This window comes from Pantoea sp. SYBGC1, from assembly GCF_057197005.1.
Window position 1 is genome coordinate 57,672 of record NZ_JBXUNM010000002.1, and the last position, 57,671, is coordinate 115,342.

General features: G+C 57.1%; 43 protein-coding genes and 2 pseudogenes (1 of these 45 only partly in view). 18 read left to right on the forward strand and 27 right to left on the reverse strand.

The genetic code is table 11. From position 1 onward, the window contains the following. Positions 1 to 11, forward strand: partial view of a maltoporin gene (locus AC2CF9_RS05780; protein ID WP_040113487.1) — the final stretch only. The gene continues 1,291 nt to the left of window position 1, outside the view; only the last 11 of its 1,302 coding nucleotides appear in the window; the start codon falls outside the window, past its left edge; the stop codon is at positions 9 to 11. A gap of 114 nt (positions 12 to 125) precedes the next feature. Then, positions 126 to 1,037 (forward strand): maltose operon protein MalM, encoded by a 912-nt coding sequence (gene malM / locus AC2CF9_RS05785; RefSeq protein WP_150017144.1) that lies wholly within the window; start codon positions 126 to 128, stop codon positions 1,035 to 1,037. A gap of 89 nt (positions 1,038 to 1,126) precedes the next feature. Here malM and malQ (AC2CF9_RS05790) read toward each other — a convergent pair whose 3' ends face one another. The 4 genes and pseudogenes from malQ (AC2CF9_RS05790) to malP all read right to left on the reverse strand — a co-directional run bounded on the left by malQ (AC2CF9_RS05790) (position 1,127) and on the right by malP (position 6,822). Then, complete coding sequence (gene malQ / locus AC2CF9_RS05790; protein ID WP_484556472.1) at positions 1,127 to 3,181, reverse strand: 4-alpha-glucanotransferase; 2,055 nt, start codon at positions 3,179 to 3,181, stop codon at positions 1,127 to 1,129. 8 nt (positions 3,182 to 3,189) lie between these two features. Further along, positions 3,190 to 3,435, reverse strand: a pseudogene (locus AC2CF9_RS05795) (glycogen/starch/alpha-glucan phosphorylase); the annotation flags it as partial. Further along, on the reverse strand, positions 3,434 to 4,417 hold the full coding sequence (gene malQ / locus AC2CF9_RS05800; RefSeq protein ID WP_484556473.1) for a 4-alpha-glucanotransferase: 984 nt from the start codon (positions 4,415 to 4,417) through the stop codon (positions 3,434 to 3,436). The pseudogene AC2CF9_RS05795 and the gene malQ (AC2CF9_RS05800), both read right to left, overlap by 2 nt. Before the next feature lie 2 nt (positions 4,418 to 4,419). Continuing rightward, a complete protein-coding gene (gene malP, locus AC2CF9_RS05805; protein WP_484556474.1) occupies positions 4,420 to 6,822 on the reverse strand; it encodes a maltodextrin phosphorylase in 2,403 nt (800 codons plus the stop codon). Positions 6,823 to 7,097: 275 nt separating this feature from the next. On the opposite strand from malP, the gene malT reads away from it, so the two are divergent. The 3 genes and pseudogenes from malT (at position 7,098) to AC2CF9_RS05820 (ending at position 11,343) form a co-directional block, all read left to right on the forward strand. Then, entirely contained in the window at positions 7,098 to 9,800 is a 2,703-nt protein-coding gene (malT, locus tag AC2CF9_RS05810; RefSeq protein WP_150017141.1) for an HTH-type transcriptional regulator MalT, read from the forward strand. 81 nt (positions 9,801 to 9,881) lie between these two features. Further along, a pseudogene (locus tag AC2CF9_RS05815) lies at positions 9,882 to 10,413 on the forward strand (phenolic acid decarboxylase). 198 nt (positions 10,414 to 10,611) lie between these two features. Further along, complete coding sequence (locus AC2CF9_RS05820; RefSeq protein WP_108569853.1) at positions 10,612 to 11,343, forward strand: YoaK family protein; 732 nt, start codon at positions 10,612 to 10,614, stop codon at positions 11,341 to 11,343. 467 nt (positions 11,344 to 11,810) lie between these two features. Here the strand turns inward: AC2CF9_RS05820 and AC2CF9_RS05825 are convergent, their stop codons facing one another. From AC2CF9_RS05825 to AC2CF9_RS05865, 9 genes are all read right to left on the reverse strand, one after another. Then, entirely contained in the window at positions 11,811 to 12,116 is a 306-nt protein-coding gene (locus AC2CF9_RS05825; protein ID WP_150017139.1) for a HigA family addiction module antitoxin, read from the reverse strand. A 133-nt stretch (positions 12,117 to 12,249) separates the two neighbouring features. Then, positions 12,250 to 13,443: a formaldehyde dehydrogenase, glutathione-independent gene (gene fdhA / locus AC2CF9_RS05830; RefSeq protein WP_071668338.1), complete on the reverse strand. Its 1,194-nt coding sequence runs from the start codon at positions 13,441 to 13,443 to the stop codon at positions 12,250 to 12,252. Between the two features lie 371 nt (positions 13,444 to 13,814). After that, positions 13,815 to 14,627, reverse strand: a complete 813-nt coding sequence (locus AC2CF9_RS05835) for a Brp/Blh family beta-carotene 15,15'-dioxygenase (protein WP_484556475.1) — start codon at positions 14,625 to 14,627, stop codon at positions 13,815 to 13,817. Next, complete coding sequence (locus AC2CF9_RS05840) at positions 14,624 to 15,337, reverse strand: bacteriorhodopsin (RefSeq protein WP_484556476.1); 714 nt, start codon at positions 15,335 to 15,337, stop codon at positions 14,624 to 14,626. The genes AC2CF9_RS05835 and AC2CF9_RS05840 overlap by 4 nt, the downstream gene beginning before the upstream one ends. A 418-nt stretch (positions 15,338 to 15,755) precedes the next feature. Then, complete coding sequence (locus AC2CF9_RS05845; protein ID WP_484556477.1) at positions 15,756 to 16,178, reverse strand: thiol-disulfide oxidoreductase DCC family protein; 423 nt, start codon at positions 16,176 to 16,178, stop codon at positions 15,756 to 15,758. Between the two features lie 53 nt (positions 16,179 to 16,231). Further along, the gene (locus AC2CF9_RS05850) at positions 16,232 to 18,493 is read right to left on the reverse strand and encodes a xanthine dehydrogenase family protein molybdopterin-binding subunit (protein WP_484556478.1); all 2,262 of its coding nucleotides are present in this window, start codon (positions 18,491 to 18,493) and stop codon (positions 16,232 to 16,234) included. Positions 18,494 to 18,505: 12 nt separating this feature from the next. Beyond that, complete coding sequence (locus AC2CF9_RS05855) at positions 18,506 to 19,498, reverse strand: FAD binding domain-containing protein (protein WP_484556479.1); 993 nt, start codon at positions 19,496 to 19,498, stop codon at positions 18,506 to 18,508. Further along, positions 19,495 to 19,983 (reverse strand): (2Fe-2S)-binding protein, encoded by a 489-nt coding sequence (locus AC2CF9_RS05860; RefSeq protein ID WP_071668343.1) that lies wholly within the window; start codon positions 19,981 to 19,983, stop codon positions 19,495 to 19,497. The genes AC2CF9_RS05855 and AC2CF9_RS05860 overlap by 4 nt, the downstream gene beginning before the upstream one ends. Positions 19,984 to 20,166: 183 nt before the next feature. Beyond that, the gene (locus AC2CF9_RS05865; protein ID WP_150017133.1) at positions 20,167 to 21,141 is read right to left on the reverse strand and encodes an XdhC family protein; all 975 of its coding nucleotides are present in this window, start codon (positions 21,139 to 21,141) and stop codon (positions 20,167 to 20,169) included. Positions 21,142 to 21,323: 182 nt separating this feature from the next. Between AC2CF9_RS05865 and AC2CF9_RS05870 the strand changes: the two genes are divergently transcribed. The 6 genes from AC2CF9_RS05870 (at position 21,324) to mqo (ending at position 27,942) form a co-directional block, all read left to right on the forward strand. After that, on the forward strand, positions 21,324 to 21,656 hold the full coding sequence (locus AC2CF9_RS05870; RefSeq protein WP_484556480.1) for a gamma-glutamylcyclotransferase family protein: 333 nt from the start codon (positions 21,324 to 21,326) through the stop codon (positions 21,654 to 21,656). 34 nt (positions 21,657 to 21,690) lie between these two features. Next, a complete protein-coding gene (locus AC2CF9_RS05875) occupies positions 21,691 to 22,476 on the forward strand; it encodes an MBL fold metallo-hydrolase (RefSeq protein WP_150017131.1) in 786 nt (261 codons plus the stop codon). Between the two features lie 107 nt (positions 22,477 to 22,583). Beyond that, the gene (locus AC2CF9_RS05880) at positions 22,584 to 23,384 is read left to right on the forward strand and encodes a MetQ/NlpA family ABC transporter substrate-binding protein (protein WP_040113501.1); all 801 of its coding nucleotides are present in this window, start codon (positions 22,584 to 22,586) and stop codon (positions 23,382 to 23,384) included. A 214-nt stretch (positions 23,385 to 23,598) separates the two neighbouring features. Beyond that, a complete protein-coding gene (kup, locus tag AC2CF9_RS05885; RefSeq protein ID WP_484556481.1) occupies positions 23,599 to 25,467 on the forward strand; it encodes a low affinity potassium transporter Kup in 1,869 nt (622 codons plus the stop codon). Positions 25,468 to 25,691: 224 nt separating this feature from the next. Further along, the gene (locus AC2CF9_RS05890; RefSeq protein WP_150017129.1) at positions 25,692 to 26,000 is read left to right on the forward strand and encodes a YdgH/BhsA/McbA family protein; all 309 of its coding nucleotides are present in this window, start codon (positions 25,692 to 25,694) and stop codon (positions 25,998 to 26,000) included. A 295-nt stretch (positions 26,001 to 26,295) separates the two neighbouring features. After that, entirely contained in the window at positions 26,296 to 27,942 is a 1,647-nt protein-coding gene (gene mqo, locus AC2CF9_RS05895; protein WP_040113506.1) for a malate dehydrogenase (quinone), read from the forward strand. A gap of 45 nt (positions 27,943 to 27,987) precedes the next feature. On the opposite strand, the gene AC2CF9_RS05900 is transcribed toward mqo, so the two are convergent. Then, complete coding sequence (locus AC2CF9_RS05900) at positions 27,988 to 28,914, reverse strand: LysR family transcriptional regulator (protein WP_484556482.1); 927 nt, start codon at positions 28,912 to 28,914, stop codon at positions 27,988 to 27,990. A gap of 118 nt (positions 28,915 to 29,032) precedes the next feature. Here AC2CF9_RS05900 and AC2CF9_RS05905 point away from each other — a divergent pair, with 118 nt between their 5' ends. The 3 genes from AC2CF9_RS05905 to AC2CF9_RS05915 all read left to right on the forward strand — a co-directional run bounded on the left by AC2CF9_RS05905 (position 29,033) and on the right by AC2CF9_RS05915 (position 33,733). Next, positions 29,033 to 30,163 (forward strand): M20 family metallopeptidase, encoded by a 1,131-nt coding sequence (locus AC2CF9_RS05905; RefSeq protein ID WP_484556483.1) that lies wholly within the window; start codon positions 29,033 to 29,035, stop codon positions 30,161 to 30,163. Beyond that, positions 30,160 to 31,554, forward strand: coding sequence for a YfcC family protein (locus tag AC2CF9_RS05910; protein WP_150017126.1), 1,395 nt, complete (start codon positions 30,160 to 30,162; stop codon positions 31,552 to 31,554). Before AC2CF9_RS05905 ends, AC2CF9_RS05910 begins: the two co-directional genes overlap by 4 nt. Positions 31,555 to 31,807: 253 nt before the next feature. Next, entirely contained in the window at positions 31,808 to 33,733 is a 1,926-nt protein-coding gene (locus tag AC2CF9_RS05915; RefSeq protein ID WP_484556484.1) for a methyl-accepting chemotaxis protein, read from the forward strand. A gap of 97 nt (positions 33,734 to 33,830) precedes the next feature. On the opposite strand, the gene AC2CF9_RS05920 is transcribed toward AC2CF9_RS05915, so the two are convergent. The 5 genes from AC2CF9_RS05920 to AC2CF9_RS05940 form a co-directional block, all read right to left on the reverse strand. Then, positions 33,831 to 35,948 carry a TonB-dependent siderophore receptor gene (locus tag AC2CF9_RS05920; protein WP_484556485.1) on the reverse strand — a complete coding sequence of 706 codons (2,118 nt, stop codon included), beginning with the start codon at positions 35,946 to 35,948 and terminating at the stop codon, positions 33,831 to 33,833. 212 nt (positions 35,949 to 36,160) lie between these two features. Next, on the reverse strand, positions 36,161 to 37,396 hold the full coding sequence (locus AC2CF9_RS05925) for an MdfA family multidrug efflux MFS transporter (protein WP_484556486.1): 1,236 nt from the start codon (positions 37,394 to 37,396) through the stop codon (positions 36,161 to 36,163). Positions 37,397 to 37,480: 84 nt separating this feature from the next. Then, complete coding sequence (locus AC2CF9_RS05930) at positions 37,481 to 39,835, reverse strand: GNAT family N-acetyltransferase (RefSeq protein WP_150017122.1); 2,355 nt, start codon at positions 39,833 to 39,835, stop codon at positions 37,481 to 37,483. Position 39,836: 1 nt separating this feature from the next. Next, complete coding sequence (locus AC2CF9_RS05935; RefSeq protein WP_484556487.1) at positions 39,837 to 41,129, reverse strand: lysine N(6)-hydroxylase/L-ornithine N(5)-oxygenase family protein; 1,293 nt, start codon at positions 41,127 to 41,129, stop codon at positions 39,837 to 39,839. Between the two features lie 10 nt (positions 41,130 to 41,139). Beyond that, positions 41,140 to 42,693 (reverse strand): pyridoxal phosphate-dependent decarboxylase family protein, encoded by a 1,554-nt coding sequence (locus AC2CF9_RS05940; protein WP_150017121.1) that lies wholly within the window; start codon positions 42,691 to 42,693, stop codon positions 41,140 to 41,142. Positions 42,694 to 43,300: 607 nt separating this feature from the next. Between AC2CF9_RS05940 and cspE the strand changes: the two genes are divergently transcribed. After that, positions 43,301 to 43,513, forward strand: coding sequence for a transcription antiterminator/RNA stability regulator CspE (cspE, locus tag AC2CF9_RS05945; protein WP_071668354.1), 213 nt, complete (start codon positions 43,301 to 43,303; stop codon positions 43,511 to 43,513). A 262-nt stretch (positions 43,514 to 43,775) separates the two neighbouring features. Here the strand turns inward: cspE and yajD are convergent, their stop codons facing one another. Both yajD and AC2CF9_RS05955 read right to left on the reverse strand, forming a co-directional pair. Then, complete coding sequence (gene yajD, locus AC2CF9_RS05950) at positions 43,776 to 44,123, reverse strand: HNH nuclease YajD (RefSeq protein ID WP_065647414.1); 348 nt, start codon at positions 44,121 to 44,123, stop codon at positions 43,776 to 43,778. Between the two features lie 602 nt (positions 44,124 to 44,725). After that, positions 44,726 to 45,829, reverse strand: a complete 1,104-nt coding sequence (locus AC2CF9_RS05955) for an NAD(P)H-dependent flavin oxidoreductase (protein WP_484556638.1) — start codon at positions 45,827 to 45,829, stop codon at positions 44,726 to 44,728. A 449-nt stretch (positions 45,830 to 46,278) separates the two neighbouring features. Between AC2CF9_RS05955 and AC2CF9_RS05960 the strand changes: the two genes are divergently transcribed. Beyond that, positions 46,279 to 47,559, forward strand: coding sequence for a methyl-accepting chemotaxis protein (locus tag AC2CF9_RS05960; protein WP_484556488.1), 1,281 nt, complete (start codon positions 46,279 to 46,281; stop codon positions 47,557 to 47,559). A gap of 33 nt (positions 47,560 to 47,592) precedes the next feature. Here the strand turns inward: AC2CF9_RS05960 and AC2CF9_RS05965 are convergent, their stop codons facing one another. Continuing rightward, the gene (locus AC2CF9_RS05965; RefSeq protein ID WP_484556489.1) at positions 47,593 to 48,663 is read right to left on the reverse strand and encodes an acyltransferase family protein; all 1,071 of its coding nucleotides are present in this window, start codon (positions 48,661 to 48,663) and stop codon (positions 47,593 to 47,595) included. Positions 48,664 to 49,106: 443 nt separating this feature from the next. Here AC2CF9_RS05965 and AC2CF9_RS05970 point away from each other — a divergent pair, with 443 nt between their 5' ends. Next, on the forward strand, positions 49,107 to 51,677 hold the full coding sequence (locus AC2CF9_RS05970; protein ID WP_484556490.1) for a bifunctional diguanylate cyclase/phosphodiesterase: 2,571 nt from the start codon (positions 49,107 to 49,109) through the stop codon (positions 51,675 to 51,677). Here the strand turns inward: AC2CF9_RS05970 and AC2CF9_RS05975 are convergent. The 4 genes from AC2CF9_RS05975 to AC2CF9_RS05990 are packed head-to-tail and all read right to left on the reverse strand — an operon-like array spanning position 51,672 to position 55,668. Beyond that, positions 51,672 to 53,003, reverse strand: coding sequence for an MFS transporter (locus tag AC2CF9_RS05975; protein ID WP_484556491.1), 1,332 nt, complete (start codon positions 53,001 to 53,003; stop codon positions 51,672 to 51,674). The genes AC2CF9_RS05970 and AC2CF9_RS05975 overlap by 6 nt on opposite strands. Further along, positions 52,996 to 53,631 (reverse strand): hypothetical protein, encoded by a 636-nt coding sequence (locus AC2CF9_RS05980; protein WP_484556492.1) that lies wholly within the window; start codon positions 53,629 to 53,631, stop codon positions 52,996 to 52,998. The genes AC2CF9_RS05975 and AC2CF9_RS05980 overlap by 8 nt, the downstream gene beginning before the upstream one ends. Continuing rightward, positions 53,624 to 54,973, reverse strand: coding sequence for an amidase (locus tag AC2CF9_RS05985; protein WP_484556493.1), 1,350 nt, complete (start codon positions 54,971 to 54,973; stop codon positions 53,624 to 53,626). Before AC2CF9_RS05985 ends, AC2CF9_RS05980 begins: the two co-directional genes overlap by 8 nt. Before the next feature lie 14 nt (positions 54,974 to 54,987). Then, positions 54,988 to 55,668, reverse strand: a complete 681-nt coding sequence (locus AC2CF9_RS05990) for a DUF2848 domain-containing protein (protein ID WP_484556494.1) — start codon at positions 55,666 to 55,668, stop codon at positions 54,988 to 54,990. Between the two features lie 114 nt (positions 55,669 to 55,782). Between AC2CF9_RS05990 and AC2CF9_RS05995 the strand changes: the two genes are divergently transcribed. Further along, the gene (locus AC2CF9_RS05995; RefSeq protein ID WP_150017114.1) at positions 55,783 to 56,457 is read left to right on the forward strand and encodes a GntR family transcriptional regulator; all 675 of its coding nucleotides are present in this window, start codon (positions 55,783 to 55,785) and stop codon (positions 56,455 to 56,457) included. Here the strand turns inward: AC2CF9_RS05995 and AC2CF9_RS06000 are convergent. After that, the gene (locus AC2CF9_RS06000) at positions 56,451 to 57,479 is read right to left on the reverse strand and encodes a LacI family DNA-binding transcriptional regulator (RefSeq protein WP_484556495.1); all 1,029 of its coding nucleotides are present in this window, start codon (positions 57,477 to 57,479) and stop codon (positions 56,451 to 56,453) included. The genes AC2CF9_RS05995 and AC2CF9_RS06000 overlap by 7 nt on opposite strands. Between the last annotated feature and the right edge of the window lie 192 nt (positions 57,480 to 57,671).

Genomic DNA, 57,671 nt, shown 5'->3' on the forward strand with positions numbered 1-57,671 from the left:
TCTGGTGGTAAGCCACAGCGTTACCCTGTAACAGAACGGCCGCATCCGTCGGTGCGGCTCACCGATTAGGCAGCGCTGGCCATTGCCTGGTGCCGGCACTGCCTCCAGCTATCAGAGATAAAACGATGAAAAAAACGCTTACCGCGCTCTGCCTGAGCGCTGCGCTGCTGGCCGGCGTCACGCTGCCCGCTGTCGCTGATATTAATCTGGTGCCGCAGGATCTCTCCACAGCGCCCGTCGTTTCACCCGAAACTTTGCAGCGCCTGAACTGGCAACCTGCTGACACGTCGCGTGCGGTAACCACTCTGCTGAGCGACAGCGGCACCGGAAATACTCTGCCGGGTATCCGTGGTCCGGTTGCGGCGTATAGCCTGCCAGCCAGTCAGGGTGAGCTGACCGTTACGCTGAGCAGCGAGGTCGCTGACAACCGCGTGTTCGCGCCTAATGTACTGGTGCTCGATGAAAACCTGCGTCCGGCAGCGTGGTTCCCGTCGCAGTTCTTTGCTTACCAGCAGCCGGGCGTCATGAGCGCCGATCGTCTTGAAGGCGTAATGAAACTGACGCCGGTGCCGGGACAGCAGAAAATTTATCTGCTGGTCTTTACCACCGACAGAGATCTGACCCAGACCACCACGCTGGTCGATCCGGCCAAAGCTTACGCGAGAGGCACCGGCCATGCGGTTCCTGATATTCCCGATCCGGTTGCCACACACAGCCAGAGCGGCAGGCTGAAGCTGAAAGTCTCCACCAGTTCCGCGTCCTCTATTCTGGTTGGCCCGCTGTTTGGTTCATCAACACCGGCTCCGGTTATGATCGGCAATACTCAGGCGCCTGCGCCCGCTGCCGTGCGTCCCGCCTCTGCCGTGAAGCCGGTGCCGCTGGAAAACGACACCGAGAGTTACTTCAATCAGAATATCCGTCAGGCGGTCAGCCAGGGCAACATTGATAAAGCGCTGAAGCTATTGAATGAGGCCGAACGACTGGGGTCCACCTCAGCGCGGCAAACGTTTATCAGCAGTGTAAAAGGCAAGGGGTGAACCTGCCCCGACAGTGCTGAGTTGCAGCACCTGGTGCGCTCCGGCGCACCTTTTTTATTGCAAAAAACGCCCCGGCCCGGGGCGTCTGATCAGGGGCGTTGCTGACGCACGTGACTGACCTCCTGCAGCAGGCGCGTGATCCCTTCATCCGTAAACATCGCCTCCAGCGACAGCGTGAGCTTACGGCGCCAGTTAGGGTAACTCTCCACCGTACCGGGCACGTTTACCGGCCGATCCATATCGAGCCACTCCTCCGGCTGCAGGCCAAGCAGGGCGCTGTTACTGGCCGCCACCAGGCGGTGAACCGCACGGTTTATCGCGCGGCGCATAGGCGCGCGGCCGCGCTGAAGCGGATAGCGGTGCACCAGCGCTCCCTGCTGCTGCAGCGTATGCAGCAGCGCCTTTTTTGCCGCCGCGCGCTCGCGGTACAGACCCGCCAGGATCGCTTTATCCGGATAGAGGCCCAGCCTGCTGCCCAGCGTTAAGTCATCACTCTGCCACCAGCCGCGCAGGGTAGGCATATCATGCGTGGTGACAACTGCCATCGCCTGCCGTGGCCAGGCTTCCGGCGCGCGAAAAGCGCGCGGTGCCGTCTGCTCAAAGTAGAGCACTTTGTAGGAGTAGACGCCGCTGTCGCGCAGCTTAGCGACAATCGCTTCCGGTACAGTGCCCAGATCCTCACCTATCACCATACAGCGATGGCGCTGGCTCTCCAGCGCGAGAATGGCCAGCAGGGCATCAACCGGATAGTGAACGTAGGCGCCCTCAGCGGCCTTCTCATGTTCTGGTATCCACCAGAGGCGCAGCAGCGCCATCACGTGATCAATCCGCAGCGCGCCGCAGTCGCGCATATTGGCCCGCAGCAGATCGATCCACGGGGTAAACGCACGCATTGTCAGGATCTGCGGATCCATCGGCGGCAGCCCCCAGTTTTGCCCCAGCGGCCCCAGGATATCGGGCGGCGCACCCACGCTGGCCTGCAGGCAATAGAGATCGCGTTCGCGCCAGGTCTCTGCGCCATCCTGCGCGACGCCTACCGCCAGATCGCGGTAGAGGCCAACCGGCATCTGCTGCGCGCAGCAGACGGACCAGCAGGCTGCGAACTGAGAGGCGGCCAGCCACTGCAGCCAGAGGTAAAAGCGTACTTCGTCGCTATGTTCAATACGAAACGCCAGTACGGCGGCGCTGTCGGGATGCTGATACGCTTCCGGCCAGCTTCTCCAGCCGTAGAGCGCAGGATTTTTAGCGCGCTGATGCGCCTGCAGCGCATCAAACAACGCCTGACTCAGCAGGCTCTGTCCGCCCGCTTTTACAAACGCATCAAACTCCTGCATCACCGGCTCATCCGGCGAACGTCGCCTGAACTGTCGCCAGGCCAGGCGTAAGCCCTCCAGCTTTAGCGCAGTAACGGCGGCGTAATCCACCCATTCGCTGTCACGCGCGGCCGCAAGCCGCTGTTGGGTATCAGGCTGCTGCCACCACGCCTGCGCCGCCTCACTGAGTCTGAAATCCTCCACGCTGTTGACGTCGATATAGAGCACGTTCAGCCAGCGGCGCGAGGAGGGGCTGTAGGGGCTGGCGCCCTCAGGATTAGCCGGAAAGAGGGCGTGCAGCGGATTGAGCCCGATAAACGCGCCGCCGCGCTGCGCGATCTCTGCCGCCATCTGGCGCAGATCGCCAAAGTCGCCGATGCCCCAGTTATGCTGCGATCGCAGCGTATAGAGCTGCACGCAGCAGCCCCAGAGCCTGTCGCCAGCCAGCAATGCCGGTGGCTCATAGCAGCGCGGCGGCGCAACAATCAGGCTGCAGCGCGACAACAGCGCCGGCTGCGTCAGGGTCAGCTGATGATAGCCTTCCGGCAGTGCCGGCAACCGCAGCGTTTCACCAGGCTGGCACTCACCTGACCAGCGCTCGCCCGCTTCACTGGTCAGCTCCCATGCTGCCCTCCCGCTCAGCGCCGGCTCTACTATCACGGCTTCTCCGCCACGAAAAATCGCTACCGGGGGCAGCGCTGAGGGCGTGGCGAGAGGCGGCTGTATGATTGTGTGCAGCCACTGCTCGGTGGCGGCCGGAATGCGGCGCGGCCTGCCGTGAGCGTCAATATATTCCGGCGCGATCAGCGTTGCCGGAGTAAGCGTTGTCATTGTCATCTTCAGCGCACCGCCTGCCAGATATGTTGCTGATAGTCACGAATAGCGCGATCGGCGCTGAACATGCCGCAGCGTGCGGTATTCAGGATCGCCGCGCGGGTCCAGGCTTCACTATCGGCCCAACGTTTTTCTGCATCCTGCTGCGCATTGAGATAGTGGCGGAAATCGGCCAGTACCAGATAAGGATCGCCACCCTCCGCCCCGAGACTTTTCACCAGCGCATCAAACGCCGTGCAATCGCCGTCGCTACGCCAGTACGGCGGCGCTGTCGGGATGCTGATACGCTTCCGGCCAGCTTCTCCAGCCGTAGAGCGCAGGATTTTTAGCGCGCTGATGCGCCTGCAGCGCATCAAACAACGCCTGACTCAGCAGGCTCTGTCCGCCCGCTTTTACAAACGCATCAAACTCCTGCATCACCGGCTCATCCGGCGAACGTCGCCTGAACTGTCGCCAGGCCAGGCGTAAGCCCTCCAGCTTTAGCGCAGTAACGGCGGCGTAATCCACCCATTCGCTGTCACGCGCGGCCGCAAGCCGCTGTTGGGTATCAGGCTGCTGCCACCACGCCTGCGCCGCCTCACTGAGTCTGAAATCCTCCACGCTGTTGACGTCGATATAGAGCACGTTCAGCCAGCGGCGCGAGGAGGGGCTGTAGGGGCTGGCGCCCTCAGGATTAGCCGGAAAGAGGGCGTGCAGCGGATTGAGCCCGATAAACGCGCCGCCGCGCTGCGCGATCTCTGCCGCCATCTGGCGCAGATCGCCAAAGTCGCCGATGCCCCAGTTATGCTGCGATCGCAGCGTATAGAGCTGCACGCAGCAGCCCCAGAGCCTGTCGCCAGCCAGCAATGCCGGTGGCTCATAGCAGCGCGGCGGCGCAACAATCAGGCTGCAGCGCGACAACAGCGCCGGCTGCGTCAGGGTCAGCTGATGATAGCCTTCCGGCAGTGCCGGCAACCGCAGCGTTTCACCAGGCTGGCACTCACCTGACCAGCGCTCGCCCGCTTCACTGGTCAGCTCCCATGCTGCCCTCCCGCTCAGCGCCGGCTCTACTATCACGGCTTCTCCGCCACGAAAAATCGCTACCGGGGGCAGCGCTGAGGGCGTGGCGAGAGGCGGCTGTATGATTGTGTGCAGCCACTGCTCGGTGGCGGCCGGAATGCGGCGCGGCCTGCCGTGAGCGTCAATATATTCCGGCGCGATCAGCGTTGCCGGAGTAAGCGTTGTCATTGTCATCTTCAGCGCACCGCCTGCCAGATATGTTGCTGATAGTCACGAATAGCGCGATCGGCGCTGAACATGCCGCAGCGTGCGGTATTCAGGATCGCCGCGCGGGTCCAGGCTTCACTATCGGCCCAACGTTTTTCTGCATCCTGCTGCGCATTGAGATAGTGGCGGAAATCGGCCAGTACCAGATAAGGATCGCCACCCTCCGCCCCGAGACTTTTCACCAGCGCATCAAACGCCGTGCAATCGCCGTCGCTAAAGGTGCCATCCTCCAGCGCTGTCAGCACCTGATGCAGCTGTTTATCTTTTTTGCGCCAGACCGCCGGGGCGTAACCCGCTTTTTTCAGCGCGCTGACCTGCTCCACGGTATGGCCAAAGATAAAGATGTTCTCGTCGCCAACCTCGCGGGCAATCTCCACGTTAGCGCCATCCAGCGTACCGATGGTCAGGGCGCCGTTCAGCGCCAGCTTCATATTGCCGGTGCCTGACGCCTCTTTGCCAGCCGTGGAGATCTGTTCCGAGAGATCGGCTGCCGGGATCAGCCTTTCTGCGACCGAGACGTTATAGTCCGGGATAAACACCACCTTCAGCCGATCGCCCACGCGCGGATCGGCATTTATCGTCATGGCAACTTTGTTAATGGCGTAGATAATATTTTTAGCCAGCGCATAGCCGGGTGCCGCTTTTGCGCCAAACAGCATCACACGCGGCGCCAGGTTGGCCTGCGGATCGCTGACCAGCGTCTGCCACAGTGCAATAATATGCAGCAGCATCAGATGCTGACGCTTGTATTCATGCAGCCGTTTTATCTGTACATCAAACAGCGCGTCCGGATTAATCACAATGCCGGTTTTCTGTTCCACCCACTGCGCCAGCTCGCGTTTGTTCTGCTGTTTGATAGCGCGATATTCTGCGCGGAATGAGGCGTCTTCTGCCAAGGGCTCCAGCGCGCGCAGCGCGTCGAGATCGGTCAGCCAGGGTTTATTCAGCGAGCGGTCAATCAGTGCAGCGAGCGCCGGGTTACACTGATTGATCCAGCGGCGCGGCGTCACGCCGTTCGTCACATTATGGAATTTCGCCGGCCAGAGCGCGTGATATTCGGGAAAAAGATCCTCTGTTACCAGCTTTGAGTGCAGGGCAGCGACGCCGTTAACGGCAAAACAGGTTACCACGCAGAGGTTAGCCATGCGCACCTGGTGGTTATGCACCACCGCCAGTCTGGCCCAGATGGCAGCATTGCCGGGCCACTGCGCCTCAACCTGCTGCTTAAGGGCCGCATTGATTGCATTCACAATCATTATGTGGCGCGGCAGCAGGGTTCGGAACAGCGTCAGATCCCAGCACTCCAGCGCCTCCGGCATCAGCGTGTGGTTGGTATAGGCAAAGGTGCGCTGCGTCAGCTGCCAGGCGCTTTCCCAGCTGAAATCATACTCATCCAGCAGCAGGCGCATCAGCTCCGGAATCGCCAGAGTGGGATGCGTATCGTTAAGCTGAATGACTTCGCGATCGGCCAGCGTTTCAATAGCATGACCCGCCTGCTGATGGCGGCGCAGAATATCCGCTAGCGAACAGGCGCACTGAAAATATTGCTGCATCAGGCGCAGTTTCTTACCCGCCTGATGGTTATCGTTGGGGTAGAGCACTTTAGTCAGCTTCTCTGCATCAATGCCCTGCTTTTCTGCCCGTAAAAAATCGCCGTTATTGAACCGCTGCAGGTCAAACGGCTGCGCGTGGCTCGCCTGCCACAGGCGCAACGGCTGAACCACCCCGTTCTGGTAACCCACAACCGGCAGATCCCAGGCCTCACCCTGCAGCTGAAACGCCGGGATCCAGCGGGTTTTTCCCTGCTCAGCGATCACCTTGCCGCCCAGATTAACCGTTACCGTCAGCGCCGCATTATGGCGAAACCAGGGGTAGCGATTTCGCCCCCAGTCATCCGGCTGCTCCTGCTGCGCCCCGTCGCTAAAATGCTGCCGGAACAGTCCGTACTGATAATTGAGGCCATAACCGATAGCGGGCTGACCCGTGGTTGCCATCGCATCGAGAAAACAGGCGGCCAGGCGACCCAGACCGCCGTTTCCCAGCGCCGGATCGATCTCCTGCTCCAGCACATCGCTCAGCGACTGCCCCTGCTGCTGCAGCAAATCGTTCAGCGCCGGATACCAGCCGAGGTTAAGCAGGTTATTGCCGGTCAGACGGCCGGTGAGAAACTCCATCGAAATATAGTTAACGTGGCGCTGCGGTCCCGCTGCCGGCTGCGCGGGCAGTTCAGCCAGCAGTTCGGCAAGCGCACCGCTCAGGGCATGCCACCACTGCTGCCGGGTCATCGCCTGCGCACCGGACAGGCCAAAGCGCTGCCACTGACGCGTCAGGGCAGCAGAAAAGCGATCGGAATCAAAAGGTAACTGGGTCATGGCTTAAGCATCCGTCAGAGGAAAAGGTCAGCGTGCATTTTGCCTGCGCCTTTCAGGTATCTCCTCCTCCCCGGCACTATTCAGGCAGGAGGATAGAGAGGGAGGAGAGGGTAAGGAAACTCCGAAAGCGTGACAGGAGTGTGATACCCCTCGCTTTTGTTAAGCCGCGCTGCTGAGTTCGCTTGCATTAAGATGGCGTATAGATAACGTGTATGTCGAATAATTACGAAGCGTAAAATAATACTGCGCAGACGTTAACGGAGGAGCGTGCGTCGATGTTGATCCCGTCAAAACTGAGTCGTCCTGTGCGCCATGACGCCATGGTGGTCCGTAGCCGTCTGCTGCAGAAACTGAATGCCGCTGCCGTTTACCGGTTAGTGCTGATTACCAGTCCCGCAGGGTACGGTAAAACCACGCTGATTTCGCAGTGGGCGGCAGAAAAGCGCGACTTGGGCTGGTATTCGCTGGATGAGGGGGATAATCAGCCGGAACGGTTTGCTGACTATCTGATTGCTGCGCTGCAGCAGGCCACTCAGGGCAGCTGCAGCCGCAGTGAATCGCTGGCGCAAAAGCGGCACTACGTTAATCTCAATGCGCTTTTCTCGCAGCTGTTTATTGAGCTGGCTGACTATCAGCGTCCGGCCTGGCTGGTTATTGACGATTATCATCATATTACTAATCCGGTTATTCATGAGGCGATGCGCTTTTTTCTGAAGCATCAGCCGGAAAATCTGACCCTGGTGGTGCTGTCGCGCGGTCTGCCACAGCTGGGCATCGCCAATCTGCGCGTGCGTGAACAGCTGCTGGAGCTGAGCAGCCAGCAGCTTGCTTTTACGCACGATGAAGCTAAACAATTTTTTGCTAACCGGCTGCAGGCGCCGCTGCCCGGCGAAGAGAGCGACCAGTTGTGTGACGATGTGGCAGGCTGGGCGACCGCACTGCAGCTAATTGCTATCTCTGCCCGGCAGGGCGCAGGCTCGGCGCAGGACTCCGCGCGTCGTTTGTCAGGCATCAACGCCAGCCATCTCACCGATTATCTGGTTGAGGAGGTTCTGGATACTGTCGATGCCGATACCCGTCAGTTTCTGCTGAAGAGTGCGCTGCTGCGCTCAATGAATGACGCCCTCGTGACGTCAGTCACGGGTGAAGACAATGGCCGCATGCGGCTGGAGGAGATTGAGCGGCAGGGGCTGTTTTTACAGCGCATGGATAATGCGGGCGAGTGGTTCAGCTACCATCCGCTGTTTGGCAGTTTTCTGCGCCAGCGCTGTCAGTGGGAGCTTAGCGCGGAGCTGCCGGCCCTGCATCGTGCGGCGGCACGTGGCTGGATGAGGCAGGGTTTTCCGGGCGAGGCGATTCACCATGCCCTGGCCTCGGGTGATACCGATATGCTGCGCGACGTGCTGCTGGAGCACGCCTGGACCCTGTTTAATCAAAGCGAACTGGCGCTGCTGGAGTCTTCGCTGCGGGTACTGCCATGGCCGCTATTGCTGGAAAACCCGGAGCTGGTGCTGCTGCAGGCGTGGCTGATGCAGAGCCAGCATCGTTTTTCCGAAGTTAACAGCCTGCTGGCGCAGTTTGAACAGCAGCGCCGCTGTGAGATGGATGCCTCTCTGCAGGGCGAGCTGCATGCGATACGCGCTCAGGTGGCCATCAATGATGGCAATGCGGATGAAGCCGCGCAGCTGGCGCGTCTTGCCCTGCAGCTGCTGCCGGCGTCGAAAAGCTACAGCCGCATTGTCGCGACCTCTGTCCACGGCGAGGTCATGCACTGCAAAGGTGAGCTGGCTGATTCGCTGGCCCTGATGCGTCAGACAGAGCAGATGGCGCGGCATGAAGAGACCTGGCACTACGTTCTCTGGAGCCTGATCCAGCAGAGCGAAATTCTCTTTGCACAGGGATTTTTACAATCGGCGTGGGAGATGCAGGAAAAGGCGTTTCGCCTGGTTCACGAACAGCATCTCGCACAGTTTCCGCTGCATGAGTTTCTGTTACGCATTCGCGCGCAGCTATTCTGGGCTTGGGGCCGGCTTGATGAAGCTGAACAGGCGGCTCGCAGTGGCATGCAGGTGCTGCGCGGCTTTCCTCCGCAGCAGCAGATCCAGTGTCTGGGACTGCTGATCCAGTGCTCGCTGGCGCGGGGTAATCTGGATAATGCCCGATCACACATTACCCGGCTGGAGAATCTGCTCAATAACGGCACGCTGCATATCGACTGGATCGCCAACGCGGATAAAGCGCGTATCCTTTACTGGCAGCTGACCGGGGATAGCGCCAGCGCCAGCCAGTGGCTGCGCGTTACTTCCCGGCCGGCCAGCGCCAATAATCACTTCCTGCAGGAGCAGTGGCGTAACGTGGCGCGGGCACAGCTTCTGGCGGGCGATCTGATTCAGGCAGAAGTCATTCTGGATGAGCTGAATGAGAATGCCCAGGCGCTTCACCTCACCAGCGATTTTAACAGCAACCTGCTGCTGCTTAATCAGCTTTACTGGCAGACTAACCGTAAACCCGATGCGCAGCGGGTGCTGATTGCCGCCCTGAAGCTGGCGCGCAGTACAGGATTTATGAGTCAGTTTGTGATTGAGGGTGAGATCATGGCGCAGCAGCTGCGGCAGCTATTGCAGCTTTCGGTGCTGGAAGAGATAGATGAACATCGCGCCCGCCGCATCCTGCACGAAATTAATAAGTATCACCGGCATAAATTTGCTCATTTTGATGAGGGCTTTGTCAGCCGTTTACTCAACCATCCCGATGTTCCGGAGCTGGTCCGCACCAGCCCACTGACGCAGCGCGAATGGCAGGTGCTGGGTCTGATCTATTCCGGTTACAGCAATGAGCAGATTGCCGGCGAGCTTGATGTCGCCGCCACCACCATCAAAACCCACATTCGTAACCTCTATCAGAAACTGGGAGTGACACATCGCAATGAAGCCATGCACGAAGCGCGGTCGATGCTGAGACTGATGGGGTATGTGTAAACGTCGTTAAGCGATACGCAATTCCGTTTTACGCGCTATACCTTACCAGTACGCTTTTTTTACCCATTGGTGAGGTGAAGCATGAGTTCAATCGCATCAGCGACAGAACAGGCCAGCGATCTGTCTGCATTTATCGGAACCCACTTTGTTTATACCTATGACAACGGCTGGAAATATGAGTGGTATGCCCGTAATGCAACCACCTGCGACTACCGTATTCATCAGGGGCTCGTAGGGGGACGCTGGGTTACCCATCAGAAGATGCATGCGGTGCAGTTTGCACCCGGTATCTATAAGGTTGACTGGCATGAACCCACCGGCACCTGCGTAAGCCTGCTGTTCGACCTCGAACGTAAACTTATTCACGGCACGATTTTTTTCCCGCAGTGGATCGCCGGGGAAGGGCAGCATCCGGAAAAAACGATCTGTTATCAAAATGAATTTATTGGAGATATGCAGCGTTTTCGTGACGAGGGACCGGCCTATCCTTATATCATTCATCATCCCGGAGTTTGCTCAGGTCACTTATATGAAAAATGAGGGGCCAGACAATGACGAGGTGATCAACATGGCACCGGGACAGATGCCGGCTGATTATTTTGATAATAAGTAACGCCATAGCCGGAATCGCCCGTATTATGTGACAACGTCACTAAAAGCGGGTTATTCCGGCTCTCACTCTGAATTTGCATTTTCTGACATTATTAACTATTGAAAGCAGTTAGTTACAGGCGTCCTGGCCAGACTTCGCTATGCTGAATAGTGCGCTACGCTAATATTATGTGCCTTAACGCTGCGAGGTAAGAGAAGGATGCTGCTGAGAAAAAAGAAGTTACGTTCGCACAGCGAAGATCGCCTGCTGGCGCTCACGCTGGCGACCACTGCAGGTATACTTAACGCCATGGCATTCGGTGCTTTTGGTTTTTTCCCCTCCCATATGACCGGTAACACCTCCCAAATCTCTGCTGAAGTTTCAGGTTCCGATCTGCAGGATCTGTTGTTTCTGGCCGGCTTAATTCTGGCATTTGTCACCGGCTCAATGATTGCGCGCCTGACGGTTGCCTGGGGACTTAAACGCAATATCAGGACCATTTTTTGTCAGGTGCTTTTCGTCGAAGGGCTGCTTCTGCTGATGACGTCAGTGGTAGAGATCCTGTGGTACTCCGAACGCAACAACGGTGAAATCCTCGTCACGCTCGGCCTGCTGATGGGGATCCATAATTCCACCTCGACACAGCTCTCGTCTGGTCGCGTACGCTCAACGCACGTAACCGGTACGCTGACCGATGCCGGTATTGCGCTGGGCTCGTTTCTGCGGGCAACGTTCAGCAGCAGCGAAGCGGGGGAGCGCCATCTGCATCGCAAGCTTCTTTATACCCACCTTGTAACCATCTTCTCTTTTCTTACCGGCTGCGTGGCGGGCTATCTGCTGTTCCGGCACTTTGGCTTTAACGCAATGGCTATGCTGGGAATCGCGCTTTCGCTGATTGCAGCAGGCGGCATCGCCCGTACGCTGCATCTTACCGGCGTACGTTTCTGGTAACCCGACAAACTACACAGCACTCCGGTGCTGTTTTTTGCTGATAAAACCGGCAACGCTGGGTGAATTCTGCAGGGTAACCAGTGCTGCAATACCTGCAGAATTCACGTAGCGACGCCGGTTTTTTGAGCTGAAGCACCACGCCCATCATCACAACTCCCGTCAATACCCTCTTTATAAGTTCATATAAGTCCCATTATATGAAGTTGTACTTATAAAGATCGTTAGCAGTGACCGCCGCCTTCTCGCTGAACACTATGCGGGGAGTATTCAAACGTGGTCGGTAAGGTATTGGGACATGCACGCCGCGCCCAAACAATTTTTCCTGCAGCGTTTATCCTCAGGCAGGTAGCAACTGAAGAAAGATATCGTGTTCCACTCATATCGTTCTGCTTAAGCTCTTGCTTTCAGTGAAACGGCGCACAGTGTAGTGAGCAATTAACGCCAGCTGCTTACGTTACCCACAGGCTTCAGTTGACACCCTGCAGCGGGTCAGGCTTGAAGCTGGTATTCAGAACCGAGAGGTCAACAGTTTTGGCTGCCCGCTCTAAATCATAAGCGGCCTGAATGCGCAGCCATATCGCAGGCGTACTGCCAATCACGGCCGATAATTTGATCGCCATCTCTGGCGTTACCGCCGTTGCTCCCGATACTATTCTTGAAGCGGTGGAGGGAGCTACAGCTAAAGCACGCGCCAGCTCTCTGATACCGATCTGAAGATCTTCCATAATATCGGCAATGATTTCACCCGCGTGCGGGGGGTTATACATAGTCATTAATGATAAGCCTCATAATTCACAAGATATTGAATTTAACATAATCATGATTATGCGCACTTAAATAAGCGTAAGGCACAGCGCCTCTTCGCGCGTGCCTTACGCCTTGCCCAATAAGTTTACCTGCGCCAGACTATTTTGCCGTCAGCATGCCATGCGGATCCAGCACATACTTGGCGGCTACGCCGGCGTCGAACTGGGCATATCCCTGCGCCGCTTCTTCAAGCGGGATCACTTTGGCATTAACGATTTTCGCAATTGGCAGACGATCGTGCAGGATGGCGTTCATCAGCTGCCGGTTGTAACGCACCACCGGGGTTTGCCCGGTATGGAACGACTGCGCTTTAGACCAGCCGAGGCCGAACTTCAGGCTCAAAGAGCCTTCCTGTGCTGATTTATCGTGCGCGCCCGGATCTTCCGTCACATACAGGCCCGGAATGCCGATATTACCGGCCACGCGGGTGATCTCCATCATCTGATTCAGCACCACCGCCGGCTGCTCCTTACCGGAATGGCCGCGCGCTTCAAATCCGACGGCGTCGATAGCTGAATCGACTTCCGGCGTGCCGGTAACCTGCGCGACCATCTCTCCCAGGCGGTCATGCTGGCTCAGGTCGATCGGCACAAAGCCCATTTTCCTGGCGTGTTCCAGACGCTCTTTGTTGAAGTCTCCTACCATCACCACCGCCGCACCGAGGATCTGTGCTGAGGCCGCCGCGGCCAGCCCAACCGGACCGGCGCCTGCAACATAGGTGGTTGAGCCGACGCCCACGCCCGCGTTGATCGCGCCGTGAAACCCGGTCGGTAAAATGTCAGACAGCATGGTCAGATCCAGAATCTTCGCCAGCGCCTGGTCACGATCAGGGAATTTCAGCAGGTTAAAGTCCGCATAGGGCACCATCACATATTTCGCCTGCCCGCCTACCCAGCCACCCATATCAACATAGCCAAACGCGCCGCCCGCGCGCGCCGGATTGACGGTCAGGCAGACGCCGGTATCGAGTTCACGGCAGCACCGGCAGCGCCCGCAGGCAACGTTAAACGGCACCGAGACAATATCACCGACGTTAAGCATCTCAACGTCAGCGCCCTTTTCGATAATTTCACCGGTAATTTCATGGCCAAGCACCATACCCGCAGGCGCAGTGGTACGTCCGCGTACCATATGCTGATCTGAGCCACAGATATTGGTGGAGAGCACTTTAAGGATCACGGCGTGGCCAATCTTCTTGCCGGCCGGATTAGCAAAGACCGGATCGGCAATATCCTGTACCTCGACTTTACCTGGCCCCTGATACACCACACCGCGGTTGGAATTTGCGCCCATAAAATCTCCATTATATGTTGATATGCGTATTAACTGCCGGACACTTACGAAACCGTAAGATAATAAAGAGTGATGACGCGTTAAATCTAATACGCAATAGTGCGTAATTAAACAGAGAATGGATTGCGCGTGCCGGAGTTGTGACTGGCTTCATGAATGCAACAAGTGATCGCGCGCGAAAAGTCAATAATTACAAACAGATAGGTATATTAATTTTGAAATATCCGCGTGATGTCGCAAACTGACAGTACAATGTCGCATGGTGATGCGTTATTAATTAAAACAGTTGTTCTGGCAGGAAATTCTTATTATCTCACCTGCCATTTTCCTGCTTATATTTGAATAGAGGATGGCGTAATGAATGGCACGCATTATTTACGGTGCGGCGGTTTCTCAAACCACGGCGTAATCAGCAAATGAGGAATGGCCAGCGCAGCGAGCGCGGCAAACAGCGAACGCACGCCGGCGCTATCGGTGGGTTGCATCATAAACGTTATCGCTATCGCCAGCAGAATTGCCGCAGTCAGCACCGGCCAGACGGCGCGCAGGTAGTCTGCGTAATGTCTGAAGCCCAGTAAATCACGCCGTTCGCGGGTCTGCGGCAGCGCATGCAGGATCAAAAAGCCCACGGAAAAACCGACAAAGGGTGGCAGCACCAGCAGAGCCAGCGTTCCGGCCAGCAGACGCCTGTCGCGCCGCAGAATGCTTGCCAGCAACAGCGCTGCGGCGGTAAAGCCGCCTGCCACAGCCAGTGCTGCAGTTATGCTCTCCGGCATGGCAGATGCCAGCCCGGCCTGGTGCAAAATCGTCCGGTACTCTGCCAGATGCAGCGCGGCAGGCGTCGCAATCAGGCTGACGCCGCGCGCCAGTCGTTCAGCCAGAGATCCATACGGCGCATCTTCCAGCGCAAAATGGATAGCAGAGGCCAGCAGAAAGCCCGGCAGCGCGATTGCCGGCCGCCAGTGCCACCAGAACAGGCACAGCACAATTACCACGCCGTAACCCGCCAGAAAAACGCATTGCTGTTCGCGCCTGACAATCTCAAGATCGCTTGCACCGTGCGCCATGCCAATAATGCCGATAGCGACGATGGCGAACAGCAGCTGAACCGGCTGCGGACTGAAAGAGGCAGCCAGAGCTGCCCCCCAGAGCGTCAGCCAGCCGGTATGCTGCCGCAGGATCATACCCGCACGGCGCCATCGCGTTTTGCGTAGCGCAGCGCTTTTTCCAGATTCGCCGCCGCGTAGAAGGCGTAGAAAACTTTGGCGATAATATCCAGGATCAGGAATGCCCAAATCGAAGCTGGATCGGAAATGATTTTCAGCCCTTCCGGCCCGACCAGAAATACCACCGGATAGATAAACCAGACCACCGTCAGCAGCGCCACGTTTTTGTTATAGGCCCCCGCCAGCGCGCTGCCCCGCTCTGCCGCCATCCTCCGCAGCGGTCCCCACAGCAGATAAACCACGCCAAGAAATGCGGCGCAGGACCAGAGATACCAGACCCACTTTCCTGCTGCGGTTTCCGCCAGCGAAGAGATCAGGCCGGTCACAATCATCATCACATCCAGCACAATGATGGCGGTCAGAAAGCCGCCCATTTCACCCGGTTTGCCATGTTCATGAAAAGCCAGCATAACCAGCCCCGCCAGCAGAATCGGCGTGGTGACTGACCAGTCAGCATACCGTGCCATATAGACCGTCGTGCCGCTGTCGAGCGTGAGATTGCCGTAGCCAAACGCCATCGCCAGGTACGCCGTAGCGGCAATAAAAGGCACTGATGCATGCATCAGGGTATGGTGACGGGAGGGAAAGGTTTTACTGCCGGTGGCATAAATTGCCAGTGACGCAAGCGCCATTACCGAAAACCCGATGAGAAATGCAGTCTGGTCCATGTTAATTACTCCTGTACAGCGGCGTCATTAATACGTCCGCTGCGCTGCGAAAGAAAATAAGAGTCAGGGTATATTCCGGAAGAGAATATGCTTAAAGTATATGGCGTTATTTCTGTTCTGCCATTTTCCGCGAGGGTAAGTATTTTTGAGGGAAGAAATGGATGAAAATGCACTCTGTTAGTGAGGTGTAATTTGTTTTAATAAGCCTTAAAATGTAATTTAGTATGTAAAGAAACGTAGGCAAAACATTCGCTGCGACTTTCTGCCGCACGGAATGCCGTAAAATTACATTATAATCATGAAGTTGTAAAAATACCCGTAAACCATTCTGACGTAGCGCATAAGCGCGCACCATGCAGAAAATTTATTTACCTGCGCCGCTTATTATTATTTTCTGCTATGAAAGCACTGATGCTGTTCAACGCGCAATAAATCTTTCGGGAAAATCGGGAGAGAGGTGTCTGACATCACCATAGCGGCCAAAAAGGCGATAGCGGTTTCGGGCAATAAGGTTATATATCGCATTGCTTACCGCATCGGGGAAATAACGCAGCAGCGCAAAAATACGCCACCCGCTGTGGAGTCTTTTCATCACGCGACAGATTGCCTGGGCACGCAGCCAGTGTCCGTTTTCACCAATCAGCACAATGGTGCGGATATCGTCAACGGGCATGTTGACATGACGCAGCAAGGTTTTACCCTCCTCACTTTGCACGGTGGCAAACCGTACCCGCCGATCCAGCCGGTGTCGCAGCAAAAATGCTACCCAGCCGTTGCAGAGTTTGCACACGCCGTCATAAAGCACCACCTGTTCACCAGGCCTGAGATAGGGAATGGTCATATAAGCGCCCACGGGGTAAAGCGGCGGCATCCTCCTGACGCCGCCAGCCTGCATTAATCGAGTAACTTCTCCAGGGAAAGCGGCAGATCGCGAATGCGCTTGCCGGTTGCGTGATAGACGGCGTTACTGATAGCCGCAGCCATGCCGACAATACCCAGTTCGCCCACCGCTTTGCCGCCCATCAGCGTGGCGTGATGATCCGGTTCACCCACGTCGATAGTGATAATCTCCGGCACGTCAGCGTTCACCGCAATCAGATAGTCAGCGAGATTATTGTTCACGATGCGGGCGTTACGCGGATCGACCGCCCCGCCCTCCAGCAGTGCCTGCCCGAGCCCCATGACCATTCCGCCAATCCACTGGCTGCGCGCAAGTTTGGGGTTGTAGAGCCTCCCGCTGTCAAAGGCAGAGACCATACGTCTGACGCGCACCGTACCGAAATCTTCATCCACGCGCACTTCTACAAACTGCGCGCCCCAGCTGTGCGAAGAAAACGCTTCCGGCGTGGTCATCCGCGACATCGAGTGCACCGCTTTATCACGCTCTTCTGCACTTTCGCCCGGCTTAAAGGTGCCATCCGTTACCGCCAGCGTCTCTTCACCGCTCAGCCGCACCAGATCGCCCAGCGATACTGCCCGCTCCGGCTGACCTTTCAGGCATACGCCTCCTGCGCAGAGCGTCAGCTGTTCAGCGTCGGTCTGCGGGAACGGAGCATCTGAAGAAGCGCCAGCCAGCGCGTAGAGCCGGTCACGCAGTGCCACTGCCGTTTTATGCACAGCACCGGTCAGGTTGCCGGCCAGCTGCGAACCGCCCGCAACGCCGGCACGCGGCAGCCGGGTGTCGCCCAGCTCCACTTTTATACGGGTTGAATCAAGGCAGAGCACCTCTGCCGCGGTCTGCGCCAGAATGGTGTAGGTTCCGGTACCGATATCGGCGCCTGCACTCTGCACCACCAGCTCACCCTGACTGTTAAGGATCAGGCGCGCCTCAGCCGGGGCTTTGTTCACAGGATAGGTTGCCGTTGCCATGCCCCAGCCAATCAGCTCACGGCCTTCGCGCATTGAGCGCGGCGCCATGGTGCGATCTTTCCAGCCAAAGGCTTCCGCAGCCGCGCTGTAAGCCTCTTTCAGGCGGCGCGTACTCCACGGCAGGTTCTCCTGCGGATCCTGTTCTGCGTAGTTGCGCAGACGCAGCTCCAGCGGATCGATACCCAGCGCATAGGCCATCTCATCCATCGCCACCTCAAGCCCGAACGCGCTCGGGTTCTCACCGGGCGCGCGCATCCAGCCTGGCGTAACGGTGTTAATAGCGGCCACGTAATGACGTGAATAGACGTTGGGCACATCATAGATGCGTCCGGTGACTTTGTTCGTCCCTTCAGCGAAGGTGTCAATGAGCGAGGTATCACTCAAACCTTCATGCAGGATCGCCAGCAGTTTTCCATCCTGTGCAGCCCCCATCTCAATCGTCTGCTGCGTTGCCGGACGACCGCCCAGTCCGGTAAAGGTCTGCGGGCGCGACAGCGCCACTTTCACCGGACGCGTCAGCGCGCGCGATGCCACGCAGGCCAGCGCCACATGGGTATAGGGCACGGGTTTTGATCCAAAACCGCCGCCCACATAGGGAGAAATCACCCGAACCTGCTGCTGTTCAATGCCGAGCCATTCAGCTATTTCAGTCTGTGCACCCATCACCCACTGGCTTGGCTCCCATACCGTGAGCGCATTATCCTGCCATGAGGCGATACAGGCGTGCGGTTCCATCGGCATGTTATATTCACGCGGTGTGGCGTAGCAGCTTTTGATTTTCACTTCTGCCTGCGCCATCGCCTGCTGCGCATTACCCATTTCAACGGTCGCGCTCTCCTGGCGCTCCGCTGCCGGATCGTCCATCCAGACCAGCGGCTTCGCTTCCTCATAGCGCACTTTCACGAGGCTGGCAGCCCAGGTCGCCTGCTCAAACGTTTCTGCCACCACCAGCCCGATGTTCTGACCGTTATGAATGATTTTGTCATCCTGCAGCGGTGTGTAGGTAGACTGCGCCGCGCCGCCATCAGCAATGGCGGTGGGCTTGTTAATCTTCAGCGGATTGAGATGGGTATAAATCGCCACTACGCCAGGCTGCTGTTCCGCCTCAGCGGTATCGATATCCGTCATCCGGCCGCTGGCGATAGTGGACTGCACCACCACGCCATACAGCATATTCTCAGGCTGATACTCCGCCGCATAGCGCGCAGCGCCGGTGACTTTTACCACGCCGTCGCCCCGACTGCGTCCGGCACCGAGTGCCTGATAGTTCTGTTCCTGCTTGTCCATACAATCTCCCCGTTACGCCTTGCCGCCAGCCTGAAGTAGTGCACGTGCAATCACGCGCGGTGTCAGCACTTTTTTGTGCTGATTCTGCGGCAGTGTTTTCGCATCCTGCACGATACGCTCTGCGGCACGACGCAGCGTCTGTTCATCAAACGGCTGGCCGCGCAGCGCTCCTTCCACCTGCTGTGCCCGCCAGGGTTTTGTCGCCACGCCGCCGACGGCAATACGCACGTCACGGATACGGTCGCCATCCAGCTCAATACCAACGGCAGCACTGGCGGCAGCAAATTCATACGAGCTGCGATCGCGCACCTTCAGGTAGTGCGAATGTTTCAGCGCGGCGGTGCGCGGCAGCTCCACCGCAATAATCATCTCATCGCTGGCAAGATCGTGCTCCAGATGCGGCGTATCGCCGGGCAGCAGATAGAACTGATCGATCGGGATACGGCGCTCGCGCTGTGCGGCATTGCGCACGATAACCACGGCATCAAAGGCGGTCAGTGCGACAGCCAGATCGCCCGGATAAACCGCAATACAGCTGTCACTGGTACCCAGAATGGCGTGGTTGCCGTTAATGCCCTCCAGCGCGGCGCAGCCCGAGCCCGGATTGCGCTTATTACAGGCGCTGAACGTATGCGGATCGCGGAAGTACACGCAGCGGGTACGCTGCAGCAGGTTGCCGCCAATGGTGGCCATGTTACGCAGCTGCGGCGACGCCGCCTGCCACAGGCTGTGATAAATCGCCGGCGCTTCACGCTGACACTCTGCGTGATGCTCCAGTTCGCTCATGCGCGTCAGCGCGCCAATGCGCAGGCTGTCAGCACTGAACGCAATTTCACGCATCTCCTGCAGACCGCTGATATCCACCAGCGCCGCGGGCTGTTCCACGTCACATTTCATTAAGTCAATCTGCGTGGTGCCACCTGCCAGAAACCGGCTGCCGGCACGCTGCTTCTGCTGCAGCGCCTGTTCAGGGCTGTTCGCCGCAAGGTAATCAAAGGGATTCATCGCGCCTCCGAACTGAGATCGGCGGCGGCCTGCTGAATGGCGTCGACGATATTAGGATAAGCACCGCAGCGGCAAAGGTTACCGCTCATATACTCCCGGATCTCGTCAGCAGATCCGGCATGTCCTTCGGCAATGCAGGCGGCGGCAGACATGATCTGCCCCGGCGTGCAGTAGCCGCACTGAAACGCGTCATGCTCCAGAAAACGCGCCTGAACCGGATGTAGCGTACCGTCAGGTCGCGCCAGACCTTCAATAGTGGTGACCTGCTGCCCGTTAGCCTGCACGGCCAGCGTCAGGCAGCTCAGCACCCGCTTGCCATTAATATGCACGGTACAGGCGCCACACTGGCCCTGATCGCAGCCCTTTTTTGTACCGGTCAGCGTCAGGTGTTCACGCAGCGCGTCCAGCAGCGTCACGCGCGGGTCGACGCTAAGTTCAATGGGCTGCCCATTGACTTCGAGGTGCAGTTGTATGTTTTCTGACATGGCTCATTTCCAATAGTGAAAGAATCGATCGGGATGCGCTTAGGATCTCTTAATAGCGTGCGCACCCGCTAAGTCTAGACGCTGAGCGCATTTCGGAAGGTGTTGTCAGAAAAAAGGACAAACTTTGTGGGGGATTATCGCAAAAATGCCCTGGCGCAAAGGGCCAGGGCTGCCGGAACGGGCTTACTGACGGGCTGCAAGGCCATTTTTATGACGCACGATGTCTGCCATAATCGATAGCGCAATTTCTGCCGGGGTTTTACTGCCAATATCCAGCCCCACCGGGGCGTGAATGCGCGCCAGCTGCTCAGGCGTCAGCCCGGCGATCTCCGCCAGACGCGACAGCCGCCGGCTGCTGTTGCGCTTCGAGCCCATCGCGCCAAGGTAAAATGCCGGCAGCATCACCGCTTCCATCATCGTCAGGTCATCGATACGCGGATCGTGGGTCAGTGACAGAATCGCCGTTGCGCTGTGGCACCCCTCACGCTCCAGATAGCGGGCCGGAAAACAGCGTATAATCCGCACGCCAGCCTGCAACTCCGCGCCCATATTCTCCAGCACCTCATCACGATGCTCGCAGACCAGCGTCTCAAATCCCAGCGCCTGCGCAAAGTTGGCGCAGTAAATGCCTACGCTGGAGAGACCGGCGATAATCAGGCGCGGCGGCGCAGAGAGCGTCAGCGTAACCTGGTTGCCGGTAATGTGCGCGGCGGTCTGCTGCGTATAGGGGTGCGTCTCTATGCCGGCGCAGGGGTGCGGCAGCAGCAGCGTTTTACTGATGGCTTCGGCCCGAACCAGCGCATCGTGCATCTGGCGCAGATAGTGAATGGATGCCGCTCCCTGCGGCAGCTTTTCCACCAGAATATCCAGCACGCCGCCGCACGGCAGAGCCCGGTCAGGCGTGAGTCCGCCATCGCCATAGCGCACAACGGCGCTCGCCTCGCTGAAAGCGTCTGCCGCGATACGCTGGCGAAAATCCTCCTCCACACAGCCGCCGGAGAGCGAGCCGCAGAAGTGCCCATCGGCGCGGATCGCCATCATGGCACCCGGCGGACGCGGCGAGGAGCCAAAGGTGCTCAGTACGGTACAAAGCCATACCGGATGTGCTTCTGCCCAGTGTTGCGCGGTTTCAAGAACCTGCACATCAAGGTGATACATGAATTGCTCCGTCGTAATGTCCCCCTTTTTTACCTGCAGGGACCTGAATCTTCCTATGAGTAAATGCCACATTTGACGTTTCGTCTAACTGACGCGGAATTTTTCCCGCCCGTGACGTTTACCGGCCCCGCCCGCTGCGTCACAATAGCCGGTTCGTATAACGCAACCCTTACAGGAGTGGTATGAAACCTCTGTTTGTCTACGGTACGCTGCAGCCCGGGCACGATAACGCCCATCTTCTGGAGCAGATAGGCGGCGAATGGCTGGCCGGCAGCGTCAGCGGCACCTATTATGCGCGGGGCTGGGGCGCTGCCGCTGACTTTCCCGGCGTGGTGCTCTCACCGGAGGGCGCGCGCGTACCAGGCTATCTGTTTTTCTCGCCGCATCTTGACGCGCACTGGCCGCTGCTCGACGCGTTTGAAGAGGGATACGATCGCGTGCCGGTCGCCGTGACCACCGATCGGGGTGAGCAGATCGCTGCCTGGGTTTACGAGCTGCAGCCCGCTACAGAGTAACTATCCTTATCGGATCAGCTGATAAGGAGAAATTATGATTACGCTCTGCACTGCCTGCGGCACCTCTTACGCCGAACCGGCTCCCCGGCGCTGTCCCGTCTGTGAAGATGAGCGCCAGTTTATTCCGCCAGGCGGGCAGCGGTGGATAGCGCAGGCGGATTTACGCGCCGCGCATACCAACCGGTGGCAGCAGCACCTGCCCGGGCTGCTTTCGCTGCAGAGCCTGCCGGCATTTGGTATTAACCAGCGCGCTTTTCTGCTCTGCACCCCGCACGGCAATATTCTCTGGGACTGCATCGCTCATCTGGATGACGCCACCGAAACGCTGATCCATGCGCTGGGAGGCGTGCAGGCGATCGCTATCTCCCATCCCCACTACTACACCACGATGCAGGACTGGGCCGCCGCCTTCAGCGCCCCCATCTGGCTGCACGCCAGCGACAGAGAGTGGATCATGCGCGACAGCCCATGGATCCGGTTGTGGCAGGAGGAGGAGCATGACCTGCTGCCTGACGTCACGCTGCTGCGTCTCGGCGGGCACTTTGCCGGGGGCACGGTGCTGCACTGGCAGCGCGATTCGGGTGTAATGCTGAGCGGCGATATTTTGCAGGTGACGCCGGGCGCGGATGCCGTGTCATTTATGTGGAGCTATCCCAACATGCTGCCGCTCCCTGCCCGGGTGGTACGCGACATGATGCAGCGGTTGCAGAACCGGCATTTTGCCCAGCTTTACGGCGCATTTGACGGCCGTGAGATCCTGCAGGATGCCGATAGCGCCGTCGCACGTTCCGCGCAGCGCTATCTCAACTGCCTGAAGTAGCGCATAACTTATGCACTAAAAGCATAAGCCGCCTGTTAATTATGGATGTACAGACGTCTGGACGCATATTATAGTCCGGTGCTGACAAGAATAAGGATGCTGCAAACATGAAAAAACATTTACTGACCGCGCTGCTGGCCGCTTCTGTTACGCTGCTTAGCGCCTGCGACAATAATAATGACGAAAAAATCAAAGTTGCGATCAACAGCGGCCCGGATGAACAGCTTTGGCAGACAGTGAAGCAGGTCGCCCATGACAAATATAAGCTGGATGTTGAGGTGATTGCGTTTAACGATTACGTGCAGCCCAACGAGGCGCTCTACAACAAAGACGTGGATGCAAACGCCTTTCAGAGTCTGCCCTATCTTGAGATGCAGTCAAAAGAGCGCGGTTATAAATTTGCTGTGATCACCAATACCTTTGTGTTCCCGATTGCCGGCTACTCCCGCAAAATTAAAAGCCTGAATGAACTGCCGGATGGCGCGACGATCACGCTGTCAAATGAAGCGACCACGCTGGGTCGCAGCCTGCTGCTGCTGCAGGCGCAGGGCCTGATCAAAGTGAAACCTGAAGCGGGTCTGCTGCCCACCACGCTGGATATCACTGCTAATCCTAAAAAGCTGAAGTTTGTTGAAGTCGATACGCCGCAGCTGGCACGCACGCTGGACGATCCGCAGGTTTATCTCTCCATTATCAATAACAACTTTGCGGCGCTGGTGAACCTCTCCGCCTCACGCGACGGTATGTTTATGGAAGGTAAAGCATCGCCATACGTCAATGCCATTGTGGCGCGTGAAGATAATAAAGAGAGTGCGAACGTGCAGAAACTGAAAGAGGCCTTCCGCTCGCAGCCGGTACTGGATAAAGCCAACGAGATTTATAAAGGCGATATTATCAAAGGCTGGTAAGCCTTAACCGCATGCCGCCCTGAGGGGCGGCTTTTTTATGGCTGTTAAACGCGCAGCGATATAAAAAACGCGTAAAAATTTGCGCTTCCGGCGTAAAAATGGTGTGTAAATATTCGCCATCCTCTCCCTGCCTGCGCCGAAAACCGCTATCTTCGCCGCTATAACTCCGGCGCTGAAGAGACCGCGCCTCTCTGTTAACCTGAGCAGGAACGCTATGAAACACCCGCACAAAGCCTCGCTGCCTGCCGGCATGCTGGCTGCTGCCGGTATCGTCTTTGGTGATATCGGCACCAGCCCGCTTTATACCCTGAAAGAGTGTCTGTCGATTCTGCCTGATGGCAGCGTCACACCGGCTGCCGTCATGGGCTTTTTATCGCTCATCTTCTGGGCGCTGACGCTGATTGTTACCCTGAAATATGTCTGTTTTGTTATGCGCGCGGATGATGATGGAGAGGGAGGCATCCTGACGCTGATGGCGCTGGCGCGCCGCGGTGTCAGCAGCAAAGCGGGACACGCTGTGATGCTGGCCGGTTTGATCGGCGGCGCGTTTTTTTATGGCGACGGGGTGATCACCCCGGCGATTTCGGTGCTCTCCGCCATTGAAGGCATTGAAGTGGTTTCACCCGCGCTTGAGCGGTTTGTGGTCCCGCTGGCGCTGGTTATTCTGACGCTGCTGTTTGTCATTCAGCGCCAGGGCACTGAAAAGGTCAGCCGTATATTCGGGCCGGTGATGTTTGTCTGGTTTGCCGCCATTGCCCTGCTTGGCGTACGCGGCATTTTGCTTAATCCGCAGGTGCTTCAGGCGCTGAGTCCGCACTATGCACTCGACTTTCTGCTGAGCCACTCTGCGCTGTCGCTGGCGGCGCTCGGCATGGTGGTGCTGGCCGTTACCGGTGCCGAGGCGCTGTATGCCGATATGGGGCATCTGGGCAAAACCCCTATCCGCCTGGCCTGGCTGGTTATCGCTATGCCAGCGCTGGTGCTCAACTATTTTGGTCAGGGCGCACTGGTGATGGCGAACAGCGCCTCGCTTAGCAATCCATTTTACCTGCTGGCACCGGCGTGGGGGCAGATCCCGCTGATTGTGCTTTCGACGCTGGCAACGGTTATCGCTGCGCAGGCGGTGATTTCAGGCGTGTATACGCTGACGCATCAGGCGATACGGCAGGGCTTTCTGCCGCCGATGCGCATTATTTTTACCTCGCATACTGAGTCAGGTCAGATCTACATTCCGGTTGTGAACTGGCTGCTGTTTACCGCAGTGATGCTGGTGGTGGTGGCCTTTCGTGAGTCGTCGGCGCTCTCCTCTGCTTACGGCATTGTCGTGACCGGTACGATGGTGATCACTGCCGGGCTGGCAGGCGTGGTGGCGCGGCGCAACTGGCGCTGGCCGCTGCCGCTGGCGGGGCTGTTCCTGCTGATGATGCTGTGCATCGACGTGCCGCTGTTTATCGCAAACCTGATGAAGCTGCTGTCAGGCGGCTGGATCCCGGTGCTGCTGGCGCTGACCATGATGGCGCTGATGCTTATCTGGAGCAGCGAGCGCAACCGGCTGATCCGGCGTCTCGACAGCAGCCAGGCCAGCCTGCTGGCGCTGGTCAGCTCGCTGGAAAAAAGCCCGCCCAGCCGCGTGGAGGGCACCGCCGTGTTTCTGGCGCGTAAAGAGTTTGAGATCCCGCAGGCGCTGCTGCACAACCTTAAACATAATCGCGTGCTGCACCGTCGCGTCGTGCTGCTGCATATCCGCACCGTTGACACGCCGCGCGTGCATAACCAGCAGCGTATTACGCTGACGCCGCTTTCCGCCTCCTTCTGGCAGGTTACTGCCGCCTATGGCTGGCGCGAAACGCCGTCGATGGCTGAGATCCTGCACCTGTGCGGGCTGGAGGGCTTTGGCTGCTCGGTCAGTGAAGCGTCGTTCTTTACCTCCCACGACACGCTGGTGATGAAGCAGCGTCGTGGTCTGGCGCGCCTGCGCGGCGGCATTTTTCACTTTTGCCAGCGCAACGCGCTGCGCGCTCATGAACAGTTTCATATTCCGCCTAACCGCGTTATCGAACTGGGTGGTCAGCGTGAGTTTTAACCCGTAAGTGCACCAAAACACGGCATAAACCTGTAAGCAGATGCAACCAGGTTGCTGTAAGAGTGACAAAGTTGTGGCAGAATTTTTCTTAACAACTTATTAGCAATTAAAGCTAAACCAGACGGCGCGGCAGAGTGTTTAGTCATTCTGTCGCCCGCGCTTTTCAAGCCGGGCAGAAAAATGCATAACGGACCATACCGTGCAATTCTCTCAGGAGCAGGCCTATGAAAGCGTTGATCAATGATGTCATCTCTATTTTTACCCCGCAGGATACTCAGCCGGTGCTGGTGCGTGCCGATCTGACACCAGAGCAGATCGCTTCGCTGCGCCCCACCAGCGTAACCAGCGTGAGCTGGGCAACCTCAATGGAAGATTTAACCGATGCGGTGGTGCAAAAGACGCTGGCCGCCGGAGCGGCGGGATATCATATCAGTGATGTGGAGTCGCATGAGCCGGCGCATGACGGGCATCCTGTACTGGCGGCGAAAGCGACACTTTATTATACCGGTGATGAGATTGCGCTGAACGGCTAACGCTCTGCGCCTGCTGAATAACCGGCGGGCGCAATTATCCGCACTTTTATTTGCTTTAAGTCCAGCCTGTGGTTATAAAGAATAACCGCGTTACAGAAGCGGTTATCCTGCCAATATTAGCCTCACTTCCTTTGCCTTATTTGCTGCTTATTTAGCCTGAATATAATTATGTAACTTAATTAACCTGCGTAAATAGTTAAATAACTAAAAACAGGTTAATCTTTCCGTAACAATATTTTAATTTGCCAACCGAATTTTTAACGTTCATCTGCTTTGAATAAAGAACAGGACTGGCATGAATCAGACCAAAAAAATTGTGTCCGCGCTTTCGCTGACCGCACTGCTTGTTTCTTCAGCGGTTCACGCTGAAAACGCACCAGAAAAAACCGACGTGCTGCTGATTGGCGGCGGGATCATGAGTGCCTCTCTGGGCACCTGGCTGCAGGAGCTGCAACCGGGCTGGAAGCAGCTGATGGTTGAGCGTCTCGACGGCGTGGCGATGGAGTCGTCCAATGGCTGGAACAATGCCGGTACCGGTCACTCTGCTAACATGGAGCTGAACTACACGCCAGAGCGTGCAGACGGTTCAATCGACGTTAGCAAAGCGCTGGAGATCAACGAATCGTTCATGATTACCCGCCAGTTCCTGACCAGCCAGGTTGAGCGCGGTGTGCTGCACGATCCGCGTTCGTTCATCAACTCTACGCCGCACATGAGCTTCGTCTGGGGTGATAAGAACGTTGAGTATCTGACTAAGCGCTACGCCGCGCTGCAGAAAACCACCCTGTTCCAGGGCATGAAGTTCTCAACCGATCACAAACAGATTGAGCAGTGGGCACCGCTGGTGATGGAAGGCCGCGATCCGGCACAGAAAGTTGCTGCGACCTGGACGCCGGTCGGTACTGACGTCAACTACGGTGAAATTACCCGTCAGCTGATCGGCAGTCTGAAAAAAGATCAGAACTTCACGCTGGAAACCTCGTCTGAAGTCACCGATTTTAAACGTAACGGCGATAACTCCTGGCACGTTACCATTAAAGATGTGAAGAGCGGTAAAGATCGCAGCGTTGATGCGAAGTATGTCTTTATCGGTGCCGGCGGCGCGGCTATCAAGCTGCTGCAGAAAACCGGCATTCCGGAAGCGGACAATTACGGCGGTTTCCCGGTAGGCGGCTCATTCCTGATGACCGAAAACCCGGAGATCACCAGCCGTCACCTGCAGAAAGTGTATGGTCAGGCTTCCGTAGGCGCACCGCCGATGTCGGTTCCGCATATCGATGCGCGTAACCTCGACGGTAAAAAAGTGGTGCTGTTCGGGCCGTTCGCCACCTTCTCAACCAAATACCTGAAAAATGGTTCGCTGTTCGATCTGCTGAGCGCGACCACCACCAGCAACGTTATGCCGATGACCCACGTGGGTATCGATAACTTTGACCTGGTGAAATACCTGATTGGTCAGGTAATGCTGAACGATGACGACCGCTTTGCCGCGCTGAAAGAGTACTATCCGAACGCGCGTAAAGAGGACTGGAAACTGATTCAGGCGGGTCAGCGCGTACAGATTATCAAGAAAGATGCGGATAAAGGCGGCGTGCTGAAACTCGGTACAGAAATTGTCACCGATCAGCAGAAAACCGTGGCGGCCCTGCTGGGCGCGTCACCGGGTGCTTCAACCGCTGCGCCTATCACTCTGAACGTAATGAAATCGCTGTTCCCGCAGCAGTTTGCTTCACCGGAGTGGCAGGAAAAAATCCGTACTATCGTGCCGAGCTTTGGCCAGAAACTGAATGGCAATACCGCGCTGACGCAGCAGGTATGGGATAACACCGCGTCTGTGCTGCAGCTGACCAAACCACCGGTCATCAATATGAGCGAGCAGCAGGCCGCGCCAATGCAGGCTAAGCCGCGCGAAGAATCTGCTAAACAGGATATGGCGCTCTAATCGCGACCAGCCCTGAACCCTGAGCCGGACACTGTCCGGCTTTTTTTATGCCGGTAATCCATCAGCGGAGCGCGCGAAATAGCTGTTGAGCAGTCGCCAGAGATAGTGCGCAGCGGGCGTCATGCGGTGATCGGCGCTGTGCAGCAGCTGACACTGACTCTCGCGCGCAATGCGGTGGTCGAGCGGTATCGCGACCAGCCGATCGCACTCGTGAATGCTTCTCAGCGTCTGCGGCGTCATGAACGCCACGCCCTGCCCGGCCAGCGCCAGAGAAACGGCGCTGGTAAACAGATTACAGCTACAGGCGGGCGTAAAGATGAGTCCTTCACTCCTGAACATGGCATTCAGATAGCGCTGGAGACCAAACTGCTCATCCATGCCAATAAGACGGTGCTCAGCCAGCTGTGACAGCGTCACTTTATCCAGCGCAGCCAGTGAATGCGAGGGCGGCACGACCGCACAGATCGGACCGCGCCTGAAGCTGTTACAGCGGAGTCCGGGCGGGCCGGAGGGGCCAAAACTCACCGCCATATCCACCTCACCTTTTGCCAGCAGCGTCAGCGTGGTCTGCATATCTCCCGACTGAATATTCACGAAAACCGCCGGGTAAGCCTGAGAGAACTCGGCAATCACGTGACGAATCACTTCGTCTGCCATCCCCTGACCCACGCGCAGCGTAACGCTGCCGCCGCGCATATGGCGCATATCCTGCAGCTGCCGCTCCAGCTGACGGCGGCGCTGACTGGTCAGCGCATAATCCTCTGCCAGCAGTTTACCCGCATCGGTCAGAACCACGTTTCTGCCGCGTCGTTCCAGCAGCGGCAGCTGCAGCGCACGCTCTAGCTGCGCCAGCTGGCGGCTGATGGCGGAAGCATTGACGCCCAGTGCATCTGCAGCGCGGCGAATCCCGCCGTGCATTCCGACCTCATATAAGTAACTTATCGATTTTTCTGGATAGCTGGATAACGTCATACTTTGCGCTTATCTGTTGACCTGAGAGCAACAATAATAGCCGCGAGGGCTTATTTCTCTGTAGCATTTTTTCTGCGCATACTGCCTGTGCAAACCCGACAGACAGGAAAACTATAAAATGAAAGCGATTACTCTTTATCTGGAACAGCATGCCGCAGATATCCTGGCGGACATAAAAACGCTGGTGGCGGCTGAATCTCCCTCTGATGACAAATCTGCCGTTGACGCTTGCGGTGAAGTGCTGCAGCAGCTGTTTCAGCAGCGTCTTAACGTGCGTGCGGAAATAGCACCGCAGCAGCACTACGGTAATAACCTGAAATTTTCGCTGGGCGGACAAACGCCGCAGAGCACCATTATTGGCCATTTCGATACCGTCTGGGATACAGGCGAGCTTACGCTGCGTGAAGAAGAGGGACGCCTTTACGGCCCCGGCATTCTCGATATGAAAGCGGGCCTGGTACAGGCGATCTGGGCAGTACGCGCGCTGCAGCAGCTTGATCTGCCCGGCTGGCAGAATGTGGTGTTTCTCTGCAACAGTGATGAAGAGCTGGGCAGCCCCGGTTCGCAGCAGTGGATTAAAACGCATGCCCAGGGCTCCGCCCAGGTATTTGTTGTCGAGCCAGCGGTAGCGGGCAGCGGCGCGCTGAAGGTCGCCCGTAAAGGCACCGGCCGCTATGACCTTACGCTGACCGGCCTGGCGGCGCACGCCGGCAACAATCCGGAAGAAGGGGCCAGCGCGGTGCAGGAGATGGCGCAGCAGATTCTGGCGCTGCACGCGCTCAACGCGCCCGAACGCGGCACTACGGTTAACGTCGGCGTCGCCAGCGGCGGCAGCCGGGCGAACGTGGTGGCAGATCGCGCGCGTCTGGAAGTGGATACGCGCGTCACTTCTGAAGAGGAGGCGGTCCGCCTGCACGCGGCGATTATGCAGCTCCAGCCGCATGACCCGCGCGTGACCCTGCATATCAGCGGTGAACAGGGGCGCCCGCCCATGCGCCAGAGCGCGGCATCACGCGCACTGTTTACCCGCGCGGCGCACATCGGTCGTCAGCTCGGCCTGACGCTGGAAGGCGCCTCCGTGGGCGGCGGCAGCGACGGCAACTTTACCGCCGCACTCGGGCTGCCCACGCTGGATGGGCTGGGTGCCACCGGTGCCGGTATTCACGCGCGGCATGAGCATATTATTGTTGCGGAGGTGGTGCAGCGTACGGCGCTGCTGGCTGGCCTGCTGAGCGGAGAGACCCCATGACACAGATATCGCTGGAAAAACCGGACAGGGCTGCCCGCCAGCGGGAGGGCCTCAGCCCCTACCTGCTGCTGTTTATTATTCTGGTACTGGCCGCGGTGGCGACCTGGATTATCCCGGCGGGCGTCTACGATTATGAGACGCGCGACGGCATTAAGTTTGCCGTCAAAGAGAGTCTGCATGCGGTGCCGCAGAGCGGTGTGCTGCCGCTGGAGATCTTTATGGCGATCGCTGCGGGCATGGTTAAACAGGCCCCCATTATCTTTCTGATCCTGTTTACCGGAGGCGTACTGGCGGTAATTGAGAAAACCGGGGCGATAGCGACGGCTCTGCAGGCACTGTCGCGCAGCAGCACGCTGAGTGACACGCGTATCATCATTATTTTCGCCGTGATTTTCTCGCTGCTGGGCACCACCGGCGTGGTCGTCAATGCGGTGGTCGCCTTTGTGCCGATCGGGCTGCTGGTGGGGCGCTCACTCGGACTCTCTCCTATGCTTGGGGCCTCGCTGGTCTATCTGACCTGCGCCGCCGGATATAACGTCGCGATCCTGAATCCGGCCACCACCGGGCTGACGCAGCATCTGGCGCAGCTGCCGCTGTTCTCCGGCATGCTGCTGCGCGCCCTGACCTGCCTGCTGTTTGTGGTCAGCGCCGCGCTTTACCTGATCCACGCGGTGCGCCGGGCGCGCAAAAACGGTGAGTGCCGGCCCGCTATGTCTGCCGCTGCGGAGAGTACTGCTCCGGTAACCGGACGACATAAGCTGATTCTGGCGACCACGGCGCTGGCGCTGCTGCTCTTTATTGCCGGTACGGTGCGCTATCACTGGGGCACCCGAGAGATGTCAGCGATGTTTATCCTGCTGACCATTGTGGTCGGACTGATGGGCCGTCTCTCAGGCTCGGACATTGCCAACACCTTTCTGGCAGGCTGCGCCACGCTGGTTAAAGGGGCGTTTATCGTGGGGATGGCAGCTGCCATTTCACTGGTGCTGCAGCAGGGCAATGTACTCGACCCGATCGTGGGGTTTCTTTCCGATCTGCTGGAGCCGGTACCCGCCTGGCTGGCAACGATCGGCATGTTTATCAGCGCCGCGCTGATCCACTTTGGTATCTCATCCGGCTCCGGAGAATCGGCGCTTCTGATCCCTATTTTCTCACCGCTGGGCGATAACCTTGGCCTGACGCGCCAGGTGATGGTGCAGTCAGTGCTGCTGGGTGAAGGGATCGTCAACTGTATGAGCCCGACTTCCGGCGTGCTGATGGCGGTGCTGGCCACGGCAGGCGTTTCATTCGGTCAGTGGCTGCGCTTTGTTGCCCCGGTCATCGCAATCTGGTTTGTGATCTGTGTGGTGATGCTGTTGACAGGGGTCGCCATCAACTGGGGACCGTTCTGACCCGGCGCTTTTCAGGCAGCGCCGCCTGATACCGGGCGCTGCCGCATCCGGTGACGGGGATCCGCTTATTTAGCGCGATCCTGTTTTCCCCGACGCCATATTGTTCTGGATCATCTTTTATTTATTTATAAAAAGACGAACGTTAAAAATAGATATCAAGCTTCTGTGAGCCGTGACGATAGTAAATTGACGGCAGAGCATGCGTTCCGCCTCCCTCTGACTGCATTTCATTATCTCACTAAAGGTGAATTTTATGGGCCTTGCTCACTCCCTCTCGAATATTAAAATCGGAAAGAAACTGGGAGCCGGTTTTATTATTGTGATAGCCGCCTCACTGGCAATCACTGTTATCGCATTTGATTGTTTTCGCAGCATTAAAGATAACTCAGCCCGGCGCACCGTGACGGTTGAGATGGTGAATACGCTCAGTAAAGCGCGGCTGAATCGCACTCTGTATCAGTACACGAAAGATGAGCAGTTTGCCGTGCGGAACGTTGAGGCGCTGAAAGAGTTCACTTCGCTCTATCAGCGTCTGGAGCGTTTTAGCTGGAACCCAGAGGGGCTGCAGAAAGTGAACCAGCTGGGTGAACTGATGCACAGCTATCAGGATCAGCGCGAAAAATTTATTGCTGCCGCAAAAGAAACCGCAGGAAACTACAGTGCAATCACGCCTGGTGCGTTGATTAAGCTGGCACATCAGCTGGAGTCGCTGAATCGCGGCCTGACGCCAGAGACCGCGCCGCCGGTTATGCAGCTTACGGCGACCCTCTACGACACCGCTAATATCGAAGAGAACTTCCTGAAAAATCCTGGCGAAACCAGCAGAGACGCCATCGAGGATAAATTCATCACCATCACCACCCTGACCGAACTGCTCGACAGTTTTAATCAGGGGGATATCACTACCGCGACGCAGGCCGTACTTGCCGCGATCAATCAGCAGCGCCCCGCCCTGACGCCTTACCTGAACGCCTTTAACAGCGAGAAAAGTGAATCCGCCATCCTGACAGGCTCGGCGGAGCGGCTGAATGCAGGCGTGGCAGATATGTTCAGCTATCAGTCGCAGCTCTCTGCCTCGTTTATCAAAGGTGCTGAGTGGCGCATCGCTATCGCTGCTGCGATCTGCGTGGTGCTGAGCCTGCTGATTGCCTGGCGCATTACGCGCAGCATTACGCACCCGCTGCGTGAAACGCTCAGCGCGGCCCAGCGTATTGCCGCAGGCGATCTGACCACATCGCTGAAAACCACCCGTGGCGATGAGCTGGGCGAGCTGATGCAGGCGGTTGACAGCATGAACCACAGTCTGCAGACCATTATCGCTAACGTGCGCAGCGGCGTCAGCAGCGTGGCGCGCGCCTCCGCAGAGATTGCCGCCGGCAATACCGATCTCTCTTCCCGCACCGAGCAGCAGAGTGCTGCCGTGGTACAGACCGCCGCGAGTATGGAACAGCTGACCTCAACGGTGAAACAGAACGCTGAGAATGCGCATCACGCCAGCCAGCTGGCGGCCGACGCCTCCGGCAATGCTGGCCGCGGCGGCGAGATTGTTCGCGACGTGATCGCTACCATGAGCGGTATCAGCCAGAGCTCCGGTAAAATTGGTGAAATCATCAATGTCATCAACAGTATCTCGTTCCAGACCAATATCCTGGCACTGAACGCAGCGGTAGAAGCGGCGCGCGCTGGTGAACAGGGACGCGGTTTTGCCGTGGTAGCGGGCGAAGTCAGAAACCTGGCGCAGCGCAGCTCCGTGGCGGCAAAAGAGATTGAGACGCTGATCCGTGAATCACTGGATCGCGTCAGCGACGGCTCGGCGCTGGTGGATCGTGCCGGTACGACAATGAATGATATCGTGCAGTCGGTGACGCAGGTGCGCGATATTATGGGTGAGATTGCCGCCGCCTCCGATGAGCAGAACCGGGGCATTTCGCAGATTGCGCAGGCGATGTCGGAGATGGATACCACCACCCAGCAGAATGCGGCTCTCGTTGAGGAGTCTTCAGCCGCAGCAAGCTCGCTGGAGTCGCAGGCGATTGAACTGGAGAAAACCGTGGCCATCTTCCGTCTTTCAGCGGAACAGGAAAACGCCGCCCGGGTTGCTCCGAAGCCCGTACTGACGTCGTCGCCGGCTAAACCCCGTCCTGTGGCCACAGCGGACGCCAGCTGGGAAAGCTTTTAACCCGCGCTGACCAGAAAAAAGCCCGTAAGCGGATAAACCGGCTTACGGGCGGTATGTTTGCCGGCGTCAGGCTGTACGCCGGCCACATAGTATCCGATCAGAAATCGTAACCCACGGTCGCGACAATTGAGCGCTCTGCGCCCCAGTAGCAGTAGCCCGTGCCGTAGCAGGCCGCGACATATTCCCGATCGGTGAGGTTATTGGCATTAACCTGCACATAAGCTCCTTTCAGCTGGCTGTTCCAGGCACCGAGATCGGCGCGGACCGACGCGTCAAACAGAGTGGCAGAAGGCAGGCGACGGGTATTTTCATTATCAGCCCACTGTTTGCCGATGTAGCGCACGCCGGCACCCACGCTCAGACCATAATCAAACTGATATTTGCTCCAGAGCGAAGCCATAGAGTTGGGGGTGACATAAGGCGTATGACCATCGTTACCATCCACCGAATCTTTATAACGCACGTGGCTGAGCGTGTAGTTAGCGATGGTGCTGAGACGCGGCGTCAGCTGGGTATGCGCCTCCAGCTCCAGCCCCTGTGAATGCACTTTACCGGCAGGCACAAAGTAAGAGCCCTGCACAATACGGTTGCCGACATCCTTCTGCGTAAGATCGTACACCGCTGCGGTGTAGAGATCGGAGGTCCCCGGCGGCTGATATTTCACGCCCGCTTCATACTGCTCAGCGGTAGTGGGTTTCAGCAGGTTGCCGTTCTGGCCCGAGAGCGACTGCGGCGTGATGGCCTGGCTATAACTCACATAAGGCGAAACACCGTTGTCAAACGCATAAAGCAGCGCGGCACGCCCGCCAACGTGGTCATCCTGACGCCGGTTTTTAGTTGCCCGATCGTAATTTTCGGTCTGCGACACAATGCGGTCATAGCGGCCTGAGAGGTCAAGATGCCACTTATCCCAGACCATCTCATCCTGCAGGTAGACGCCGGTCTGATAGTAGTAGCGCTGCGAGCGCTCAAAGGTATACACGTCGTTGGCACCCACGGAGGCCCCGGTTCGTGCATTCAGCTGGCTGGCGTTGCCGCTTGCGTCATGCAGATCATTTTTATACTGGTGATATTCCGCGCCCAGCACCACTTTATGGTCTACTGCGCCGGTAGCGAAATCTGCTTCCAGCTGATTATCGATCGCGTACGCTTTCAGCGATGAGCGCGAGCCGGAGTAGTAGCGGTTCAGCAGATCTGAACTGTTCCCTGTCCAGCCGATTTGATACACCTGGTCGAGATCGACGTTTGAGTGAGAGTAGCTGGCATTAGAGCGGAACGCCCAGGTGTCATTAAAGCGGTGGGCAAATTCGGCGCTGTAGATCTGCTCGCGGCGTTTGAACTGGTCGAGTGAACTCTGACCGTCGTAGAAGCCATTGCTCAGCTTATAGCCGTTGTGTTCGGTGATGCTGCCCTCACCCGGCACCGCGCTGTGGTAGCCGCCTGACGGATCTTTCTGCAGATAGGCGCGCAGCAGCAGCGAGGTATCTTCCGACGGCTGCCAGAGCAGCGAGGGTGAAATCGCATATTTCTCTTCCCGCGTGTGTTCGTACTGGGTATCGCTGTTGCGGATAATACCGGTCAGGCGGAACGCCAGCTGATCGTTCAGCGCATCGGTGTAGTCAAAGGCAGCTGAGCTGGTGTTGTTGTTACCCGCCGAAAGACGGAAATGCCCTTCCTGCCGGAACTGCGGACGCTTTGACGTCTCCATCACCAGCCCGCCCGGCACCGTCTGACCATAAAGCGCAGATGAAGGACCTTTAATCACATCAATACGCTCAAGGAACCAGGGATCAACCTGCAGCACGTTATAGCTGCCGGGATCGCTCATCAGTCGCAGGCCATCCAGGAAAACATTGTCGACATCGCCACCGTGGAAACCGCGCAGTGATACCGTATCGTAACGCGACGCCGCACCGGCGAAGTTTGTGAAGGCGCCTGCGGTATAATTCAGCGCCTGATTCACGCTCATCGCGCCCTGATCTTCCATCTGCTGACGCGTCACCACTGAAACGGCCTGACCGGTAGTGATCAGCGGGCGATCGGTTTTGGTCGCGCCCTGGCTGGTTTTCGCCGTATAGCCGGTGGTGGGAGTCGTAGCCGTTTCAGCCGGCTGCGCGGTGACAACCAGGGTTTCAGCTGCATACAGCAGCGGTGATGCAGATAACGCGACGGAGCAGAACAGAACAGAACGCTTCAGAGTAAAAGGCACTCGCATGGTTAATTCCCTTAAAAACACGCAGTTCTCTCCGGTGCAGCCGGAGAGCCGATGGATGCCAGAGGCAATGGTAATGCTAATATTAATGAGAATTATTATCTTTTTGAGGGTGGCATTTCAAGATGTGTCGGCAGTTAAATTTTCTGCCGGAAACCAGTTTAAAAGCGAGGGGTGGCTGAAAAGCGAGCCGCGGCTCGCTTCAGATAAAAACGTCAGGCCTGCTGCAGCGCGGGCTGCTGCTGCCGGTTTTCACGCAGAAATGCGCGGGTGAGCCCCAGCCAGAGCAATCCGCAGGCCAGATTTATCAGGCTGAAGCCGGTACTGTTAAAGCTAAAATAGGCGTATTTTGCCGCTTCGATGCCGAGTGCGAAAATGAGAATTGTGACCATACCGACCATCGCTGCCACGCTGCCCTTGCCCGCCTGACTGGAAAAGAGCGTCATACGATAGAGTCCGGCATTCACCAGTCCGGTGCCAAAACCGTAAAGGCTGAGGCCGGCGGTCAGCCACAGATAGCTGTGCCGATCGGCCAGGGTCGCGACCGCCGCCAGCGCAAGACCGGCTACCACCGGCCAGGCTCCCAGCTGCAGCGGTCGCTGGATCGGCAGCCGGCTGCTGAGGCGCCCCAGCGTCAGGTTACCGGCGATCATCGCCAGAAACACCGGCAGCTGCAGCAGCGCATATTCCATACGGCTCAGGCCGGCATCATGCATCAGAATAACCGGCGAAAGCGCTACCCAGGCGAGGCAGGGAATGGTCACCAGGCCGATGGCCAGCGAGCCGCGCATTACCTGGCGCTCGCGCAGCAGCTGATAGTAACCCCTGCCCAGCGCGGCGGGTGAGATCGGGCGCGTACGATCCCCTGCGGTTTCAGGCATAGTGCACCACAGGCCCAGCAGGGCAAGCGCTGTCACGCCGCCGAAGAGCCAGAACAGGGTGCGCCAGTCGCTGATGGTCAGAAAAGCGGCCCCGGCCAGCGGCCCGGCCAGCGGAGCCAGCAGCGCGACGTTTGCCATCAGCGCCATGATCTTTACGCTCAGCGCTTCACTGAATGCCTCCTGAATAGCGGCGTAGCCTACAGAGCCGATAAAGCACAGGCTAACCCCCTGCAGAAAACGCAGCAGTACGAACTGCTCAATGCTCTGCACCCAGTGGGTGGCAATGCAGGTCAGCATAAAAAAAGCCACGCCGCTGAGCAGTACCGGACGCCGCCCGATGCGATCGGAAAGCGGCCCCAGCAGCCACTGCAGCATCATACCGCCGATCAGATAGGCGGTCAGCGAAGCGGAAACCCACTCAGGTCCGGCACCAAACTCCTCAGTGACCAGCAGCATGCCGGGCTGGATCATGTCATGCGCGATATAGGTGGCGAATTCAAACAGTACCAGCGAGAGCGGAAAAATTATGCGGCGGCGCGTGAGCTGCGACACCGGTTCATACAGGGCCATTACCGATCCTTACCCGTTGCAGAATGATAAAAAACGCGGTTGCCGGAGCAACCGCGTCACAGATGTCAGCCAGCGGACGCCTTATCAGCGCCAGCGGGCAATCGGGTTATCCAGCGTACCGGCAAATTTGAGATTTTCCGCCGGGTCAGTGAGGTTAATCATCTGCTGGTTATTCGCCAGCTGCAGCCGGTTAAGGCAGGAGCGGGTAAACGCCGGGGTAAACATATCAAAGCGTGCAAATTTAGCGGCCAGCTGCGGATGCGCTTGCTGATACTCTTTCACGCACTGCGCGACCGCCTGCCAGAAGTGATCCTGCGACAGCGTACCGGCGTCGTGCAGGATGGCGCTGATAAACCGGAAAATGCAGTCGAATACGTCGGTAAAAATCGACAGTAACTTGAGATCGTCCGGCACATCCACTGCCAGCCGGCTCACTTTTTCCGGCAGCTGCGCGTCCGGATCCATGACGGCAATCTCTTCGCCGATATCTTTCATATAGGCGCTGACCGGCACATTGTTCTCCAGCAGCACAATCAGGTTTTCGCCGTGGGGCATAAACACTAAATCGTGCTGATAGAAGCAGTGCAGCAGCGGGCTGAGATAGCAGTTCAGATAGCGCGCCACCCACTCTTTTGCCGGCAGGCCTGAGTCAGCAATCAGCGCTGGCAGCAGCGCCTGCTGGTGGTGATCAACATGCAGGAATGCGGCCATCGTCATCAGGCGCTGACCCGGCTGCAGGCGGGCGACCGGATTATCCCGCCACAGCGCAGCAAACATCTTTTTATAGGCGGAATCGCCGCTGATGGCCTGCTCGTAGTAACGGTTGTGATAGCCCACCGCCGCGACCTCCCGCAAAATACGGAAATCACAGCGCTGCAGCCACGCATCCCTGCTGACCAGCTGTTCCAGCCACTCGTTAATCGCGGGCGTGGTCGCCATATAATAGGGTGAGAGGCCGCGCATAAAGCCCATGTTAAGCACCGACAGCGCGGTTTTAACGTAGCGCTTTGCGGGCTGGCTGCGGTTAAAGAAGGTGCGGATCGATTGCTGCGCCTGATAGCGATCGTCGCCCTCGCCGAGCCAGACGATATCCTGCTGAGCAATATCGGCCGCGAATACCGTCAGCAGTTTGTTTTGCCACTGCCACGGATGCACCGGCATCAGGATATACTCATCCGCATTCAGCCCGCGCGCGCTGAGCTGCTCTGTAAACCGCGCCAGAGTCTCCGTGCCCAGCTCATCACGCATCAGCTGTTCGTAACTCAGCGTACTCAGACTGGAAAAATGGGCGTTGCGCTGATGTACCGCAACCCAGATGAGCTGGACCGGTGCGGCGGCCTCTGGCGCAAAAGCGAGATAATCGCGGGCGTCAAAACCAATGCGGCCATTATTGGCGACAAAACAGGGGTGCCCCTCGGTCATTGCCGCCTCAGTGGTCTGGAAATCAGCGTGCACCAGAGCCTGCGCATCCGGATTCTGCTTCTGCAGCTTATAGACGCTGCTGCTGAGCGTGCTGCTGATCTCTTCCATATAGGTCGCCAGCAGCGCCTGCGGAATGCCGATTTGCTGATTAAACTCCACGATAAACTGCAGCGCATCCAGCGTCAGCGGCCGGCCATTCTCCTGCTTCAGCAGTGATGCGGCGTCTATATTCCAGTGGTCCAGCGCCAGACGTTCTGCGCGGAACTGATAATCTGCTTCGCCGCCCGGTACGGCCAGCGTATAGCAGCCTGCACCGTTTTCAACGGGCGTAACCAGCTTTTCGTGGGCAAACTCGCTTATCGCTTTGCGGATCAGCATCCGGTTTGCCTGTGCCCAGTTATCACCCGTAAGGTGGGATCCTGTCAGCAGCGCAGAGGGTGTGTTCATGGTCAAAATATCCTGCTCCAGAGCCTGTTGATAATCTTCCCGCTGGCAAAACGCCAGCCAGGCGGTTTTATGCCCGAGATCGAGCGTGTGCTGATAGCGAAAGCCGGCCCGTTTATTCAGCCGGTGAATTTTCTCATTGCGTACGTCAGGCTCCACCACCACGCGTCCGACCTGCGGCAGACTGAACAGGTATCCCATGGCAACGGTAAAGACCTGCCAGCTGAACTGCGGAATGGGTGTGCTGGCGGGCGCAATCAGAATATGCATCCCGTAATCATCGGGCGCGGCCGGATAGAACCGTCCGATTTCATCCTCGCTGGCGCGGTAGCACTCCATCAGAAACACCGGCTGCCCTTCACAGCAGCCAATTAACGCGGCGTGCGGATTATTTGCGGTCAGCCCGTGATAAAAGGCGGCGACCTGTTCCAGGGTGTCGTTCTGCATGCCCCAGAAACGGGCGTAGTCGCGCGTTACCCAGCTATGGATCAGTGCGGCATCGGTGGCCTCCATCGGGCGCAGGCTAAAGGTGCCCGCCGGTCGCTGAACGCGGTAAATCATCTCTGTGCTCATGTCAGCGCTCCGTCTGTGCCGGGAAAGTCTGAAACGCGATCTGCCGCTCTACCGGATAAACTTCTCGTCCGGTGATTTCGCGCAAAATAACGGAGTTGCGATAGCAGGCCATGCCGAGATCCGGTGTCACAAAACCGTGCGTATGCAGCTCTGCGTTTTGCACAAAGATTTGATTGTGATGATCGATGCTGTAATTACGCTGCACATCATAGCGCCCCTGCTCGTCCCAGCGCAGCCGCTGACTGATGCCTTCGATAAACATCGGCGGACGGTAGTGATAGCCAGTCGCCATCACCAGCCCTTCGGTACGACGGGTAAAGGCGCACTCCTGCTCCTGCTGCCAGAGTGAGAGTTCAAACTCCCCTGCCGGCAGCCAGCGCAGATCGGTCAGCGCTGAGTGCGTGAAGAGATTGACGTTAAGCGGGCCGTCGAGCTGTTTGACATACATCAGATCGTAAATATCGTTGATCAGGCTGCTGTTGATACCTTTGTAGAGATTCTTGTGGTCTGCATTCAGCCGGTCGCGCTTCGCCGGCGGCAGCGCATGAAAATAGTCAACCCACTCCGGCGAAGTCATCTCCAGCGTCAGCTTGGTGTACTCCAGCGGATAGAAGCGCGGCGCACGGGTGATCCAGTTCAGCTGATAGTCAAACCGATCGATATCGCTGAGCAGGTCATAGTAAATTTCAGCCGCGCTCTGACCGCTGCCCAGCACGGTAACAGACCGCTTCTGCTGCAACTCTGCTTTGTTTTTCAGATAGTCGCTGGAGTGCGTAATACGCTGACGATGTGGCTGACTGCACTCCGGCAGCCAGGCCACCGGGCCGGTGCCGAGGATCAGATGACGCGTCAGCCACTCTTCGGTCACGCCGCTCTGATTATTGACCGCCTGAACGCGATAAACCGCCCGCTCCGCATCATAACTTACATACTCAACGTGACGATTCCAGCGCAGGTTACTGAGGCGCTCGCAGGCCCACTGGCAATACTGGTTATACTCTTTACGCATCAGGAAAAAATCTTCCCGGATGTAGAATGAGTAGAGTTTTCCTTTTTCTTTCATGTAATTCAGCAGGCTGTATGGGCTGGTCGGGTCAGCCAGCGTCACCAGATCGGCCATAAACGGCGTCTGCAGGTGTGCGCTTTCCAGCATCATGCCGGTGTGCCAGTCAAAACCCGCATTCTGATCGAGAAATACGCCGTTGAGTCCCTCTACCGGTTCGCTGAGACAGGCGAGTCCGAGGTTGAACGGGCCGATACCAATGCCTATAAAATCGTAAACGGTGTTATTCATAACAGAGTTCTCACTGATTTGCCGCGTGAAGCGCGGTCGTGCGCAGCTGCTCGCGCCCGTAATGCGCAACCAGGTTAATCACCTCTTCCAGATCTGCCTCGGTGGTGGCAGGATTCAACAGGGTGAATTTCAGATACTGCCGGCCGTCGACTTTTGTGCCTGCCACAATTGCATTGCCGGAACGGAACAGCGCTTTGCGGATCGCAGCGTTGATATCGTCGAGCTGCGGGCCGCTGAGCGACTGGCGCGGCACAAAACGGAAGATTTGCGTGGTGAGTTCTGGTGCGTGCAGCACCTCGATTGCCGGATGCGCGCGCAGCAGCTGATGCGCACGCTGTGCAAGGTCAATCAGCGAGTCAAACGCTTCACCCAGCGCGGCCGGGCCCATGACGCGCAGCGTCAGCCACATCTTCAGCGCATCAAAGCGACGCGTGGTCTGAATACTTTTGTTGACCAGGTTTGGTGTCCCTTCCTGCTGCGCGCTCAGTGGATTGAGGTAGTCAGCATGGTGCGTAACATGCTTCAGATGCTCTTTGTTACGTACAAAGAACGCCCCGCAGCTTACCGTCTGGAAGAACGATTTGTGGTAATCAACGGTGACTGAGTCTGCCTGCTCAATACCGCGCAGACGCTGGCGGTGCTGTTCTGAAACCAGCAGACCGCAGCCATAGGCGGCATCAACGTGCATCCATAATCCATTGCGCTGACACAGCGCGGCGATCTTTTCCAGCGGATCGATGCTGCCAAAATCGGTGGTGCCGCTGGTTGCTACCACCGCAATCGGGATCAGTCCCTCTTCGCGGCAGCGCTGAATTTCGTACTCCAGCATACCTGCATCCATACGGTAATCAGCATCATGGTCAACCGGCACAACGGCATCGTAGCCCAGGCCGAGGATCGCCATCGATTTCTGGATACTGAAATGACTCAATTTAGACGTGAATACGCGCCACTTTCCGGCGGTTTCTGGCAGACCGCGATATTTGATCAGATGCCCCGGATGATGCGCCTCGCACCAGCTGTCGCGAGCCAGCAGCATCGCCATCAGGTTTGACTGCGTACCGCCACTGGTGAAAATACCGTCCGCGGCGGCGGGCAGGCCGATACGCTCCAGCGTCCAGTCGATAACTTTCTGCTCAATCAGCGTACCGCCGGCGCTCTGATCCCAGGTGTCGACAGAACTGTTGACGGCGGCCATCACCTGCTCTGCCATCAGCGACGGCAGGACGACCGGGCAATTCAGATGCGCAACATATTTAGGATGGTGAAACCAGACCGCATCGCGCAGATAAAGCTGAGACAGCTCGGCCAGTGCAGCTTCGTTATTGCCCAGCGGAGAATTAAGATCCACACTGCGGAACTCGTCTGCCAGCTCGTGCGGCAGAATACCGCTGAACGGCTTTTCCACGCCCTGCACCGTCTGGGTCAGCAGCTTAAGCACCTCCTGCGTCTGACCGGCCCAGGCATCAAGCTGACGATCGTTAAAAAGCCAGCTCTCAGGCGCGCCTGAACGCGGCTCAGAGGTTACGATTGGTAATGATTGCGCAGATGAACGTGTAAACATAATCCTTTCCTGTTACTAAAAATCTTCAAGTCCTGCTGACGAATAAGACAACAGGTGTCATAGGCTCTGTTGCTTCTGCAAAAATCTAAAAAACAATAAGTTATAAATATCATTAACATATGCCATTAGTCGGCATACGTGCGCAGACCTGTATAAGTCGGCCTTAAAATTTGAATGCGATTATAAATGATAATTATTATCATTCAATAGGTGAATTTCAGTAAATTTTACATCAGCGTTTCTGAAGGATAATTTTGTGATCTTTGTCACAATTTCGCTTAAGGCGTGGAAAAACACCTCTTTTATTGTGTGGTTTTGCGCCTCCCGGATGATGATCGGGAGGTAAAACATTCTGCAGGGCTTATCTGAAAGGGATGTTAAAAGGGATGTAATATAAGTGTTGCTAAACCGGAACAGGTGTGGCTTAATAGCGCCATCGGTTTGGAATACAGACCTTATGAAGCAGTTTTAGTAAAGCAGTCCTCAGTTCAAGTGTTATCCACAGATACCCCTTCTTCATGAGCCTCCTCCTAAGTGCCCAATAAGTAACGCTCTGATACAGGCCACCATCGCCATAGTTTATGGCTCATCAATTAAGGAAGTATCTATGTCTAACAAAATGACTGGTTTAGTAAAATGGTTCAACGCAGATAAAGGTTTCGGCTTTATCACTCCTGAAGATGGCAGCAAAGACGTGTTCGTACACTTCTCTGCAATCCAGAGTGACAGCTTCAAAACCCTGGACGAAGGCCAGAAGGTCTCTTTCACCATCGAGAATGGTGCTAAAGGTCCAGCTGCTGCTAACGTTACCGCACTGTAAGCTGCGCTGACGATCGGCAGCGCTTACGATAGCGATGAAGACAGTAGTCTGAGCAGTTAAATGCTGCTGATAAAAAAACCCGCCTTGTGCGGGTTTTTTTGTGCGCGTAACCGGGCTAAAAAGAGCCCGACACCCGGCTGAGCGTATCGGGTTGGCACAAGCGCCAGTGAAATTCGCGACTTAGAAAAGTACGCAAACGCACTATAGCACAGGTTCCCCGCCGTCTCGTTTTACTGACCTGTAAATGTGTGTGGCAGCGCTATTACTTCTTCTTGCTGATAAGCGATTTCAGATCGGCAAAGGGGTTATATGTCGCGGCACCTACCTCATCCTGCGCATCCTCCCCCGCCACCACTCGCGTACCGTACTGATCGGCTTCGGTATATTTTGAGTGTTCATGATCGTGGCAGTAGAGACAAAGCAGCTCCCAGTTGCTGCCATCTTCCGGGTTGTTGGTATGATCGTGATCGATATGGTGTACCGTTAGCTCGCGCAGGTTTGAGTAAACGAACTCCCGCGCACAGCGCCCGCACACCCAGGGATAAATTTTAAGTGCTTTCTCACGGTAGCCGCTCTCCAGCCGCGAGTAGTTTTTCGGTATAACTGCCATTAACGTCTGCCTGTACTTAGCGTGATGATTTCAACGATCAGCAGGCTAGCCCGATTGTGCGTTGTTAGCAAGCAGCACGTTTTTTTAACGGACCGCTCTGTTAAAAAGAGGCCTCAACGGGCAATAAAGCATGACTCATATCTATATTTAAAATCTATTTCCTCTATGGCATTATATATATCGGCAATCATTGCCTTAACGTATTACTGCCTCCGGATTTGTACGGACTGGCATATTTTATCTGTGGAGAAAACCTGTTGAAACCGGTTGATGTACAACCTATTAATGATATTAATCAGGCGATAGGGCGCGCCGTGACCACCCTTATTGCAGCGGGCGTACCCATTGAAAAATATGCCATTCTGGCGGAGTAACAAGAGTCTGAAGCGCAGGCTATTGATGGCGTTAAGAAAATTTATGGTGAAGCCATTAAATTTATATCAGTCCAGATGATTTAATAGTTTATCTCCGGATATCTTATCGGCGCTAAATAAGCGCAGCGGTAAAGTTATCGTTGCGCTTATTTGCTGTCTAACCCGGATTTTTTATTTAACCAGCAGCTATCCGAAACGCAATCGTGTTTATGATGCATTCCTGCCACGTTATAAAGATGATCGATCTATCGCATTAGCCGGGCTATCCTGACCAGAGGCCGCATGCCACTCTGTGACCAGCTGCCGGATGAGTTCCGCCGCAGGCATTTCGCGTATCAGTGCTGCTCCCTCTCCCGCCCAGTGTGCGCCAAACCCCGCCTCGCCCTGCGTCAGCGCAGCCTTAGCCAGCGCCTTACCCAGTGAATAAGCCAGCGGATAAGCGGGGATCTCTCTCCGGGAGATATGGCGCGTAATAGTGCAGAATGTGTTGCGCAGCGCGCGCGCTTCACGACCAGAAATTGCCGCAGTCATGGTGGTACCCGTTGCAGCGGCACGCCGGAGTGCCTGACGCCAGGCAGGCGCAGTAGCGGATTCAGGGCAGAGAAGAAAAGCGGTGCCGGCCTGCACGCCGCTGGCACCCAGAGCCTGCATTGCTGCGATTGCTGCACCGTTCATGATCCCGCCCGCGGCAATCACCGGCAGCGTAACCCGCGCACAGATGGCCTGTACCAGCGTCAGCGTGGAGAGCTGATGATCCTCCTCCTCCACGGCAAAATTGCCGCGATGGCCACCTGCTTCATAGCCCTGCGCCACAATCATATCCACTCCCTGCTGCGCGATCGCTTCCGCTTCTGCCACGCTGGTGGCTGTTGCCAGGGTCACTATCCGGCACGCTTTCAGCCGTCGCAGGGTATCCGCGGGCGGCAAACCAAAATGAAAACTCACGACCGCCGGACGCGTATCCTCAATGACCTGCAGCATCGCTTCATGACCGCAAAAAGTGGGATAGATCTCCTCCAGGTTCACGGGTGCCTGAGCCCCAAAGGCCGCAAAACGATCGGCGAAACGTGCTATCCACGCCTTTTCAACTGCCTCGTTGCGCAGGGCAGGCGGATGGCAGAACAGATTGACGTTAAAAGGCTGCCGGGTAAGCGCCTGAGTCTGCCGTATAAGGCGTGCGGCCTCTTGCGCAGAGGAGGCGCCCAATCCCAGCGAGCCAAGTGCACCGGCATTGCTGACTGCGGCAGCCAGTTCCGGGGTTGAAACGCCTGCCATCGGGGCCTGGATAATCGGATAGCGCAGATTCAATTCTTTACACAGGGATGTCGTCATCACAAAGCTCTCCGTCAGTAGCAGCCATTCTGCATATCCGCTCTCTGTAGCAGAGATAACCTATATTTTATTTGCATCTTTAACAAGCCGCCTGACCCACTCTGCGGCAGCGACGTATTGCCTGACAGCACGGCACCCGGCGGCTTTCAGACCGCTGACGGCAAAATTCTCCCGCTGCGTTTTAATTAGAAAATTTACTCAGTTTTTGTTTTCTGCCGTCGATAACATAGATTCAGCACCACGTTTATTGCCATCACCGGGAAACTGAACGTCAAAAAAATCCCCCTGACTGATGCCCGTTTACGCTTAACCGCTGCCGGCGCTCAGGACAACAGGGAATCGGGGGGGAAACATCCAGCGCAGCACAGGCTCTGCGCTGAATGAAATTACGCGACCCTTTGTAAGGCGATCGCGCTACTTAACTGCACACTATCTGACAGAGGTCATTTATGTTTGGGGTGAAAACTTCACGCCTGGCGCTGCCGTTCAGCGCCGGCATTCATCGTGATATCAATGCTATCAGACAGCATGTTGCCTGGATTGAATTTACGCCGGAGGGTGAAATTGTCGATGCTAACGCCCTGTTTCTGACGCTGACGGGGTATCAGCTGCAGGAGATCCAGGGCCAGCACCATCGACTCTTCTGTTCACAGCTTTACAGCCAGACAGCAGGCTATCGCCGTTTCTGGCAAACGCTGGCGCGGGGTGAGTCAATCACCGGCATTTTTGAGCGCTTCGATCGTCAGCAGCAGCGTTTCTACCTGAGCGCCACCTACTTTCCGGTCAGCGATGATAAAGGCCGGGTGTATAAGGTAATCAAAGTCGCCAGCGATATCACCGCGCGCCATCAGGAGCTGGAGCATAAAGAGGCGGTTATCACCGCGCTGGATCGCTCCATGGCGGTGATTGAATTTACACCTGAGGGCGAGATCCTCAGCGCCAACGCCAATTTTCTGCAGCATATGGGGTACAGCAGTGAAGAGATTGTTGGTCAGCACCACCGGCTGTTCTGCTATGACGATTTTTATCACGCTCAGCCCGATTTCTGGCAAAAAATGGCGCGCGGGCAACATTTTGTCGGCCGTTTTGAGCGTAAAACCGCCAGCGGTGAGCGCATCTGGCTGGAGGCGAGCTATAACCCGGTAGTGGATGCGGATGGCCGGGTCTATAAAGTCATTAAAATTGCCTCTGATATCACCGCGCGCGTGGAGGCCGCAAAGCGTGTGGCAGATATAGCCCTCACCACCTCAGGTGAAACGTCGCAGATCACCGACAACGCCAACGATGTTCTGGACGAAACCGTACGCAATTCAGCTCTGGTGGCTCAGCGGGTTAGTGCCGCGACGGAAATCGGCGTTCAGCTTAATGCGTCTGCCAGAAATATTGGCGAGGTGGTTAACACAATTAATCTCATCGCGTCACAAACAAATATTCTGGCGCTGAACGCTGCCATTGAGTCCGCACGTGCCGGTGAAGCAGGCCGCGGCTTCAGCGTGGTTGCCGCTGAAGTACGTCGCCTCGCAGCTTCCACAGCTGCCGCGACCCGGCAAATCACTGAGGTGGTGCAGCAGAACAGCCTGCTGATACAAGAGATGTATCAGCAGCTGGATGAGGTGCGTGAATTTGTCGTGGCTGAGCAGGAAAAAATCGGCATGCTGTCGCGCAGCCTGCGGGAGATAAACAGCGGCGTTCACGAATTTGTTAACGTTATTCACCGCCTTGATGTCTGAAACCGGCGGGAGGCCTCCGCTTCCCGCCTGCCATTATACGCCGCTGCCCGTAGCCGGTGCGATGGGCTGCCGTTTTCTCTGCAGTGCCCGACGCACTGCCGGCTCTGCGTAGCGGGTAATGAGATACGCAATACCGGCCAGCACAGCAACCATCACAGGTGGCATGATCATCATGACAGTGTCACTTTTGACGTAGCGGTTAAGCTTAATCAGCATCGCAATCATCAGGTTCTCATGAATCAGATAGAGCGCATAACTGACAAAGCCCATAGCGGTAAAGAGTCGCAGCGAAAGAAAGTGCTGGATCCGCTGCAGCCTGAAGCTGGCGATGAAAAACAGCAGCATCGCTATCAGCGGCACCAGCGCGAGTGCCCCGCTGTTTTTCACGTAATAGCTAAAGTTGATCAGCAGCGCAACGGCTACCAGCAGATAGTGGTAGCGCCTGTCACGCCCGTGCAGACGCTCATAGACCAGGCAGCCCACCATAAACCAGGCGTAATGAATAAATCCCAGTTTGGAGATAATATCCACCAGCAGCGGATAGCCGAGCGACTTTATGACTGACGCACCGGAAAGTAACAGCATCGGTAAAATCAGCGCCGGCAGGCAATATTTACGTCCCGCAGTGAAATAGACAGCGCCGATAATCAGATAAAACAGGGCTTCTACATAAAGCGACCAGAAAGAACCCGCCATAGAGTGAAACGAAATGCCGGTCAATTGCGTCAGCGTTTCCGGATTAATAAACAGCAGACCCGGCAGCAGATTTTTCACATAGGGGGTCATCAGAGACCACTCCGGAAAAAATCCGCCGGCCAGAAAGAGCAGCAGGCTGGCAATAAGCATCGCCGGAAAGAGCCGCAGCCAGCGCTTCTGCAGAAAGCCCGAATAGCTCTCCGATCGGTCAAGCGTCATAAAAATAACAAAACCCGAGATCATAAAAAAGAGCTGTACCCCAGCCCAGCCAAAAGAAAAGAACGGCAGATGCTGGGTGGTGGCGACATAAGGCAGCAGTTCTGGCCAGCGCGCCCAGGCGTGATAGGCGATAACCATCAAAATAGCCAAACCGCGCATACCGTCGAGGTGAGTGATACGAGCCTGCATAATGTTCTCAGTGACAATGATAAATAGACATAAGTCAAATTAGCATTGACGCAGATTTACATTCAATAAGGCTTATTCCTATTAAGATTAAATTTATATTAAGCAAACAGCAAAATGTTATAAAAATTTCTGGCTACGAATTCCGGCGGTTTTATCTCTCAGTAATGCCTGCAGAGCTGGCTATACTTGAACCTGATTACCTGAACGCGCATTTATTCAGGTCCGTTTAGTACATATCGCCCGATAGATTCAGTTTTACTGTCTGCATCTTTTTGTGCACCAGCTATCCGGCCGGGTTGTCACAGCGCAACATCACGCTTACGCATCAGGTTTTGCCAGCCTGTGCCGATAACCTGAACATACTTTTGTAATGTCATTTTAACTGGCGTATTAAGCCTATGATAGCGAAGACCTCTCTTGTCGATTCTCCCACACGCGGGCAAATGCGTGGGCTGATCCGTCAGCCTATGATGATGATGGTACTGCTGATCCTGCTGGCATTTACCGGTGCGTTTATCAGCCTGATATATATCGCCGGCGATTTAAATCAGCAATCCGATCGCCAGCAATCTTTGCTGCTGGACAAAGCGCTTCAGACGCGTCAGGCGGCAATGCAGTTTCACCTCTCTGATAACGCCGAGTGGGGCGAGGCGTATCAGAATCTGCACCGTAGGCTGAATCGCAGCTGGGCATGGGATAATCAGAATCTTGGCTCCTCGCTGTTTGATACCTTTGCCTATGAGGGGGTGTTTGTTATCTCACCGCAGGATGAAACGCGCTACAGCGTGATCCGTGGGCAACCGGAAGCGAGAACGCTTTCCCTCTGGCTGGGCGCCGATCCCCTGCCCCGGATTAAAACGCAGCTGCAGGCGAGCGCGGGTAAAGCGATCAGTGACTACGTGCTGGCAAAGGGGCAACTTACACTCTATAGCGCGGCGTGGATCACCCCAGGAGGCGACCGCAGCGTAACGGCGCTGCCTGGCCCGCCTTCGCTGATGATTTTTACCGATCGCCTGACGCCACAGAAACTGCTTAAGCTGGGTCATGAGTATGGTATTCAGAACCTCCATCTGGATACCTCGCCTGCCGGCCAGCCAGCCTCTCCCGCTCTGCTGCTTTCAGTGGGTGACAAGCGCGTTGCGCTGGTCTGGCGCAGCGCAAATCCTGGCGGCGCGCTGCTGACCGGGCTGCTGCCTCTGCTGGTGCTGATTATGCTGCTCTCGCTGTTTACCGCGCTGATGCTGATGCGCAGCGCGCTGCGAAAAGCGCAGCTTAATGATGAGAGCGCCTGGCTGCTGGGACAGAGCCAGCTCGCCCTGAGCGCCAGCGAACGGCGCTTCCGTGACATCGCCGAAACTACCACGGACTGGATCTGGGAAATGGACAGCCAGCTGCGCTTTGTCTGGATTTCAGGGCGGTTTCCGGTCGTCACCGGTTTCAGCAGCCAGGAGTGGATACAGCGTACGCTGGCGGATTTCCTGCTTGATTACGCTAAATATCGCAGCCGTCTGACGCTGTTTCAGCAATCCGGGGGTCAGTTGACGCTGACCGGTTGCCGCTACCGCTCCGCGCAGGGGCACGTGCGCTACTGTAACCTGACGCTGAAAGAGGTCATGCTGACCCAGGGCGTCAGCGGTTTTCGCGGCAGCGCTACAGATATCACGCTCGAGTACGAAGCGCAGGCGCGGGCGCACTACCTCTCCCATTTTGACGAACTGACCGGGCTGGCTAACCGGGTGCAGATGCAGGAGTTCCTGACGGGCAAACTCAGCCTGCCATCCGATCCGCAACATCGCCTGGCGATTATCATGATCGATCTGGATAAATTTAAGCCGGTCAACGATATCTACGGTCACACCGCAGGCGACAAAGTTCTGCATGAGGTATCGGACCGTATCCGCGCCTGTCTCGGCAGTCACGGACTGGCGGCACGTCTGGGGGGCGATGAGTTTGTGGCGATCCTGCCTGAAATGAACAGCCGCGATCGTATTATCGCGCTGTGTCAGCAGCTGATAGCGCGTATCAACGATGCGTTTGAGGTGTGTGACAACACGCTGCATATTGGCGCCAGTCTCGGCATTGCGCTGGCGCCGCAGGATGCCGATAACGCCAGCGATCTGCTGCGCTATGCCGATATCGCGCTATATAAGGCGAAAAATAACGGGCGCAATCAGTGGGTCTTTTTTGATCGAGATATGGAAGAGAAGATTGTGCAGCGTCGCGAGCTGGAGCATGAGCTGCGCGATGCGATTAACAGCGAGCAGCTGGCGCTCGTGTATCAGGCGCGCTATGAGCTGGCAGCCGGACAGGTGACGGCAGTTGAGGCACTGGTACGCTGGCAGCATCCGCGGCTGGGTCTGCTGATGCCCGATCAGTTTATTCCGCTGGCGGAAGAGACCGGCCTGATTGGCGCGCTGAGCGACTGGGTGCTGCTGCGCGCCTGCAGCGATATCGTACAGTTTGAGCCGCCACTCTCCGTATCAGTCAATATCTCAGCGACTGAACTCCAGAATGATGCGCTGCCGTCACGTATTGCCCAGGTGCTGCAGCTCAGCGGCCTGCCCAATCACCGGCTGGAGATAGAAGTCACGGAAAACGCGCTGCTGAGCGATCCGGAGAAAACGCTGGCGACGATGCAGGCGGTTAAAGCGCTCGGCGTAAAATTTCTGATTGACGATTTCGGCACCGGTTACGCCTCGCTCTGCTATCTGCGCGCGTTTCCGTTTGATGGCCTTAAAATCGATAAATCGTTTATCTTCCCGCTGGGTGAATCTCCGCAGGCGCGTCAGGTAGTGGAAAATATGATTGGGCTGGGTAAAGCCTATTCGCTGTCAGTTACGGCTGAAGGGGTGGAAACTCCCGGACATATGGCGCAGCTGCAGGCGCTCTCCTGTGACGCGGTACAGGGTTACTATATCGGACGTCCGGGTCCGCTGGCGCAGATTGCGATGGTGCTGCCGGAAGACAGTCCGATGCGGAAAAATGCGGCGGTCCCTCGCCAGCGACATTTATAGCGGTTTATGCGCCGTCTCTTTCGCTTTCCACAGGGCAAGCAGCGTGATCAAAAGCGCCAGCGACACGTAAAGTGATACCCAGAGCGTGCTGCCCGACTCGCGGTAAAGCGAGGTGATAATCAGCGGCGCAAAGCCGCCGCCGATGATACCGGCCAGCGTATAGGCGAGCGAAGAGCCGGCGTAGCGGACGTGGCCGGGAAACTGTTCGGTCACAAAAGCCGCCTGCGGACCATACATAATCGCATGGATCAGCAACCCGATGATTACCGCCAGCACAATCAGTACCGGCTGCGAGCTGTCGAGCAGAACAAAAAAGACAAAGCTCCAGATCACGCCCAGCAGTGCGCCAGCAATATAGACCGGGCGACGCCCCAGCCGATCGGATAAGGCACCAAACATCGGCACCGTAATCGCATTGCCGATGGCGCCGAGCATAGTCGCCAGCAGCGCGACCGGACGCGGCAGCTCCAGCACCGTGGTGACGTAGGTCAGCGTAAAGACCACCACCAGCGCGTAAAGCACGTCAGATCCGATGCGTGAACCACCGGCAATCAGCAGCGCGCGCGGATGATGGGTAAACACCTCTTTGAGCGGAGCCTGCGTGGTTTTATCGGCCTGTTTCATCGCTTTAAAGGTGGGTGTCTCATCCACGCCGCGGCGCAGCCACAGCCCAAACATCACCAGCAGCAGGCTGAGCAGGAAGGGTATACGCCAGCCCCATGCCTGAAACGCTTCGCCGCTCAGTGACAGGGTCACAAGGGTAATAAAGCCGGTGCCGATCAGCGTACCGCACGACGGTCCTACCTGCGCAAAAGAGGCGTTACGCCCGCGCTTTTTAGCGTCACCATGCTCCATCGAGAGCAGTACCGCACCGGCCCATTCCCCGCCCAGCGCTATGCCCTGAATAAACCGCAGCGCGACCAGCAGCACCGGACTCCAGATCCCCCAGCTGGCGTAGCCGGGCAGCATACCCATTAGCGCGGTCGTGACGCCCATGATCACCAGCGTGGTGACCAGCACCGCTTTGCGCCCGGCCACGTCGCCAAGATGCCCGAAGATAAAGCCGCCTACCGGACGGGAGACATAGCCAACGGCATACGTTGAGAACGCCAGAATGGTGCCGACCAGCGGATCGAAGCTGGGGAAAAATACATGGTTAAACACCAGCGCCGCCATGATGTTGTAGACGGTAAAATCGTACCACTCCAGCGCCGTACCGATAGAGCTGGCGGCTGCCAGCCGCCGGGTTTTACTGGCGCCCGTAGCGGCAGAATGCGTGACGTCAGGCTGTGAAACCTGTGACAGTGCAGAGTCATTATTACTCATAGGAGATCTCCTGTCGGGTAAGCTGCCAGCTCAGCGCGTAGCGCTCTGCTTCAGCATTGAAAGTCTGCGCGGCCATAGCAGCCAGCGTGACAGAGGCGGTTTCATCAGCGCAGTGCAGCAGCAGCATGGCGTGCATCGGACGATCGGCATCGGTTTCGCGCGGCAACGGCGTGCTGAGTGACACATCCGGCGTCAGCAGGCAGGAGGAGATATAGCCCGGCACCGGCGGCAGCTGCTGCTGCCACGCCTGCAGCGCCGCGCCGTCAGCGTCTGCGGGCAGGGTCAGAATAGCGAGATGCGCGCCCTGACCCCGGCCATGCCGGTGTGTCACGGCGCAAACCCGTCGCTTCGGATTAATCATCCGGTTGAGATTAGTGACTGACCATTCCGTCTGGCGCGTAAAGGCGGCGTGGTAGGCGGCACTGGTAAAGGTCTCCAGCGATGCAGTTTCATAAAGCCCCAGATAGCGGCGCGCTGCCGCTACGGCACGATAACGCGTACCGCTGAGAAAGCCTTCGATGGCGACGCGCTCTTCAACATGCTCATGGTCATACCACTGGTTAAAATCAGCATCATCTTCGGGTGCCACGCTGGTGGCGACAAACAGCATACCGTGGGGGTTATTCATGATGTAAACCTCGTTGCAGGGCAGATTCGGCAGCAGCGGCCCAGCCAAGCAGCGCTGCATCCTGGTTATGAACTGACGCCAGCATCAGGCCGGCAGGCGCCTCGCCGGGCGTATGACAAGGCAGTGAAATGGCGCAGCCATCCAGCATGTTGATAACGCTGGTGTTGCGCAGCATCAGCAGGTTGACTTCGTGGTAGCGCTCTTCATCCTCCAGTTCGGCAATGGTGGGTGCGATCAGCGGCACGGTAGGCATCAGCAGCGCGTCAAAGGGCAACAGGAAATCGCTGACCTGCTGCTGCCACGTCCGGCGCAGCTGATACAGCTGCTCCGCATCCTGCGGCGTCAGCGCGCTGCCGCGCCGTATCCGCAGCAGCACCTGCGGATCGTACTCTGCCGGGGATCTCTCCACCCACGTCTGATGCCACTGCCAGGCTTCATACGCGGTGATACCACCGCGCGCGTTGAGGGTATCGAGCTCGTTCAGCAGAGGCATCGGCTGCTCTGTCAGCTTCGCACCCGCCTCGCGCAGAATCCTGAGCGCACGCTGCCAGGCGGCGCTGACGCCTTCATCCAGGCCGTCGAGCACGCGGGTTTGAGGAATAAGAAAATGTGCGTCAGCCAGACTGCGCGGCTCAGGCGTCAGCGGCGCGTCGGCAATCACGCTATCCAGCAGCCAGCAGCTCCGCACGTCATGAGCAATTGTCCCGATACTGTCGAGCGACGGTGCAAGCGGCAGCGTGCCCCGCTGGTCGATACGGCTGGCGCTGGGCTTAAAGCCGGTCAGGCCGCAGAGTGCGGCCGGAATACGCACTGAGCCGCCGGTATCCGTGCCTGCGGAGCCGGCTGACATACCGTCCGCAACCGCGACCGCCGCACCGGATGATGAACCGCCCGGAATGCGCTTTTCCTGCCGCCGCCACGGGTTAGCTGGCGTGCCATAATGCGGATTAATGCCCAGCCCGGAAAAGGCAAATTCCGTCATAGTGGTTTTGCCCACGATCACGGCGCCCGCCTGCAGCAGGCGCTGCACAATAGTGGCGTCAGCCGTCGCGTGCGGGAGGCCGGGCAGCCTTGACCCGGCGAGCGTGGGGGAGCCTGCAACGTCGAACAGATCTTTGATACTGACCGGCACGCCATCGAGTGGTGAGCGCGCCGCGCCGCGCGCCCGGCGCGCATCGGCCGCGATGGCCTGCTGCTGCGCCTGCTCTGCCCACACCTGAGTAAATGCGCGCGCACCCTCGCCCTGCTCTGCCTGAATCGCCGCCAGCGCCTGCGCCGTCAGCGCCACTGACGTGGTATCACCAGCCTGCAGCTGCTGACTGGCCTGCCATAATGTTGTCATAACGCGCGTCTCCATCAGGCAATCACCGGCAGAGTGGAGAGGGAGTAGCTGTGCTCCAGCGTGCGGTTCAGTACCGGGTCGTGCAGCGCCATGCGAAACGCCTCAGCGGGACGAATACCGCCGATAGCCGATAATGTGCCGCAGGAGAGCGCGAATCCCTCCTCTTCCGTTGTTTTACCTGAGAAACGCGCGATCAGTTCCCGGGGAGAGAGCAGTGCATCAAGCGTGCCGGACTGGTAGGTGACCCAGTCGCCGTTCTCCATTATCCACGCACGCAGCTCCAGCCGATCCCAGTGCGCGGCAACCTCCGTCATGCGCCACGCCTGCTGCGCGACTGGCTTCACACATACCTGTTTTGAGAGCGCCACGCTGAAGGTTTCCAGATGACGATCGGTGTGGTCAGAGATCAGCGAAACCCAGCACTCTCCCTGGTGAAAAAAGACAAACGGCTCAGCCTCACCCGACGTCTGCTCTCCCACCACTTCCACATTCTCATGCTGGCTCAGCAGCCCCGGCGTGGCACGATAGAACAGCGGTACTGCACCAGGAGCGGGCACGCCCAGCGCCTCCAGCTCACGGATATGGTGCAATACGGCTTCCCGATCGCGTCCGGCCCAGCCCGCGATAACCAGCTGTTTGATGGTAACGTCCAGCGCCAGGGGCGGTTTTTCCTGCGTGTTGAAACGTAGCTGCATGGTCGGTTCTCCTGACTTGAAATGACTGTGAAATTTCACTGTGATTTCAAAGTAGCCATTTTCATGCCAGGTTTTTGTGTAATATGTCTCAGTACCCAAAAAAGGATGTGCGCAATGAGTGATGTAATGGCTGAAAATGTGAACCCGCAGGCGGAGGCAAAGACGCTTTCATTAAATGAGCGCGCCTATCTGGCGTTTAAACATCGCCTGATCACGCTGCGCTATAAACCCGGCGACTATCTGAATACGGCGCAGGTGATGGAAGATCTGAAGATGGGCCGCACGCCGGTTAATCAGGCGGTGCACCGTCTGGCGACAGAGGGCCTGCTGCAGATCATTCCCCGTAAAGGTGTGATGGTCTCGCCGCTCTCTATTGATGATGCGCTTGAACTGATTGAGGTCAGGCTGGTGAATGAAGCGCTATGCGTCAGGCTGGCCGCGGCGCGCATCAGTGACGCGCAGATTACTACGTTGCGTCAGCTCAATCAGCAAATCGCGCGCGCCAGCGCGGCGCATGAGCGAGAGACGATGATGCTGCTGGATCGTGAATTTCATCAGGGGCTGGCGGAGATTGCCGGAAACCGGCGTCTGACCGACATTCTGAGCATTATTCATGCCCAGGCACAGCGCTTCTGGGCAACCACGCTCTCCAGCGTCCGGCATATGGAAGAGGTGATCGCCGAGCATGAAGCGATTATCTCGGCGCTGGAGCAGGGTGATGTGCAACAGGCGGAAGCGGCTACGCGGGTGCATATTCTCTCTTTCCGGCAGGCGCTGCTTAATCACTGAGTCTCGCGGGATAGCCAGGGACCTGCAGCCAGAGATTCACGCCGGATAAGCGTGCCGGTGTGCGGCGCGCCTGGCCTGATATCGCCGCCGTCGAGCATGGCGACCAGACGGGCGATGGTTTCATGGATCATCTCTGTCACCGGCATTTTCACGCTCGACAGCGCCGGAAGGGTATAGGGTGCCAGTGGAATATCATCAAATCCCACCACCGCCACCTGCTGCGGCACGGCAATTCCCCGGACGGCCAGCGCCCTGAGCGCGCCGATCGCCATTTCATCATTGCTTGCCACCACCGCGCTGAAACGGACGTGTTGTGCCAGCAGCTGCTCAACAGCCATGACGCCCTGTTCCGCCTGCCAGCGCCCTTCCACCACCCGCGAGGAATCGAACGCAATGCCATGTTTCGCCAGCGCCGCCTGATAACCCGCCAGGCGCTCGCGTCCGGTAGGCGAATCAAGCGATCCGGTGATAAACGCAATCTCGCGATGCCCCAGCAGAATAAGCTGCTCAACGGCTGCCGCGCTGGTGGCGTGCTGATCGGCAAAAATGCAGTAGCTGGTGTGCTGACGCAGGCGGCGGTTGATGACGAGAATCGGATGACGGTGCTGAGCAATAATGCTGTCCATCTCTTCAATCGAAAGAAAGCGCGGATAGATAATGACGCCATCGCAGCGCAGATCGAGCAGAAACTCAATGGCGGCCCGCTCTTCTGCCGCGCTATGTTTGCCGTCCACCAGCAGCAGCTGGCGCCCCTGCTGTTCAAGCATGCGCGCTGAATGCTGCATCATTTCGGTAAAGTAGCTGCCGCTGTAGAGCGTATTAGTAATAACCAGCCCGATTGTCTGGCTGGAGCGCGTTGCCAGATTGCGCGCCAGCAGATTCGGCCGGAAGCCGGTTTCAGCGATAGCCGTATACACCTTTTCCCGCGTAACCTGGCTGACATAGCCGTTACCTGACAGAACACGTGACACTGTCGCTTTTGAGACACCTGCGCGTTTCGCTACTTCGGTGATAGTGGTCATAATCTGCCTGTTTAAGCTCTCCTGCTCTGAGTTTACCTAAGTATCGGGACAGGCACAGAAATTTATCTTTTGTCCCGTCGGGCGCGATCTGATCCGCATCACAATTGCAGACATTAAATTTTAATTATCTTGCCTGAAAATAATCCACATCTCATGATTTTGTGAAACCGGTTTCTCATGAATAAAAAACAG

Bases quoted from the DNA above. Each gene is read 5' to 3' on its own strand.
- fdhA (WP_071668338.1), bottom strand. From the start codon at position 13,443: ATGGGCGCAAATTCCAACCGCGGTGTGGTGTATCAGGGGCCAGGTAAA.
- AC2CF9_RS05820 (WP_108569853.1), top strand. From the start codon at position 10,612: ATGCTGCTGAGAAAAAAGAAGTTACGTTCGCACAGCGAAGATCGCCTG.
- AC2CF9_RS05875 (WP_150017131.1), top strand. From the start codon at position 21,691: ATGATTACGCTCTGCACTGCCTGCGGCACCTCTTACGCCGAACCGGCT.
- malP (WP_484556474.1), bottom strand. From the start codon at position 6,822: ATGACCCAGTTACCTTTTGATTCCGATCGCTTTTCTGCTGCCCTGACG.
- malT (WP_150017141.1), top strand. From the start codon at position 7,098: ATGTTGATCCCGTCAAAACTGAGTCGTCCTGTGCGCCATGACGCCATG.
- AC2CF9_RS05900 (WP_484556482.1), bottom strand. From the start codon at position 28,914: ATGACGTTATCCAGCTATCCAGAAAAATCGATAAGTTACTTATATGAG.
- AC2CF9_RS05990 (WP_484556494.1), bottom strand. From the start codon at position 55,668: ATGCAGCTACGTTTCAACACGCAGGAAAAACCGCCCCTGGCGCTGGAC.
- AC2CF9_RS05940 (WP_150017121.1), bottom strand. From the start codon at position 42,693: ATGTTTACACGTTCATCTGCGCAATCATTACCAATCGTAACCTCTGAG.
- AC2CF9_RS05955 (WP_484556638.1), bottom strand. From the start codon at position 45,829: ATGACGACATCCCTGTGTAAAGAATTGAATCTGCGCTATCCGATTATC.
- AC2CF9_RS05870 (WP_484556480.1), top strand. From the start codon at position 21,324: ATGAAACCTCTGTTTGTCTACGGTACGCTGCAGCCCGGGCACGATAAC.
- AC2CF9_RS05905 (WP_484556483.1), top strand. From the start codon at position 29,033: ATGAAAGCGATTACTCTTTATCTGGAACAGCATGCCGCAGATATCCTG.
- AC2CF9_RS05935 (WP_484556487.1), bottom strand. From the start codon at position 41,129: ATGAATAACACCGTTTACGATTTTATAGGCATTGGTATCGGCCCGTTC.
- AC2CF9_RS05850 (WP_484556478.1), bottom strand. From the start codon at position 18,493: ATGGACAAGCAGGAACAGAACTATCAGGCACTCGGTGCCGGACGCAGT.
- cspE (WP_071668354.1), top strand. From the start codon at position 43,301: ATGTCTAACAAAATGACTGGTTTAGTAAAATGGTTCAACGCAGATAAA.
- malM (WP_150017144.1), top strand. From the start codon at position 126: ATGAAAAAAACGCTTACCGCGCTCTGCCTGAGCGCTGCGCTGCTGGCC.
- malQ (WP_484556473.1), bottom strand. From the start codon at position 4,417: ATGACAATGACAACGCTTACTCCGGCAACGCTGATCGCGCCGGAATAT.
- mqo (WP_040113506.1), top strand. From the start codon at position 26,296: ATGAATCAGACCAAAAAAATTGTGTCCGCGCTTTCGCTGACCGCACTG.
- AC2CF9_RS05860 (WP_071668343.1), bottom strand. From the start codon at position 19,983: ATGTCAGAAAACATACAACTGCACCTCGAAGTCAATGGGCAGCCCATT.
- AC2CF9_RS05960 (WP_484556488.1), top strand. From the start codon at position 46,279: ATGTTTGGGGTGAAAACTTCACGCCTGGCGCTGCCGTTCAGCGCCGGC.
- AC2CF9_RS05890 (WP_150017129.1), top strand. From the start codon at position 25,692: ATGAAAGCGTTGATCAATGATGTCATCTCTATTTTTACCCCGCAGGAT.
- AC2CF9_RS05930 (WP_150017122.1), bottom strand. From the start codon at position 39,835: ATGAGCACAGAGATGATTTACCGCGTTCAGCGACCGGCGGGCACCTTT.
- AC2CF9_RS05855 (WP_484556479.1), bottom strand. From the start codon at position 19,498: ATGAATCCCTTTGATTACCTTGCGGCGAACAGCCCTGAACAGGCGCTG.
- AC2CF9_RS05840 (WP_484556476.1), bottom strand. From the start codon at position 15,337: ATGGACCAGACTGCATTTCTCATCGGGTTTTCGGTAATGGCGCTTGCG.
- AC2CF9_RS05835 (WP_484556475.1), bottom strand. From the start codon at position 14,627: ATGATCCTGCGGCAGCATACCGGCTGGCTGACGCTCTGGGGGGCAGCT.
- AC2CF9_RS05910 (WP_150017126.1), top strand. From the start codon at position 30,160: ATGACACAGATATCGCTGGAAAAACCGGACAGGGCTGCCCGCCAGCGG.
- malQ (WP_484556472.1), bottom strand. From the start codon at position 3,181: ATGACAACGCTTACTCCGGCAACGCTGATCGCGCCGGAATATATTGAC.
- AC2CF9_RS05880 (WP_040113501.1), top strand. From the start codon at position 22,584: ATGAAAAAACATTTACTGACCGCGCTGCTGGCCGCTTCTGTTACGCTG.
- AC2CF9_RS05915 (WP_484556484.1), top strand. From the start codon at position 31,808: ATGGGCCTTGCTCACTCCCTCTCGAATATTAAAATCGGAAAGAAACTG.
- AC2CF9_RS05845 (WP_484556477.1), bottom strand. From the start codon at position 16,178: ATGACCATTCCCTATCTCAGGCCTGGTGAACAGGTGGTGCTTTATGAC.
- AC2CF9_RS06000 (WP_484556495.1), bottom strand. From the start codon at position 57,479: ATGACCACTATCACCGAAGTAGCGAAACGCGCAGGTGTCTCAAAAGCG.
- AC2CF9_RS05925 (WP_484556486.1), bottom strand. From the start codon at position 37,396: ATGGCCCTGTATGAACCGGTGTCGCAGCTCACGCGCCGCCGCATAATT.
- AC2CF9_RS05970 (WP_484556490.1), top strand. From the start codon at position 49,107: ATGCGTGGGCTGATCCGTCAGCCTATGATGATGATGGTACTGCTGATC.
- AC2CF9_RS05975 (WP_484556491.1), bottom strand. From the start codon at position 53,003: ATGAGTAATAATGACTCTGCACTGTCACAGGTTTCACAGCCTGACGTC.
- AC2CF9_RS05865 (WP_150017133.1), bottom strand. From the start codon at position 21,141: ATGTATCACCTTGATGTGCAGGTTCTTGAAACCGCGCAACACTGGGCA.
- AC2CF9_RS05980 (WP_484556492.1), bottom strand. From the start codon at position 53,631: ATGAATAACCCCCACGGTATGCTGTTTGTCGCCACCAGCGTGGCACCC.
- AC2CF9_RS05965 (WP_484556489.1), bottom strand. From the start codon at position 48,663: ATGCAGGCTCGTATCACTCACCTCGACGGTATGCGCGGTTTGGCTATT.
- kup (WP_484556481.1), top strand. From the start codon at position 23,599: ATGAAACACCCGCACAAAGCCTCGCTGCCTGCCGGCATGCTGGCTGCT.
- yajD (WP_065647414.1), bottom strand. From the start codon at position 44,123: ATGGCAGTTATACCGAAAAACTACTCGCGGCTGGAGAGCGGCTACCGT.
- AC2CF9_RS05995 (WP_150017114.1), top strand. From the start codon at position 55,783: ATGAGTGATGTAATGGCTGAAAATGTGAACCCGCAGGCGGAGGCAAAG.
- AC2CF9_RS05920 (WP_484556485.1), bottom strand. From the start codon at position 35,948: ATGCGAGTGCCTTTTACTCTGAAGCGTTCTGTTCTGTTCTGCTCCGTC.
- AC2CF9_RS05985 (WP_484556493.1), bottom strand. From the start codon at position 54,973: ATGACAACATTATGGCAGGCCAGTCAGCAGCTGCAGGCTGGTGATACC.
- AC2CF9_RS05825 (WP_150017139.1), bottom strand. From the start codon at position 12,116: ATGACTATGTATAACCCCCCGCACGCGGGTGAAATCATTGCCGATATT.